This window comes from Pseudomonas sp. R5(2019), assembly GCF_009905435.1.
In the GTDB taxonomy this organism is placed as follows: domain Bacteria; phylum Pseudomonadota; class Gammaproteobacteria; order Pseudomonadales; family Pseudomonadaceae; genus Aquipseudomonas.
The window spans coordinates 1-57671 of the sequence record NZ_JAAAMT010000008.1 but is presented as its reverse complement, the minus strand read 5'-3'; the positions used below and the strand labels follow the sequence as shown (position 1 = coordinate 57671).

Here is a 57671-nt window from a genome sequence, read left to right as displayed (position 1 = left end):
CAACCCCAGTGTCGGCGAGCGGTTCGAAGCCAAGGTCTTGCGGGCGTTCACGGGCAACCAGGTAGAAGAGGATGCCACCGGCGAGCATCAGCAGAACCGGTAAACGGAAGATCCAGCGCCACTCCAGCTGCAACACTTCGAGAACGACTATCGAAGTCACGTAAGAAAGAATCGACGCACAACCGGCTGCGAACACGTAAAAGCCATAAACCTTGCCGCGCTCGCCGGCGCTCCACCAATTGGACAGCAGACGACTGCCCGGCGCCCAGCCCAGTGCCTGGAAGTATCCGTTCAGACCCCAGGGCAAGATCAGGCTGACAAGGCCGCCGGCGAAGCTCGTCACCCAGTTGGCGCCACACGACAGCACGGCACCCAGACTCATGATGCGTCGGCCGCCGAACTTGTCGGCCAGGTTACCGTTGATTGCCTGGCCAATGGCGTACGCCCAGAGCATGACAGCCGATGCCCAGCCGAGCGTTTCCTTGCTCAAGCCAAACTCGGCCTGGATGCCCGGAATGGCAAAACCGAAGGTCTGTCGACCGGTGTAGAAAAACAAGTAACAGAACATGGCGGCCAGGAGCATCCGCCACTGGACCACACGGAACGATGAGGTGGGTACTGCAAGACCAGACAGGGTATCGGCACGATTCATGATGTTTTCCTTCTTGTTCGCTCCCGCCGGTCGGGGCTGGCGGGGTGGCACTCTTTAATTGGTGCATCAGGAAATCGCCGCAGCTCGACGAGCCGCAGGTGGGTCGGGGGGCAGATCCCTAGGCGGCTCGCGAGCCGATGAAGTTCTTGCCTCGTGCGCCCTGCATGGCAAGCTCAATCATCTCCTCGGCTTCCTTCGCCGTCACGCCATAGTCGTTGAACTCCGTCTTCACCTGGAGGCTGTGAAGGAACTCGCGCAGCTGGGCCTGGGCCTTGGCCAGGTCATTGCCGAACACCCGTTGCAGGGTCCGGTCGCGTGCTTCGTCGCGGCCCCAGGCCAGGCCAAGGACCAGCGGCAGGGTGAAGGAGCAGGCGATGCCATGGGGCAGCCCATGGCGCAGGGTCATCTCGTAGGAGATGGAGTGGGCCAGCGCAGTCTTGGTGTTGGAAAAGGCCATGCCGGCCTTGAGCGCGGCCAATGCCATCCGCGAACGCAGCTCCTTGTCAGTCAGGTCACGATGGAGCTTTGGCAAGCATTCGAGGATGTCCTCGATGGCCGAAATCGCGAAATTGTCCGAGATGGGATTGGCATTGACGTTCCAGATCGATTCCAGCGCATGAGACAGTGCATCCAGCCCGGTCGAGACAGTAACGCCGGCAGGTACAGTCAGCATCAATTCCGGGTCGACTATGGCTACCTTGGGCCAGGTGCTGTCCAGATGCAGCGAGTATTTCTTCTGGCTGGCAGAGTCCCAGATGGTAGCCCAAGGGGTCACTTCGCTCCCCGTTCCGGCCGTAGTCGGCGCCGCGATCAGCGCTTTACTGCGAGCCGGGACGAAGGGCTTGCCAGTCGCCAACAAGGACAGCAGTTCGTCGAAGCTGCCGGTTTCGGTGCCAACGATCAGCGCCTTGGCCGTGTCGATAGCGCTGCCACCGCCCACTGCGATGACCACCTGGCAGTCGCCAGCCTCGCGCCAGAAGCGTTCGTAGGTCCTGCGCAACTGGGCGACATCCGGATTGGGCTGGACATCCTCTACCAGGTACACCAGGCGTTCGCCCAGCAGGTTCTGGATACGATCAACCAAGCCCAGTCCGCGGGCCTCGGGGAAGGTCACCAAGGCTACTTTCTGGTGTTCGGTGAGGGCGACAAGCTCTTGGAGGCTGCCGCAGCCAAAGCGCGTGTCGACCGGGTTGTGGAAACGAGCAGTCATGACGACTCCTGGGTTTTTCCGGGTGTTGGAAGGTGTCGCAATAGTCGGCGACCCCGTCCAACAGCTCAAATCGATTGATCGCAGGTATCTATCTGTCCAGCCGATACTGAGCGCGACACTTCGTCAAAATGCTGGGCCACACAGGCAACATTGGTTACCTTTCTTCGTTTGGTGCATCTCTGGGTCGCGCTTGCCGTCTTCGTTCTTGGTCGAGCTGGGCGCATGGATAATCGTGGCATCGACGATGGTGCCCTGACGCAAGGAGAGGCCTTTTCCTGCAAGTAACCATTGATGACCGCGAGGATCGCCGGCGCCAACTTATGCTTTTCCAGCAAGTGCCGGAAATTCATGATCGTGGTGTCTTCAGGGATCGGCGCGCTCAGGGTTAGACGGGCAAACTGGCGCATGGGCGCGATTTCATACAGCGCTTCTTCCATGGCCGGGTCGCTCAGCGAGAACCAGTTCTGCAACAGGTGAATCGACCTGATCCAATGGCAACCGCCAGGACCGCCGCAACCACAGGCTCTATCAGTGAGAGCGTCGTCGCCGTGCTGCCGAGCCATGGGGCGATCAATTACTCGAGTATGCGCCAAGCCTTAACTTCTTCTTTGGCCACGTTTTATAGCTGTACCCGAAGCCAAGCTTTTTGAGCTTCTGTAAAGGAGCATCGGCGGCGCTGTTCGGGCGCTCCTGCTGCATCTGCGACTAATAAATGCCCATCATCCCTTCGATGCTACGCACCATGGAAACAAGCCGCGGACCAATATCGTTTGTCAGTTGCCCGTCATTGAGCATAAACGCCGGTACGCCGCAGTTGAATACCAGAATCTCACCATCGGCCATTGCCCGCATCGGGACAGCGACGGCATGAATTTCACGCCGCAGATCGCCGTATGACACGCAAAAACCACGCTCATGAAAATCCTGGATAGCCTGTTCGATGCGGGTATGAAAGGTATTCCAGTCGTCAGGCGTCCGGACTTTGATTTCGTTGAGCAGTGCCGTACGTTCTTCACGCGAAGACGCGGCAATGATTGCGCGGCCCATCGCCGTCCGGGCGATGGGATAGCTCAGGCCCACGTCGGGTGGATGGCTCATCGGTGCAGCGCTGCGGCTGCTTTCCAGGTACACCACACTGAGTCGGTCACGCATGCCAATCGACACCGAACCGCGGATATGATCCGCCAGTTCCTTCATGAACGGCCTGGCGATCTGCCTGATATTGAGGCTGGCAAGTAGCGGGTAACCCAGCGATAGCACGGCTGAGCCCAACTGATATTTGTTGTTCAGACGGTTGATTCGCAGATAGCCCAAGCGCACCAGCGTATAGGTAAAGCGTGAGATCGTCGCTTTCGGCATCCCGGTTCGCGAGGAAAGTTCCGCGTTGCCAAGTTGGGTCTCGCGCGCAGTGAAGCAATGCAAAATCTCAAGGCCGCGGGCCAAGGTCGCGGCAAATTGCCGATCATCAGCGAACTCATCCGACAGGTAATGCTTGGTCGGAGAATGCCAATCCTCCGGTGCCGCGTGACTGCCGGATTCTCCCTGCCGCAACGCTGCAGGCGTCGTTCCTCTGTGCTTTTCATTCATCGCCATGGCCCGCCTTCACGATTCAACAACCTATATAGATAGTGCCATCCGCGTTCCAACTATTCAAACAGTGTTCAGCAGAGCAGAACAGTGCTTGCTTGGTCGCTGTATTCAGCGCCATATGTTGATCAACAAATATAAAAAAACTGGAGGCAAAAATGGTACGCGATCAGCAGGCATTCGACACTTTCTTGAGTGAAGTTCGCCGTTTCGTGCGCGATCAGGCGATTCCGCTAGAGGCGGACATCGAGCGCTTCGATGAAGTCCCCGCCGATCTGGTGCAGGCAATGCGCGAGAAAGGCTTTTTCGGCTGGAGCATCCCTGAAACCTACGGCGGTGCAGGTTTGACCACCGAAGAGCTGGTGCTGGGCGCATTCGAGCTGTCCCAAAGTTCAGTGGCGGTGCGTGCCCGTGTCGGCACCAATACCGGTATCGGCTCCGAAGGGATTGTCGTTGACGGCACTGAAGAGCAGAAACAGTCTTATCTGCCGCGTTTGGCCAGCGGTGAATGGACCGGCTGCCTGGCGGTTACCGAACCAGAGGCAGGATCCGAAGCGACCAACGTGCAAACCACCGCCCGGCGTGACGGTGATAGCTACATCCTCAATGGCGAGAAGTGCTACATCACCAATGGCCCAATTGCCGATGTGTTCACGGTCACCGCCCGGACCGAGCCGGGGAGCAAGGGCGCCAAAGGCGTGTCGGCATTTATCGTCGAGCGCAGCATGCCTGGGCTTTCCACTGGCGAGCCCTACCGCAAGATGGGGCAGGCAGGTTCGCCCGTCGGCGAGGTTTACTTCAATGAATGCCGGGTCCCGGCGGCCAATCTGATCGGCGGTGTCGAAGGCAACGGTTTCAAGACCGTGATGAAGACCCTGAACAAGCAACGTATCCATCTGGCGGCCCTGTCCACTGGACCTGCCATGCGTATGTTGGAGATGGCCATCGAGCACACGACGAAACGTGCCCAGTTTGGCCAGCCGGTCGCGAACTTCCAGTTGGTCCAGGCCATGATCGCCGACTGCCAGACCGAGATATTCGCCGCACGCTCCATGATTCTCGAGACCGCCCGCAAGCGCGATCGCGGCGAGGATGTGGTGCTGGAAGCTTCGATGTGCAAGTACTTCGCCACCGAGATGTGCGGGCGTGTCGCCGATCGCTGCGTGCAGATGTTCGGCGGAGCTGGATACGTCGCCGACTATGCGTCTATTGAGCGCTGGTATCGGGATGTCCGACTGTTTCGCCTCTACGAGGGGACCAGTCAAATCCACCAGCTCAACATCGCCAAGCATGTACTTGCCGCCCATCGCTAAGGCGAACGCAGGCCATTCTCCTCTGATGCAGGAAGTCGTCATGTCTACTTTCGATTTGTTCTTCAAACCGCGTTCCATCGCCGTGATCGGCGCCTCCCAGGATCTTGCTTCCATCAGCGGGCAACCCATTGCCCACCTCAAGGCCAAGGGCTTTGGCGGCCAGATTCTGCCCGTCAATCCGCGCTACGATGAGGTGGCCGGTTATGCCTGCTACCCCGATGTTGCATCGCTCCCGGTCGCTCCCGACGTCGCCGTGATTGCGGTCGGGGCCAAACGTGTGCCCGATGCGCTGACCGAGCTGGGGAAGAAGGGCTGCCGATTTGCTGTCATTCTGTCCTCCGGTTTTGCCGAGGCCGGTGAGGAGGGTGCTGAGGCACAACGCAACATCACAGCCATTGCGCGGTCGTTCGGCATGCAAGTGATCGGTCCGAACTGCCAGGGTTACATGAACATCAGTGAGGGTATCCATGTCGGCTTCGGTGCGCCCTATGGGTTGACCTACCCTAAAGGCCATTTGAGCCTCACCTCGCAGAGTGGCGCCTTCGGCAACTCGATCGTGATGCTGGCCAGCCAGGAAGGTATCGGCTTCAGGCACTACGTCTCTACTGGCAACGAATCCGTGACCACCTCGCTGGACTTCATGGATGCCATGATCGACGATCCCGAAACCCGGGTGATCGCCGGTTACGTGGAGGGGTTCCAGGATGCACACCGCTTGCTGTCGATCGGTCGTCGCGCGCTGGGCGCCGGCAAGCCGATGCTGGTCTGGAAGGTCGGCACCTCGGAAGCCGGAGCCAGGGCTGCTGCGTCGCACACTGCCAATCTGGGCGGATCCATGGCACTGTATCGCGCCGCGTTCCGGCAAAGCGGAATTATCGAAGTCCACGATGTGGGCGATCTGGCCGACTGCGCCAAGGCCCTGCTGCCCGGACATTTGCCCAAGGGTAATCGTCTGGCCATAGTCACGATCTCCGGCGGCGCCGGTATTGCCATGGCGGATGGGGCTGCTGCCGGCGGCCTGGAGCTGCCCGAGCTAGACCCGGCTACCATGACCGCGCTCAAGGAGGTCCTTCCTTCATTCGCGGCGGTCGCCAATCCGTTGGATGTGACGGCGAGTCTACTCACCGACGCCAGCCTGCTTCGGGTGACCCTGGAAAATCTGGCCGATGATCCGAACGTAGACATGATCGGGCTCGCCTTGGCGGCGGCCAGCGGCAAGTTGGCGACCGAGCTGGCTAACGAAATTGTGCGTATCTCCAACGAGCGCGGCATTCCGGTGCTCGTCGCCTGGAACGCTGATCCTGCCACTGTCCAGGAGGCGTATGACATTCTCGATGCCGCTGGCATCCCGCGCTACCAGTCCCCGGTCCGCTGTGCCCGTGGCGCCAGTGCGTTGTGGGCCTTTGCTGAGGCGCGCGGCCGTGTGGCGCACGTGTTGATCGAGGAGGCGCTGGTGCTGGCTCGTCCCGAGATGCGCCAGTTAATGCGGGGTCGCAGCACTGACCTGACGGAGTTCGAGGCCAAGAAGGTACTGCATGCCTACGGCATCGGCGTCACACAAGAGACGCTTGCGACCGACGCCTTTGATGCGTCCTGCATAGCCTCGGCCATGAACATGCCGGTGGTCCTGAAGATCCAGTCGTCTGACATTCCTCACAAAACTGAAGCCGGAGGCGTTCGCGTCGGTGTGCAGGGTGCCGCCGCCGTAGAGACAGCGTTCGATGAAATCATCCGCAACGCACGGGCCTATGCCCCGGATGCGGTGCTGGATGGCGTACTGGTGCAGGAAATGGTCAGCGGTGGGACCGAATTGATCCTGGGTATCAACAACGATCCATTGTTCGGTCCGGCAGTGATGGTGGGCTTTGGGGGTATTTTCGCCGAGGTGATGAAGGACGTCAGTTTCCGTCTGGCACCGATCACCCGATCCGAAGCGGAGTCGATGGTGCGTGAGTTGCGTTCGTTCCCGATTCTGGATGGCGCTCGCGGGCGTCCCAAGGCCGATTTGAGCGCAGTGATCGATACCTTGATGCGCTTGTCGGCGATGGCAATCGACCTGCGTGAGGTCGTGCAGGAATTCGATATCAATCCGCTGTTCGTGCTGAAAACTGGAAAAGGGGTGAGAGCAGGGGATGCGCTCGCGAAGCCGTTCTCGAATGGCAGCGTGGTGCTTGTCGAGCGTCACCTTGCGAGCGGGGATGCCTGCGTCAATTAATGACGCCACACATGCCTGGAATTCTGGCGGTCAATCACTTTGGCCGCTCCTTTGTATCGACTTCACACTTGCAGTCAACGAGGGTCACATGAATATCACTCAACAGCACCCCGCTTTTGTAGAGCAGTATTCGTCCGACGAGGTTGAGCGGACATATCGAAAGCTGACGCTTCGGCTCATGCCGTTTCTCATTATCTGCTACATCGTTTCCTATCTTGACCGTGCCAATATCAGTTTCGCCAAGCTTCAATTCATGAGCGACCTGGGCTTTTCCGAGGCCGCCTACGGATTGGGCGCGGGACTTTTCTTCATTGGTTACGTGTTGTTTGAAGTCCCAAGCAACCTCTGGATGCAACGTATCGGCGTACGCCGTACGTTGTTGCGCATCATGATCCTCTGGGGCTCGATCTCCAGCGCCATGATGTTCGTGAACACGCCTCTGCAGTTTTACATCATGCGGTTTTTCCTGGGGGCCGCTGAAGCGGGCTTCTTTCCGGGCGTCATCTTGTATTTGACCTATTGGTTTCCGGCCGCGCGCCGGGGCCGTGTGACCGGCTTCTTCATGATGGGGGCCGCCACCGCCGGCATCATTGGCGGACCGCTGTCCACCTGGATCATGGTCAACATGGCCGACATGTATGGCCTGCGCGGTTGGCAATGGCTGTTCCTGCTCGAAGGCCTGCCGGCAGTTATCCTGGGTGTCGTCGCGTTCTATTTCCTGTGTGACCAGCCCCGCGATGCGACCTGGCTCAGCGAGCGCGAAAAGGCGATCGTGCTGGGCGACCTGGCAGCCGAGGAAAAGGGCGGACCCAAGGGCAAAGACCACGGCCTACGCGAAGCGTTGCGCAACCCCAAACTCTACGTCGGGATGGTCGGTTACTTCTGCGTACTGGTGTCGTTCAACGCCATAGGCTTCTGGGCGCCCACCATCATCAGAGATGTCGGCGTGAAGGATTTGGTTGAGGTCGGGTTACTGTCCAGCGTGGTGTTTTTGGCCGGCGCGGCGGGTACCTATATCGTGGGATACAGCTCTGATATCAAGATGGAGCGGCGCTGGCACCTTGTAGCGTGCGGCGCGGTCATCGCTCTGTGCTTTGCACTGTTGCCACTGATCGCTCACAACATAACATTTGCCATTACGCTGCTTTCAATTGCAGCCGCGGCATCGTACGGAGGCTTTGTGGTGTTCTGGACCATTCCAGCCACTTTCCTGACCGGTAATACCAAAGCCAGCGGCATCGCCTTGATTACCAGTCTGGGAGGCATCGGGGCATTTGTGAGCCCGACCCTGGTGGGCGTGATGAAGTCCAGTACGGGCAGCATTTATGCAGGGCTAGGGATCCTGGGGGCAATCACCTTGATCGGCGCTCTGGTCATATTGATTGCCATTCCGGCACGCAAGGTACCGGCAGGGGAGTAAGCCTGGAGCCAAGTTTCCGTGATCGCCGGAGTCTGCATTCTGCGATCACGGTCCCATCCCCGGAACCCTTGAATAAGGAGTATGTGATGCGCGAACCGCTATGGCGTCAGCAAGGTGAGGAGCCGGATTACCGGTTCTCGCTGGCCAATGAGCGTACCTTCCTGGCCTGGATTCGCACGGCCCTTGGCCTATTGGCCGGGGGTGTTGTGCTCGATCAGTTCTCCACCAAACTCGGTCCGCATAGCATTGTCATGAGCCTTGCCATCGTCTTTGGCATGCTTGCGGCGCTGCTCTGCACAATGGCCTATGTGCGCTGGCGCGCCAACGAAATCGCAATGCGCCACTCACGCCGCTTGCCCGCGACGATGGCCATCCCGCTGATCGCGACGGCCACGCTGGGTATCGCGGCTGCGATTGTGCTGTTGTGGGTGGTGAAACTCGCGTGATTCAACAGGACGTTCAATTGCAGCGGCCTAGAGACCCGGGGTTGCAGGCTGAACGCACAGCGCTGTCGTGGAGCCGAACCGGATGGGCAGTCTTGGCCAACGCCTTGCTGGCGCTGCGCTCGGGCTGGGTGAACCAGGAGGTGCCAATCACCCTCTTGGCATTCGCGCTGCTGGTCGCGTCGGGAGCCGCCGTTCTCTATGGCGCGTGGCGTCGCCGGCAATTGTTGAGCGCTCAAGCAGTGATTGCGCCGCCTGCCATTGCAATCGCAGCTGCGACGGTCGTCACGCTGATAGCCTGTGTCACCGGAGTCGCCTCCATTGCGACGCGCTATTGATCCGCAGCCGCAGCCGCAGCCGTCCACCGTACTGCCACAACACCCTTGAACCTAAAAAAAAAAAAGGCGTGCAAGCGCCCACGGGAAACCTTTGCCATGAATAAACCCTCAACCCTGAAATGCCTGGTCCTGGGCGCCTTGACCAGCTCCGTCGGCCAGGCCGCGCGCGCAGATTTCATCGAAGGTAGCCATGCCAATCTGGCCTTGCGCAACCTGTACTTCAACAATGATTATCGCGACCGGCCCGGTCCTGCCGGACAGAGCAAAACCGAGGAATGGGCCCAAGGGTTCATGCTCAATTACACCTCGGGTTTCACCGCCGGGACGCTGGGTTTCGGCGTGGATGCTCTGGCTTTTCAGGGCGTGACGCTAAACAGTGGAGCTGGCAACCATCGCGGCAGCTCCATGATTCCGGATGACGGCACGGGTGCCGCCGACCAGTGGAGCCGCTTGGGCCTGACCGGCAAGGCGCGCCTGGGCAGTACCGAGGCCCGCCTGGGTACACTGCAGCCGAAATTGCCGATCCTGGTGTCAAACGACGGTCGCCTGCTGCCGCAGACGTTCCAGGGTGGGCAAGTCACCAGCAACGATATCGACAACCTGACCTTGACCGCTGGCCGCCTGGATCAAGCCACCGGGCGCGCCTCCACTGATCGCACGGGCTTGGCGGTCAATGGCGCAACCCGCCAGAGCAATGATTTCGTGTTCGCCGGGGCTGACTACAAAGTCACCAAGGATCTGATCGTCCAGTACTACGTGGCCAACCTCGAGGACTACTACACCCAGCAGTTCTTCGGCTTGCAGCATGTACTGGCCTTGGGCAAAGGCCAGTCGTTCAAGACCGACCTGCGCTACTTCGACACCGACTCCAGCGGCGCTAACGGCAGTGCCAGCGGACGTGCAGAGGGCTACCGGGTCGGTGGCTATACCCGCAATAGTTCCGGTGAGATCGACAACCGCACCTGGAGCGCGATGTTCACCTATACCCTCGGTGGCCATGCGCTGACCGGCGGTTACCAAAGCGTTTCCGACGACAGCAATTTCGTGCAACTCAATCAGGGTACCTTGCCGGGCAAGGGGGCTGCGGGCAGCAGTGTCTATCTGTTTACCGACCGTATGCTTGCCAGCTTCACCCGCGCCGGCGAACGTACCCGGTTCGGCCAGTACGCTTATGACTTCGCTGCGTTGGGCGTGCCCGGCCTGCGCGCGTCGATGGTCTATCTCAAGGGCGACGACATCAAAACCGCCGTCGGCGGTGACAAGGGTGAATGGGAGCGTGACCTGGCGCTGGATTATGTGATCCAGGACGGCACCTTCAAGGGCGTCGGTTTCGGCTGGCGCTACGGCGCGCTGCGCTCGCAGATTGACCCCCATCAAGACCAGAATCGCCTGATCGTCAGCTACACCTTGTCACTGTTCTGACTTCCTTGCCTGCCGCTCCGTGCAGGGCGGCAGGACATAGGTTCTGTACGAAGCGCGAGGCTTTGATAGGGCTGTAACCTTGATGAGTAACAGGCTGGGCGGCTTTGTATTTGGATTCAGCTGAAAAGCAATGACGTTGCTTGTTCATCAGACTCGAGTACCTCAAAGCCCAGGCGCCGGCCAAGGTCGAGCATCCATTTCGGGTGATCAAGCGCCAGTTTGGCTATGTGAAAGTGCGCTTTCGCGGACTGATGAAAAATACCGTACCACTGACCACGCTGTTTGCCCTGTTGAACCTGTGGATGGCTCGAAAGCAATTGATGGGTATAGGCGAGTTGCGCCAGTAGAAACGGAAACGGGCTGAAAGTCCGAATTCTTGTATCGACGACCACTTTTGCACTGAGAATGGTTGCCATTTCGGCTGGAGCGCATTCAACGCAAGTTGTTCGGAGTTTCCCTAACCAAATTGCAAACCATAGTTTGATAGTGAGAAATCACCACACTGTGATCGCAGGTCACATTCGGGCTGTACCATACTGATACACCACTAAGCATTGAAATGATCGCTTGCACAACTGAATCCAAGGAAACGACTGCAAAAATCTTCTGATCCTTTCCGTCAGATATGATTTTTGACAGAACACTCTGCTGGCTTCTTCTAAGCGCCAGAATATAATGTTGCTGCTGATCACTTAACAAACCCCACTCACGCTGACACAAGATCAAACCCTGTAAATCCCCAAAAACAAAACCAAGATAGTCAGCGACAAAATTTTTCAAACTTGCGACAGGATCGACAGATGAAAACCCCGTCTTTAACGCCCGGAGCAATCCTGCTTCATGGCGCTCGATCAGCTCATACAGCAAACACTGCTTACTCTCTATGTGGTTATAAAGAGATCCCGTTTGGATACCCACCTCACCCGCCAGCTTACGCAAGCTGACAGCTTGATAGCCCTGATTAACGAAAAGCGATAGCGCCACTTGGCGTATCTGCTTGCATCTTAATATTTCTGCGCTCACATTCCCCACCACGATCAACATAAACCATTCGCTGACAGAACTCACATGGAACTTAACCTCAGACACAGGTTTTATCAGCAAAAAAAGCCCGCGACCGTATAGTCAGCGGGCAAACGAGGAAGCCTGGAGAGGGATAACTTTAATCGCACGAATTTTATTTCTACACATAACCTTCATGCGAGGCCGAAACTATCAGCGCACTGCCGGGAGCGTCAGTCATAAAAGGTTATTTCCACCAATACTCTACCTGAATCCCGACGTTGGATCCGTGCAAGTCCGTACCAAAAGCACCGGTATCCGACAATGCCGCTCCAGGAGACTGCATGCTGGCTGCGCGTTGCGCAGCCTTGTTCCAAGTAGCATACGTGTAATAGAGCCGGATCTCTGGCCTATCCCAGAACCCCGGCCCCTTTGGCGACCACGTAGGTGCGATCGTGTATTTGGTCAGTTTACGAGTGCCGCCGGGGGCATCAACCTGATCGCGTCCCACCTCAGTGACAAACTTGAATTGAGGGGTGATCGCATAAACAGGACGCACTCCTATCGATAACCAATTCTGAGCATCGCCGTCTGGCCGCGTATCTTTCTGGTAGACCACCTCAACCTGGCCGCTAAAGGAATGAGTCAATTGCCAATCAAAAAACTCGACAATTCGCCAGCTTCTGTTGCTTTCATCCAACGTCGAGTCGCCGGTATAACCTAAGGCGGTACCCGGCCCTTGGCCGTATTGAACAGCGAATTTATTGACCCCACCCAGAAACGCGATCTGCGTGTGCTGTGCGATCAACGACCAGCCATGATGAGCATCCTCGCGACTTGGCTTGTCCAGATAGCTGATACCCAACTGAACTTCTCCGCCGGGATTGGAGTTAAATCCGCTGACGGTCACATCGTGGCGAGTCACGTAATCTTTCTGGAAGAGGTTATCTTTGCGCGAGAACACGTAGCTGTATATCAGATCCCCGAGCGCTACCTGATCAAACCCAAACCCTGTGGCGCTTTGGTTCCAGTAGAAAAAGTCAGAAATGTGGATGTCATTTCGATTATAGAACCGACGGCCCGCCCAGAACGACCCACCCTTCAGAGCCGGCATCTTGCTCCACTCTGCGTAGAGCTGGTTCATGCGTGTAAAACCATGTTCACCATCAAACTCCAGGGAATGACCATATTCGTTATAAAACTGTGCCATGCCTTCCAGGCTGACCACCGAGCCATCGTCGAGCGAGAGCAGATCCTGACGTAAATCCAGCTCAATATACTGCTCGCATTCATTGCCCAGGCGATATTTAGACTGCGCGCCTGGAAGCTGAAAACACGACTGCTTCCCTCCTTGGGTCGAATCGCCTGCTCCCGTCCGGAGATAGCCACTGAAATCCATTGAATATGTTTCACCTGGCATAAAACCCACAGCAAACGAAGCACCCACGACAGCACCGAGCGTTTTAATATTCATGCATGAAACCTATGGTTTTTTGTATTTATTGGACAAGGTCTATAAAGCGAACAACAAAGAACACCCCTGCGCCATTACAAAGACGCAAGAGAGCATGTCTTCCCTCAACGAAGAGCAAAGGCTGGAATGGATTCAGAGTGGCTTCTGAATCCACCGGAAGTTACAGCGACTTTTCAAACTCAGGCAGCGCTTCGAACAGATCAGCCACCAGCCCATAATCAGCAACCTGAAAAATCGGTGCCTCTTCATCCTTGTTGATCGCCACGATCACTTTGGAGTCATTCATACCGGCCAGGTGCTGGATCGCGCCGGAGATACCGACGGCGATGTACAGCTGTGGCGCGACGATCTTGCCAGTCTGGCCGACCTGCATGTCGTTCGGTACGAAACCTGCGTCAACCGCGGCACGAGAAGCGCCAACGGCAGCGCCCAGCTTGTCGGCCAGAGCGTACAGGTGTTTGAAGTTGTCCCCGTTCTGCATGCCGCGACCGCCGGAAACGACGATCTTGGCAGCGGTCAGTTCCGGGCGATCGGACTTGGCCAGCGACTCAAAGACGAAGGACGACTTGCCTGCGTCGTGCGCAGCCGCAACGGCTTCAATCGCAGCCGAACCCCCTTCGGCGGCAACGGCGTCGAAGCCGGTGGCACGCACGGTGATGACCTTGATGGCCGCAGTGGATTGCACGGTGGCAATGGCGTTACCGGCGTAGATTGGACGCTTGAAGGTGTCGGCCGATTCTACCGAGATGATCTCGGAGATCTGGTCGACGTCCAACTGGGCGGCCAGGCGCGGCAGGATATTTTTGCCGTTGGAGGTGGCTGGCGCGAGGATGTGGCTGTAACGCGCCGCAAGCCCTGCGATCAGCGGCGCAACGTTTTCCGGCAGCTGGTGGGCGTAGGCAGCGTTATCGGCGACCAGGACCTTGGCGACGCCAGCGATTTTCGCAGCGGCTTCGGCCACGCCACCGACATGGGCGCCGGCCACCAGCACATGAATTTCGCCACCGATCTTGCCTGCAGCAGCCACGGTGTTGAGCGTGGAAGAGGCCAACCCGGCATTTGAATGTTCAGCAACAACCAAAATAGCCATCAAATCACCTTCGCTTCGTTCTTCAGTTTCTCGACCAGTTCTGCAACCGACTTGACCTTGATGCCTGCGCTGCGAGCAGCCGGGGCTTCAACTTTCAGGGTCTTGTTGGTCGAGGCGGTAGAAACGCCCAGCGCATCCGGGGTGACGGTTTCCAGCGGCTTTTTCTTGGCCTTCATGATGTTGGGCAAGGAAGCGTAGCGTGGCTCGTTCAGACGCAGGTCAGTGGTGACGATCGCCGGCAGGTTCAGCGAAACAGTCTGCAGGCCGCCGTCGACTTCGCGAGTGACGTTGACCTTGTCGCCAGCAATTTCCACCCTGGAGGCGAAAGTACCCTGGGCGTAACCGCTCAGCGCCGCCAGCATCTGGCCGGTCTGGTTGTTGTCGCTGTCGATGGCTTGTTTGCCCAGGATCACCAGCTGAGGCTGTTCCTTGTCGACCACGGCCTTGAGCAGCTTGGCCACGGCCAGGGAAGTCAGTTCCTCGGCGGACTCGACCAGCACGGCGCGGTCAGCACCCAGAGCCAGCGCGGTGCGTAGTTGCTCCTGGGCAGTAGCAGGTCCGATGCTGACGACGACAATTTCAGTGGCTGTGCCCAACTCTTTCAAGCGTACCGCCTCTTCCACAGCGATTTCGCAGAACGGGTTCATGGCCATCTTGATGTTGGCGAGATCGACTCCAGAATCGTCCGCTTTGACGCGGACTTTCACATTGTAGTCGACCACCCTTTTTACAGCAACTAACACTTTCATATGAAATGCATAGCCTCTTCTGCTATTTGACAACCGGAATTTTCGAGCGATCGATGGTGAATGCCACGGCAATGATCAGGATGACGCCGAAGACAATCTGCTGAGCAAACACGCTGACGCCAACGAAGGTCATCCCTATGCGAACCACAGAAACGAGCAATGCACCGATCAAGGTTCGCCATATGCCCCCAACACCCCCTGTGAGCGCCGTTCCTCCCACCAGAACGGCCGCGATGGCTGGCAACAGGAATTCGTTGGCCAGGGTGGGCGAACCGCTAGCCACGCGCCCAGCCATCATCACGCCAGCCAATGCCGCCAGCCCACCGGACAAAGCAAAGCTGATGATTTTCACACGCAGCACATTGATACCCGACGCCCAGGCAGCCGACTCTCCGGAACCGATGGCGTTAGCGAAACGGCCAAATGCAGTCTTGCGATGGATCACCACGCATAACACCATCACCGCCAAAGCTACCCAGATTTCGTTGGGGATCCCTAGACTCTGGCCAGTCACCCAGCCGAAAGAAGCGCTGCGATCTGCCTCAGCGATATTGATCGTACGGTTGCCTGACCACAGCATATTCAAGCTGACCACTAACCCACCAATGGCCAAAGTCACGATAAAAGACGGCAAGCGCAACTGTGTATGGAGAACACCACTGATGATGCCGGCGGTGACACCCGCAGCGATCGCGAGCGGCACAGACCAGCTACCGAAGTCTGGAAGCAACAGGGCCACGATTACGCTGGCCATCGAGGCTACGGCCTGTGAGGAAAGGTCGATGCCCCCGATCAGCACCACGAACGTAATTCCCGTGGCCATGATGAACAGCGTCGCCGTATCGGCGGCGAGTCCCAGTATTGCAGCGGGACGAATGAAGCCCGGGTCGTAACCGGAGATCAGCGCCATCAGCACGACCAAAGCCAGCAGCGGTGCCTGACTGCGAAAATCAATCAAGGAAATAGGCATAGGACGGCCTCATACCATGTGTTTGATGAGATCCACCTGTTGCGGTTTGCAACCCGGTGGACAATCGAATGACTGAGCGAATTCACCGTCTCGCATCACCAGGATCCTGTGGCTCAGCCCAATCATCTCTTCGAGTGTGTCGGCCGTCAGAATCACTGATATGCCTTGGGCGGTGATCTCTCTGACCAGTTCGTAAACGTCTTCCTTGGCACCGACATCCAGGCCTCGAGTGGGGTGGTCGAGAATCAGGATCGTTGATTGGGCGTTTCGCCATTTCGCCAACACCACCTTTTGCTGGTTGCCGCCGCTCAGATTCAACAGCAACGCGTCAGGGCCGGGGGTCTTGATCCGCAGTCGAGTGATCCACTTCTCGGCGATTTCGCGTTCCTTACCGGTCTCTAGAAGGCCGAATGAGGTCACCTGGCCAATGCGGGCCAACGTCATGTTCTGGGCGACACTGAGCATGGAAACGATGCCTTCGACCTTGCGCTCGCGAGGAACGTAACCAATACCTGCCTTGATCGAGGCCGATGCGCTTTGTTCGCGCAGACGCTGCCCCCTCACGATGATCTCTCCGCTGGTTTTGCCCATGAGGCCGGCCAGTACCCGGCAGAGCTCCTCTCGACCGGAGCCGACTACACCGGCAATGCCCAGCACCTCGCCGCGGTGCAGATGGAAGTCGAGTTCGGAGAAAACACCTTTGAGCGCCAGCTTCTCGACCTTCATAACCACATCCTGCGCAGGCGTCTGCTGGAGCGATTCGCGGTAATACTCGGTGTGCAGAGAGCGGCCCACCATCAAGGTATGCAGGTGCTCTTTGGTGGCCTCTGCTGCCGGCATTTGCGAGACCACTTCACCGTCCTTGAGCACATAGACGCGGTCGCTTAGTTCCAGCAATTCATCGAGGCGATGGGAAACGAAAATGAACGAAGCGCGGGACTTGAGCTGCCGCACCAGGCGGAACAAGGTGTCGATTTCCTTCTGTTCAAGCGCAGAGGTCGGCTCGTCGAGCAAAATCACCAAGTGCCCATCGGTCATTTCCTCCAACGCCAGCGACTTGGCCAACTCCACCATTTGACGCTGACCGAAGCTCAGCTCACTGCACAACATACCGGGATCAATGTCGAGATTGACCTTGGCGAGCTGGAAGCGAGCAGCCTTGTAGAGCTTTTTCCAATTAATGAATCCGCAGCGTGAAAATTCGGCTTCCCTCCCCAGGAACAGATTCTCGGCCACCGACAGATTGGTCAGGATCGATTGCTCCTGATAGACCATCGCGATGCCGTTCGCCGTAGCACCACGGGGACCGTCCAGTACAACGGGTTTGCCGTCTATCTCCAGATGACCATCATCGGGCTGGTAGACACCGGTGAGGATCTTCATCAAGGTCGACTTGCCCGCTCCGTTTTCGCCGATCAGGCCGACGACCTCGTTCTTTCGAATCTCGATGGAGATTTCTTTCAACACCGTGTTGCCGTTGAATCGCTTACTGACATTCTTAAGTGCGAGCATGATGCGTCCTCACTTCACAACGCGTGCTTTCGCACGGTCAAGCGCAATGGCCACGGCCACGATAATCAATACGCCTTGCACACCCTGCTGGACGTACGGCGGTATCCCCATCAGCACCATGCCGTTGCTCAGGACGACGACGATCAACACGCCGAGCAACGTGCCGAATGGGCTACCGTTACCGCCGGCCAGCGAACAACCACCCACGACGATGGCGGTAATGGCAGTGAATAGCTGGCCTTGAGCGATCAGCGCATGCCCTTGACCGAATTGGGCTACCGCCAGAATGGCGGCCAGGCCATAGAAAGCACCCGCCAGCGCAAAGACGGCGATCCGAACTCGCCCAACCCTTACACCGTTGAGCCGGGCCAGATCCTCTGCGCCACCGACGGCCAAGGCGTGCCGCCCCAGAACCGTATGGCGTGAAACGACGTGCGCGATGATCAGTGCAACGATGACGATCCACACCGACAGGGGCAGGCCCAGCATCCGTTGCAATGCTACGGCGCGCACATCCATATCCGTCACTCGCACGGTGTTGCCTTGCAGCAACGCGGTGGCCAGGCCTATCCCAACAAACCCCACGCCCAGCGTACCGATGAAGGAAGGAATACGTAGCCGCACCTGCAGCAATCCGTTGATCAGTCCCATGATTGCCCCGACCACCACCGCAATCGGCAGCGCCCAGAGCCCTATCGAGTAGTCGTTGATGCTGTTGCTGATCAGCAATGAAAAGCTCACCGCACCGATAGCAACAATGCCCTCGACCGACAGATCGATACTGCCCATCTGAATCACGAACATGCCGCCCAATGCCATGAGCAAGGGAATCGCGGACGCCGTCGCAATGCGCGTCATGTTCAAAGGGTCGAAGAAGTTGTGATTGACCGAGCCCACCAACAAGCCGATGAGCAACAATACGATTAACGATGAAAACCGTCTTAGACGGGCCATGACGATAACTCCGGTAGACAAGAAATGACGGGGCCACGCGCCGTAAATGCGCGATGAGCATGAGCGCTGACGGGAAGCTACAGGTCGTAGCGAATCGGCCCTGCCACGCGCGCCCAGTAGTCAGTGACATCCGGGTTTTGCGGCGTCTTGAAATTGGCGCGGAAATAGACTTCGGCGTTTTCCTTGGTAATCATCTGGGGACGGACATAGAACTCTCGATGTTCACGAGGCTCCTTGGCCGGATCCAGCTTGCCGGTTTTGGCTGCATAACCCAGGGCTAACCCCATGCTCCCGAGCCAGGAGGGATCGATAGTGCTGGTGGCGATGTACTCACCCGAGAGAATCGCCTGGACGGCCTGATCGGTGCCGTCCATGCCGACAATAGGAATGGTACCGGCCAGCCCTTCGCCACGCAGCGCCTCGAGAGCGCCCATGCCCATGTCATCATTGCAGGACCAAATCCCCTTCAGATCGCTGCCAAATCGTGTCAACCAGGATTGAACGATCGGAAATGCCTTGTTGGCACTCCAGTCAGCCGCCTGAAAGTCCAACAGCTGGATGTCGGGGAATCTTTTGAGTGCCGCGTCCAACCCTTTGCGTCGGCTGATGGCCGGCATATTGCTCAGGATGCCGCCAAGCGCGACGACGCCCCCCTTGCCACCCATTGCCTCGAACAGACGGATGGCGACTTCCTCGCCCACCGACTGACTGTCTTCGGAAAGATGGGAGACCCAATATGGGTTGTAGTCCCAAGGGTGCATATCGTCTGGCTTGTTCCAGATGGTGGTCACGTAAACACCCGCTTTCACACACTCTTCAATGATTGCTCGAGCATCGGAAGAGTCGTTGGGTTCAACGTTGAGTATCAGATTGCCTTCGGTCTTGGCGATCAGCGCGCGAATGTCAGCGATGCTTTTCTGCGAGTTACCTTCCGTGATCAATGGCGAATACGGAATCTTCCGGGTGGCGGCGAAGGCTTCGCCGCCCCGGTTGAAGAGCGCATGGTAAGGATTGGTCATTGAGCGAAAGGAGTTCGAGAAGGTCAGCTTCTCCTGCGCCCAGACCATGCCAGGCAGCATGCAGGATAGAGCCCCGACACCCGCCAGGCTGGCCGCCCCGATCAGCAGCTCGCGGCGGCCCATTGCAAATTGATTGGACGGGTTTCTGTCATTCTTGTTCATGTTCCCTCCAGGTGCGTGGCACCGGACGATCAGCGTTTTTATATTTCTAGTAACCAACTGGTTATTTATAAATCCATCGCGGCAAACATGCAATCGCAGGTTGAGTGTTTGATGAAAAAATCGAGCAGGAAGGGGTCGCGATGACGCCAAAGGCGTCATCGGACAAAGGCACAGTTCAGATCACATGACCCAGAATCGCCGGGTTTGCCCCCGAGCGGACCTCGGAGGGCGGCAGTTGACGGCCCAACAACAGATCGGCGCCTTTCTCGGCAATCATGATCGAAGGCGCATTCGTGTTGGCACTGTTCAGCCTGGGCATCACGGAGGAATCGATGACCCGCAGCCCCTCAATGCCGTAAACACGAAGCTGCGGATCGACCACTGAAAGATCGTCGATACCCATTTTGCAGGTACCCACTGGGTGATACCCGGTTCGGCCGCTTTCGCGAGCATAGGCTTCGTAATCGGCCTGCGTCTTGACCCGGCTGCCAGGGAAGTGCTCGGCCTTGATGTACTTGCTCAAGGACGACTGAGAAAGAATCTCACGGCTGAGCTTTATACCCTCCACCGATACATGCAGGTCATAGGGGTCACTGATGTAATTGGGGTCGATCAAGGGCGGCTGAAGCGGGTCACTACTGCGCAGTGTGACCTGCCCCCTGCTGTTGGGTCGTAGAAAATAGGAGTTCAGCGTACACCCCGAACCCGAGGAAACCGGAGGAATGCCCGCTTCCACCCCAGCGCCGGGCAGGAAGTGAAACTGCAGATCCGGGATTTCAGAACGTGAATCGCCATACCAGAATGCGCCAGCCTCGGCGATGTTGGAGGTGACAGGCCCCTTGTTGAACATCATGTATTCAAGACCCGCCATCAGCGTCATATGCGGCTTGGCATATTTGTCCAGGCTCTTGTGCTGTTTGAGCTCACAAACGATATCGATGTCAAAATGGTCCTGGAGATTCTGACCCACACCAGGCAGGTCTTTCTGGACGGTGATACCAAGACGCGACAGATCATTGGCTGGCCCTACCCCCGACAACATCAAGACCTTGGGAGAACCAATGGCCCCGGCTGCAACCACCACTTCACGATTGGCCTTTGCAAAGCGAACTTCGCGCGAATCACGACCCTGGACATACTCAACGCCAGTCGCACGCCCGTTTTCGATCTTCACACGCGTAACAAGGCACTCGGTCTGTAGGGTCAGGTTGGGTCGCTTGCGCACCTCTTTGGTCAGATAGCCCTTTGCGGCGCTACAGCGACGCCCCCCACGCTGGGTCACCTGATAGGCACCACAGCCCTCCTGCTTGACTCCGTTGAAGTCAGCGTTATGGGGGATGCCCGCCTCCTGCGCGGAAAGGATGAAGGCCTTGCTGACCTCGTTAATGCTGATGGGATCGGATACCCCCAACGGGCCACCGGTGCCATGATATTCGTTCGAGAAGCGCTCATTGTCTTCGGCGCGCCGAAAATAAGGCAGCACATCACGATATGACCAGCCGCGACATCCCTCCTCTTGCTCCCAATTATCGTAGTCGCGCGCGTTGCCGCGGGTATAAACCATGGCATTGATCGAACCGCCACCCCCCAGCACCCGGCCCTGCGGATACACAATGGAGCGGTTCTTCATATGGCTCTGATCCACAGTGTCGAAGCCCCAAGTGAGGGGCCCTCCCGTCATTTTGAAAAATCCGACGGGCATATGGATGTACGGATTCGTGTCCGCAGGCCCCGCCTCCAGGAGCAGCACCTTTACGTCCGCAGCTTCACTCAGGCGTGCCGCAAGAACGCACCCGGCCGAACCTCCGCCAATGATGACAAAATCATACATTTTGATGTCTCCACTTTTTATTCTTTGACGTAGATCGTTACCGAGAAGCTCAGGCTTGAATCCAGCGAGGACGATCGCCTAGTTGCAGGTGTACGGACTTCACCTCCGTGTACTCCTCAACGCCGTAACGACCGGTTTCGCGACCGATGCCCGACTGCTTGAAGCCCCCGGAAGGTAACTCCGGCCCTCCCGCTATTGTGGTGTTGACCCACACCCGGCCGGCTTTTATCTGACGCATGGCGCGCAACGAAGTATTCAAATCACGGCTCCAGATACTGGCCGCCAACCCAAACGGTGTGTCGTTGGCAATGCTCATCGCCTGATCGAAATCGTCGAATGCCGTGATGGTCAATACCGGGCCAAAGATTTCTTCGCGCGCGATGGTCATTTGCGCAGTGACCTGTGCGAATACAGCAGGCTGCACATACATCCCTTGTGCACTATCGATCCGGTGGCCGCCGGTGAGCAGCTCGGCACCTTCGCGACGCCCTTGATCGACGTACCCCAGTATCCGCTCCATTTGGCGCTGCTCGGTGATTGATCCAACCTGCGTTGATTCGTCGAGTGGGTCGCCGATCTTGACCTGCTCGAGCAGCTTGAGGATTTTTGCCGTAAGGCTTTGCTCGACCGAGCGATGAACCAGCAACCGACTGCCACTGACACAGCATTGGCCGGCATTGAAACAGATACCAAAGACAATGGCGTCCGCTGCAGCATCAAGGTCGGCATCGGCAAAGACAACCTGCGGATTCTTACCTCCCAGTTCCAGCCCGATCTTTTTCATGTTGCCGCCTGCCGCTGCCAGAGTCAGACGGCCCACCTCGGTAGAACCGGTGAATGAAACCATATCGATGTCGGCATGTTCGCAGATCCTCTGCCCCACGACCGAACCCGGCCCCGTCAGAACGTTCACCACACCTGCCGGCAAACCGGCCTGCTGAAGCAGCCCTGCGAGGATAAGAGTGGTTCCCGAGGTCAGTTCGCTGGGTTTGACAACCACGGTACATCCCGAAGCCAGAATAAACGGCAAGCGTTCCGCAAGAATGAAAAAAGGAAAATTCCAGGGCGTAATCAGCCCGACAACACCTACCGGCTCCCGAGTGACGAGCCCCAGCATGTCTTCACCCAGGTTGTTGAACGCGTCGCCGTGCAGTGCGCGAGCTTGGCCAGCGGCGTACTCCCAGATGCCCGCGGCAGCCAGGACTTCACCTCTGGACTGGGCGATCGGCTTGCCGGTTTCGAACGTTTCACACAGCGCCAGCTCTTCGCTGTGTTTGCGGATCAGCTCAGCTGTCTTGAGCAACACAACGCTACGGGATTCCCCTGTACCACGAGCCCAGGTCCCCTGCTCGAAAGCGCGCCGCGCCGCGGTCACTGCGCTGTCCACATCTTCGGCGCTACCCGATGGATACACGCTGACAGGCAGGTTATGGGACGGGCTGTAACGTGTGACCGACTTCGTTGCCGAGCCCCTGGTCCATTGCCCGTCGATAAACATTTCGAAAATACGGGGTTGCTCTGGGAGCGAGTGAATCGAGGAATTGTTGTTCATGATGGTGTCCTCTGTACAAATTGTTATCAAGACTGCGCGGGAACTGAGGCACGAGTGACTGATGCGCCATTGTAACCAACCAGTTGTTTACTTTTTTACCGACCTTTAGACTTGGTCGCAATAGAAATACTAAAAAGCAGGCACATGCAGTCCGTCGTAGACTGACGCTGGCAGACCTGCGATCTTTAAACCAAGCCTGCTATCGGAGCGAATCGAATGACCGTAGAACCCAAGGACGATACATTGCCGCGCTCGACGCGCGACGCAGAAGCCACGAAGCTTCGAATCCTCAAAGCCGCCACGGTAGAGTTCGCCAAACTTGGGTTTGGCGGGGCGCGGATCAACAGCATTGCCGACCGCGCGAAGTCCAACAAGCGCATGATCTATGAGTACTTCACCAACAAGGAGGGACTCTTTCAGGCGGTGCTGGAAACGGCCTACAACGACATCCGCCATGCCGAGCGCAAGCTCAAGCTTGAAGAGCTCGACCCACAAACGGCGATCACGCAGTTGGTGACCTTCACCTGGAAGTATTACCTGAAAAACCCGCACTTCCTGACCCTCGTCAACAGCGAAAATCTTCACAAGGCCGCTCACCTGAAACGCTCTCAGGAAAAGATGCATGACATGCACAAGTCCATGATCGAGATGGTTGCCGGCATCCTGGATCGAGGCGTAGCCCAAGGCGTGTTTCGCGCCGGAGTCGACCCCGTGCAACTGAATATCTCGATCGCCGCCATCAGCTACTACTACCTCAACAACCGCTTTACCGGGCAGATCATCTACGGCTTCGACCTCATGTCTCCCGAGGCCCTTCAAGATCGCATCGACTTCAATGTCCAGACGATCCTTGGAATGCTTCGACCTTGATGGATATCTGATCATCCCCTTGCTATGGCGATGATCAGAGGAGCACTGGTCATTTCAGAGCCACGAACCTTGGGTCGCGCACCAAAGGTTTAAATGACATCCGGTCGAGGACATCACGCTGCGGATCCACGCCCTGCGCCACCTCGACCAGCTCAATGCCTCCTTCCACCAGACGGAAGACCGCACGTTCAGTGACATACAGGACTTCTTTCCCTGATACCAACGCCTGCGGCCCACTGAAGGTGATGTGGCTAACCTGCTCGACCAACTTGGGGACCTCACCCGGGCGAACAATGGCGAGCTCAGAGCCATGACGCTCCACCTGCAGCCCCTTGGCTTCGAAAGCACCGCAAAACACAACTTTGCGTGCACCTTGGGTGATGTCGACGAAGCCACCAGGCCCCACCAGACGCCCGCCGAGGCTTGATACGTTGACGTTGCCAAACTGATCCATCTCGCCCATACCGAGGAATGCCAGATCTACCCCACCACCACTGTAAAAATCGAACTGGTCCAGCGAAGTCACAATCGCCTGAGGAAATCGGGCCGCACCAAACATCGCGCCATCCATCATCCGGCCATTGTGAATGCCTTGCTCGATACTGCCCCAGTATTGGTCTTGCAGTCCGCGCTCAGCGAGCAGTGAAGGAATGCCTGCGGGAATGCCGAAGCCGAAATTCAGTGACATGCCAGGCGTAAACTCATCCGCCGCACGCTGGGCGATAATGCGACGAATGTCTTCAGGAAGTGGGGAGTCAGGCCTTTCGGGACGTGGTAAGCATTCACCGCTTATCTCAGGATCGTAATCCGATGCCAGACACTGACGTTGCTCAGGTGCCAGCACTACGTCGTCGACGAGTACGCCGGGAATTCGCACCATACGAGCAGGAACGAACGGGGTCTCGCTCAGCTCCCGGACCTGTACAAAGACCTTCCCGCCACTGTTATGCGCTGCGAGTGCGAGCGCGTAGACATCCAGGTCGGCGGCTTCATGGGCCAAGGTGATGTTGCCACTTGGGTCGGCAAGGCTGCCACGCACCAGCGCCACATCCACCTTGAAAGGCTTGTAACGCAAGTACGGCTTACCGTCGATTTCCAGACGCTCGACGATCGACTCAGTCGCTAGCTCATTGCAGCGCCCTCCAGAAACATTCGGATCGGCAAAGGTACCAAGGCCAATATGGGTGATCAGCCCTGGGCGGCCCGCGCCGATTTCGCGCATCAGGCTCATGATCGCTCCAGCAGGAATGCTGTAGGCCGCGATCTCATTGTCCTTGGCCAGCTTCTGCATTTTCGCGGACCAACTCCAGTGTCCGCCGATGACCTTGCGCACCAATCCCTTGTGGGCTAAACGCTCCAGGCCACTGCCCTGCCCATCCCCGATCCCCAGCGCGTGAACAATCGTCAGATCGCGCGGATGACCTGTACGCAGGAACGATTCCTCGATCGCGAACAGCAGGGCATCGGGCTCCAGCAACGTGCCCGAACCACAGACCGCGAGGGTGGCCCCATCCGCGATGAGGGACACGACGTCTGATGCAGAGGAACAGCGTCTTTTCATTTTTTTTATCTCCTCGTGAACGCTTCGCTGCTTGCATCCTCTGGTGTACAGAGCACTTGACGAGCTCCCAAAGGACGCATTAAATAAATAACCAGTTGGTTACGTGTCTTTACTCTAGTCGAGCCAGAGACCGAAAACAACCCACCGTTCACTGCTCCCCGGAAAGGAAAAAAAACAATGCAACTTTCTGACATCCACCTGCAGATTCGTGATGTGGCTCGCCGTTTCGCGGATCAGACTGTGCGTCCGCTCGCTGAAAAACTCGATCACGATGAAAGCTTTCCCGTCGACCTTTATCGGCAGATGGGCGAGCTCGGACTTTTTGGAATCACTGTTCCCGATACACTCGGTGGCGCCGGGCTGGACAGCCTCGCGTACGCACTGGTGATGGAAGAGCTGTCCCGTGGCTACGCCTCAGTCGCTGACCAGTGCGGACTGCTTGAACTGATTGGGACGCTGTTGTCGGTGCATGGCAGCGCCGAACAGCAAGCGCGCTACCTGCCTTCCTTGCTCAGCGCACACAAGCATCCCGCCTACTGCATCACCGAGGCCGATGCGGGGTCTGACGTCTCTGGGATCCGAACCACGGCCGAGCGCACGCAAAACGGCTGGAAACTCAACGGTTCAAAGCTCTGGATCCATAACGCCCCCGTTGCTGACCTGGCATTCGTACTGGCTCGCACCAACCCGGAGGCGGGCAAGCGCGGCATGAGCATTTTCATTGTCGACTGCCACTTACCTGGCGTTTCCAAGGGGCCCAAAGAACACAAAATGGGCCAACGGGCCTCGCAAGTCGGCGGCCTGAACTTCGATAACGTCGAGCTGGCTGAAGATGCGCTGCTGGGCCAGGAAGGCCGAGGCTTTCACATCATGATGAGCGCCTTGGACAAAGGTCGCGTGGGTATTGCGTCCTTGGCCGTGGGCATCGCCCAGGCCGGGCTTGAAGCCGCCCTTGAATATGTTCCGCAGCGCAAACAGTTCGGCAAGCCGATCGCGGACAACCAGGGCCTGCAATGGATGTTGGCCGACATGGCCAAGGACATCAGGGCCGCGCGCCTGCTTGTGCAGGATGCGGCGCAACGCCTGGACGCGAACGACAACGCAACCATTGCCTGCTCAATGGCCAAGTGCTTCGCGTCGGACGTAGCGGTCGCGCAAACCGCCAATGCCGTGCAGATGTTTGGCGGCAGCGGCTTCATTCGTGGCTTTGAGGTCGAGCGGCTGTACCGCGATGCAAAAATCACTCAGATCTACGAAGGTACCAACCAGATCCAACGCACCATCATTGCTCGAGAACTTCTGAACAACGGTGGTCGCTCATGAGTGCCCGACCTACTGCTCTGGTCACGGGCGCCCGAGGCGGAATTGGGCGAGCGTCCGCCGTTGCCTTGGCGCGAGCGGGCTTTGACCTGGCTCTAGTCGACTTAACGGTCGATGAGGCGTTGCAGTCGACCCTGCAAGCGGTGATCGAATCGGGAGCCAAGGCCGTTGCCCTGGAGGGTGATATCGCTGCTATCGAGCAGCACGAGCAGCTGCTCGATGCCGCACAGGCGGCTATCGGTCCATTGTCGTGCCTGGTCAACAACGCCGGCGTATCGGTCATGTCCAGGGGAGATCTGTTGGACGTGAGTGCCGAGAGCTACGACCGCTGCCAACGTGTGAATACACGTGGCACCTTCTTTCTGACTCAAGCCTTCGCTCGTCGGCTAGTGAAACACAAGCCGGCAGGCGCCCACCGCTGCATCGTCACTGTTACGTCCTCCAACGTTCACGCGGTATCGGTGCTGCGTGGCGAATATGGAATCTCCAAGGCCGGCTTGTCGATGGCGTCAAGGCTGTTCGCGGTCCGCCTGGCCGATGAAGGCATCGGTGTTTATGAGGTCCAACCAGGATTGATAGCAACGGAAATGACCGCTCCCTCCAAGGCACGCTATGACGCGCAGATCGAACGCGGACTGACCGCCATCAAGCGCTGGGGCACCCCCGAGGATGTCGCCCAGGTCATTACCACAATGGCCAGTGGTGGCCTGCCCTACACCGTAGGCCAGGCGGTACCCGTCGATGGCGGCCTGTTGATTCCCAAATTCTGATTTGCCGGAGTACATTTCATGTCCCTGACCCTCAACTTGCCCACTCTGGAATCCGCTGCTTCGTCTCGCAGCGTTGTCGAACCTTACCGGCTGTGTGGGGCACCTCTGCCTATTTTGGCGCGACCATTCTCGGAAAATCGGATAGCACTGAGCGCCGCTCATGTGGTGGTCGATCCCCTGGCTGCCGGGCAGCCGGGAGGTGCAAGCGCCATTGACTGGGAGCGCACCCTTCACTATCGGCGCTTCCTCCTGGAGCAAGGGCTTGGCATCGCTGAAGCGATGGACACCGCACAGCGCGGCATGGGGCTGGATTGGCCCACCGCACTGAAGTTGATCCAGCACACGCTTGAGCACACTCGCGACATCAAAGGAGCCATGGTTTTTTCTGGCTGCGGCACCGATCAGCTAGCGCCCGAAGATACGCGTAATCTGGATGACGTATTGCGCGCCTACGACGAACAACATCAGGCCATCGGCAAGCTGGGCGGGCGCATTATCCTGATGGCCAGCCGTGCATTGGCCCGCGTTGCCAAAGGCCCGGAGGACTATCGGCGGGTGTACGGCAACGTCCTGGCTGATGCGCAGGAGCCGGTCATTCTGCATTGGCTGGGAGACATGTTCGATCCTGCCCTTCACGGATACTGGGGTACCACCCAGTTTGAAGCTGCGTTGGAGACTTGCCTTGAGATCATTCACGAGCACGAAGACAAGATTGATGGCATCAAGCTTTCGTTGCTCGACAAGGACAAAGAAATCACCCTGCGTCGCCGGCTGCCGGCCTCGGTCAAAATGTACACCGGGGATGACTTCAACTATCCGGAACTGATTCAAGGCGATGAGCAAGGATATTCCCATGCCCTGCTCGGGATATTCGATGCCATCGCGCCTGCGGCCTCGCAAGCGTTAACGGCACTGGAGCGAGGCAACGTCTCGCGTTACAACGAGCTGCTTGCCCCCACATTGCCACTGGCGCGCCTGATCTTCAGCGCACCGACCCAGTACTACAAGACCGGCGTAGTCTTCCTGGCCTGGCTCAACGGTCATCAGGACCACTTCGTCATGCTCAACGGCCACCAGGCCATGCGACCACTGGCCTATTTCTGCGAAATCTTCCGCCTGGCCGATCAGGCAGGGTTGCTGAGCGATCCTGATCGCGCAGTGATCAGGATGCGTCAGTTGCTGCAGATTCATGGCGTGGCTGCGTAACAATCAATGCCAGGCCTGTTTAGGGCCTGACAGACTGCTGACAAACCCAAATTTACCTGCTGGATTCGACTGGTAGGAGCTGGGCTTGTCGGAGCGCCGAACCGCCGCGATGCAGGCGCCGCGTTGTATCAGGAGCACAGCGGCGCCTGCATCGCAGGCAAGCCTTGCTCCTACAGGGGGTTTGTCAGCAACCTGCCAGGCCTGTTCAGGGCCTGAGCGATTCATTTGCAGGGAGAAGATGATGTCCTTACGTTCATTGGTCAACCAGTTGGACCTGTGCTCGATCAACACGGCGACCCTTGGCCACCGGCTGCCCGTCGAGCAAACCCTGGAGCTCATCGCCCGAGCAGGTTTTGGCGCCATAGCCCCTTGGCGCAGGGACATGGAAGGTCGAGACTTGCGCAAGGTCGGCCGACAACTGCGCGACAGCGGCCTGAAGGTCAATGCTTATTGCCGCTCCACCTACCTGACCGCCCAGGACAGTGACGGATTCAAGAAATCATTGCTGGATAATGGCAACGCCATCAAGGAGGCCGCAGAACTACAGGCTGACTGTTTCGTCATGGTTGTGGGTGGCCTGCCCGAGGGCTCCAAAGATATTGCCGGCGCCAGGGCTCAAGTCACAGAGGGCATCTCACTGCTGCGCGAGCAAGCCAGAAGTCATGGCATAGCGCTGGCGTTGGAACCTCTTCATCCGATGTACGCTGCCGACCGATCATGCCTCTCGACACTAGAGCAGGCCCTTGATCTGTGTGAGCAAATCGAGCCGCAAGGATTTGATTCGCTCGGGGTAGCCGTGGATGTGTATCACTGCTGGTGGGACCCAAAGCTGCATGGGCAGATCGAGCGAGCTGGCATGCAGCAAAGGATCCTAGGCCTGCATGTCTCCGATTGGCTGGTTCCTACCCGTGACATGCTCCTGGACCGCGGCATGATGGGTGATGGCGTCATTGATCTACAGGGAATCCGGCATAGCGTTGAAGCGGCCGGTTATCGCGGCCCGATTGAAGTCGAGATTTTTTCCCGGGATCGATGGTGGACGCTTGAAGAAGAGCACGTCCTGAAAACCTGCGCACAACGCCTGCAGGAAGTGTGTTGAGAAGCGCACCCAAGACACATCGTTACTTCTCATTCCAGTTTCCACAAAGCGTCAAACCAGTAAGTCACCCAGGTAAGAACAACACCCACCCGCTGCTTCTGGAGATACACGCATGCTGCCGTCCACAAAAAGAAAATTCGGCCGAATCAACCTGGATGTTTCAAGCCTCGCGCTTGGCACCTCGGCTGTCGGAAACCTGTTTGCGCCCACCGATGAAGCCACTTCGGATGCAATGTTCCAACGGGCATGGGAAGGCGGCGTACGGCTGTTTGATACCGCACCTATGTATGGGCACGGATTGGCAGAACTGCGTACCGGGCATTCGCTACGCTGGAAAAATCGCGACGACTTCGTCCTCTCTTCAAAGGTCGGCCGAATCCTCAAACCCAAACCTCGCTCGCAGATTGATTTCAGCCCTTGGAATAATGCGGCACCCAACGAAATGATCTTCGACTACAGCTACGATGGCACCATGCGTTCGTTCGAAGATTCCCTACAGCGCCTGGCTCTGGAACGAATAGACATCTGCTTCATCCACGATATCGATGTCTTTACTCGGGGCGCCGATCAACCTGAGGTGTTCAAGCAGGCCATGGAGGGTGCCTGGCGTGCCCTGGAATCACTTCGAGACCAAGGTGTGGTCAAAGCCATCGGTGTCGGCGTGAACGAATGGCAGGTCTGTCACGAGGCCCTGAAGCAACGGGACTTTGACTGCTTCCTGCTGGCAGGGCGTTACACACTTCTGGAGCAGGAGTCATTGGATGAGTTCTTGCCCCTGTGCGAAGAACGGGGTGCTGCAGTGTTGATCGGCGGCGGCTTCAACTCGGGAATTCTAGCCACCGGTGCTATCGAGGGAGCGCGCTATAACTATGCCCCCGCGCCGCCGGCGGTGTTGGAGAAGGTCCGAGCAATCGAATCGGTATGCCGAGAGTTTGAAGTCCCGCTGCCGGCAGCGGCGATGCAGTTTGTGGTCGCCCACCCTGCCATTCCATCGTTCGTTGCCGGGACTCGCACACCTGCCCAAGTCGACAAGAATGTGGAGTGGTTCAGCCAGCCGATTCCGTCAGAATTCTGGAAAAGCCTGAAGCAGGCTGGTTTGCTCAGAGAAGATGCTCCAACGCCGGATTGAACGGTGACGATGGCAGGGACGCCAGGCTGAACACAGCCTGGCTACTCCCACTATTGAAAGCCCCGCACCCGGACTACCTCGGCCGGCTTGCGGGGTTTTTCATTTCTGATGGGCTGCGCAGCGGCCCTGGCGATTCTGAAACCGCCTGCAATCGCAAGTTGATTCGCAGATGTCGCTGGCCCAAGGGGCCGCTTCGCGGCCCATCGCGGCCAGGTCCGCTCCTACATGGATCTCGCCTTAACTGACTGGCATTAGTCGCTTGCCCCCGCTTTTCGAGATGGCACAAAAAATGGCGCGGCTGTTTCAGATAGTTTCAGACGTGTGCATTGGACGCTGGAGTGGCGTTTTGCTAGCTTGATGGGTGGGGCAGGCAGAAGAAAAAACACTCAGGCTTTTGCGGTAACTCGTTATTACGAATCAATCCTTACTCCCGGCGTCCCCACAACAGCTTCAGTTGTTTTGAAGGTGACTGGCCTAGGGCGATATGCACACTCTTCGCGTCGGAATAATCAGGATGATGTTGACCAAGCGCCGCCGTGCTCTCGTGGGATTCATTCTCCTTGCTGTGGGACTGACAGGCTTTTGCGCCTGGTTGCTCTTGAAGTCGGAAATCCATCGTCGAGAAACGCGCTTTGCAGATCACGTGGAGAAAATTTCCAGCATCGTGCGCAATCAGCTCGACACCAATGAGGCGGTATTGGCAGGCTTTTCGGCATTTCTCCAGGCCGTTGATCAGTATGACTCGGAGGCTGCGACCCGCTATGCCTCCGTTGTGTTGACGGCTTACCCTCACATCTACATGCTCGAAGCGGCTCGGGCAGTGCCTATTGCTGAGGAGGCGGCCTTTGAAGCGCTACTGCGCAGCACGTGGCGATCTGACTTTAAACTCAAGGATTTCCCAAGCCTGACTCGGCAACCGCCGCTGCCTCAGGTTTCTCTGGGCGAAACCTGGCCCGTGTTGTTCATGTATCCGTTGCTTCCCCAGGCCACGGCAATCTATGGCGTCAGACTGGAAACTGTCGCCTATCTCTCCTACGCCCTGGCGCGCACCCACAACAATCCCAAGCCCGTTGTTTCGCCGGTGTTCTCGATGTATGAGGGGGGCAGCGCCTACATTCTGATGCGGTCTGTCAGTCGGCCTGACCAGGCGAGAGATCATTCCAAACCGAATTTTTTCGGCAGCGCTATGGTCGCATTGCTGTTGATCAAAACCGGATCGCTACTGGAGGCGGTGGAGCATGCGAACGTCGATTCACACGTGCGCATCCGTGCCGTCCTGAAAAACGTCGCTGGAGCTGAAAGTGAAGTGTTTTCAACGGTGCACGGACGTGTCGGCTTTCTGGATCGTCTGTTGATGCCACTGCTAAGCGATCGTGTCGAAATAGCGAGCGCCTCGCAACCCATGACCTTGTTGTTTGAGCGTCAGTTGCGTCTGCGGGATGTTCTGACCGTTGAAATCATGATGATTCTTGCTCTATTGGGAGGGGGATTGGTGCTCATGCCTATGGTGCTGATTCGACATTTCAGGGCGATAGAAAAGGCCGCGATCGAACACGAACGCTCAGCGTATCGGGCCTCCCATGATGTGCTCACCCAACTGCCCAATCGCTATCTTTTTTCCGATCGATTCAATCAAGCGTTTTCTGACTGGCAACTGAACGGCGTTCCATTTGCCGTGCTGCTGATCGATCTGGATCATTTCAAGACAATCAATGACCAGTATGGCCATGAGATCGGCGATCAAGTGTTGCGTACCGTCGCAGCGCGCATGCTGCAAGCCATCCGTACGGGTGACACCATTGCACGCTACGGCGGCGATGAATTCGTCGTGCTGATGACAGACCTTATGACCTCCGAGAGTGCTGAAATCAAAGCCGAGAAATTGCTGGACGCAATCTGCAAGCCAATTTCAACCTCGGCAGGAGAGCTTTCAGTGACGTGCAGTATCGGAGTTTCACTGTGTCCGCTTCATGGTCGCAACCTTGACACCTTACTTAACGCGGCGGATCGGGCCATGTACGGCGTCAAACAATTGGGGCGCAAAGGAATTGCAATGACTGAATCGGGGCCATAATCTCGCCAGCGGTCGGGCCATTTGATTGTTCATAACCCTTGCGCCTCCATTTCCAGCGTATCCAGATAGCGATTACCGATGTGTGAATGTACGCGTCCACCATCAGCCGCTCCGAGCACCACAACAATCTCATCGGCACGTGGCGTATCTCCTAGAGGCTCGATCGCTGGATAAAAATAGCAGCGCCGCCGACATTGATCGACGACGCTGCGCACAGGCTTAGTGACCGGCGCTCTGACCGCCATCGACGTGCAGTATTTCGCCGGTGACAAAACCGGCGGAGTCCAGATAAACGATGGCCTGGACGACGTCGCTCACCTCACCCATGTGCCCGACCGGGTGCAGCCGCCCAAGCGCTTCATGGGTTTCTACGCCGTGCATCGGGGTTTTGATGATGCCGGGGGAAACCGCGTTCACACGGATGCCGCGTTTGGCGTACTCGATGGCCAGGGATTTGGTCGCGGCATTGAGGCCACCTTTGGTCAACGACGCCAGTACCGACGGCACACCTTCGATGGCGTGATCCACCAGGCTGGTGGTGATGTTGACGACATGGCCGCTGCCCTGTTTTTCCATCTCGGCGATTGCGAGTTGGGAAATGTAGAAGAAGCCACCGAGGTTTACCGCCAGCACAGCGGCGTAGTCATCGTGGGTATAGCTGGTGAACGGCTTGGCGGCGAAGATCCCGGCGTTGTTGACCAGGGTGTCGATACGGCCAAAGCGCGCCATGCCTTCACGAATCACTCGCTCGGCAGTCGCCGGGTCGGCGATGTCGCCTGCCACGGTGAGAATGTCGGGATCGGTGGACGGTTGGATCGAGCGCGAGGTGGCGACTACCCGGTAATCCAGATCACGGAAGGCCTTGACCACAGCGGCGCCGATACCTTGGGATGCACCAGTGACGACAACGACCTTTTTCGAATTGCTCATGATGAACCTCGTGAAAGATTGAAGAAAGTGATCACTCAGGCTGCGGTTGGGGACTGGGCCATTTGCCTCAACATTTGTTCATAGTACTCGACCGAGGCCAGGTTCTCGATGGCCTACTCCAGTGCCGTCACGCCCAAGGCGCACCACGGGCACACCACATCGGAGACGAAATCGATGGTGACGGACTGGGTCATGACTGATTTTCCGCGAGTTGTTTTCGGTACGCGGTGGTGGTCATCCCAGCATACCCCCAGTTATCGGAGTCGACTTCTTCGATCACGATGTGGGTCAGGTCCGGGCGTTTGTGGAGGACGCGTTCCAGGGTTTCAGTGATTTCAGCGATCACCTGAGCTTTCTGCTCAGATGAGCATGCGCGGACTGGCTAAGGCCCAAGGCGAATGGAGTCTGGTGACCATGGCCTGGAACATCAAGCGCCTGTATGTGCTGCGCGCAGCGTAAAAGCTAGAAAAGTGCGCCCCGACGACACCTCAAGCAGACGCTCAAGCGCGCTAACACGCCGTTCCAGTGCCGTGCCAACCAATTCAGATGCCTGAAAGGAATGGCGCCGCGTCAAAAAACACCTTGATCCCACCCGGCAGCCTCTTGCGGGGTCAAGTCCGACAGGCTCCTAGACACGTGTGTCTTTAACGCCGCACGCAGAACATGCCGCCCCACGCCATGATCAAGCAACATCAGTGCGTTCGCCCCACCGATCCAAAACCGCGAATGTGCACACCCAATGCAATCGCCGCAAAAAAGGCTTCAATGAACGTGGTGCAGCGCTTGCTGATTTCGATGGATAGGATGTGAATAGACAGGGAATCAAGGCCTCGTACCGTCGTGCGCCATCAGGCGACGCAGCCGATCGACAAAGCTGGTGAAGGTGGGTGCGGACAGTTCGGGAACGCTTGATAGCCAGGAAATGGCCTGTTTGATCTGGTCAAGATCCCCCCTTACCCTCGACGGCGTCGTGTGCAGTGCATCCGGCGAAATACCCTCACAGAGGCAGGCCACCAGCGGCGCCAACTCGACCCCGGCCAGAAAGCGAACGCCTAGTGGATGCCGATCGGTAACCAGCACGCTGCGGGGGCGAATGAACCCATCGACGACCACCGGGGCAGTCGTGATCAACCCCTTGGGACCACGCTCCAGGGAAGGCCTCCACGCGGACCATTCGCGGCGTAGCCGCCAGAAATCATGCTCGGCCCATTGCCCTTCGCTTCGGTAGAAATCCACCCCTGCCCTGGCGCGCTGGGCAAAGGTCAAAGTGGCTCGCCGCTGGTAATAGTCCATCGCCAACGGCCCATGGACCGGGTCATTGAGCAGCGTGTTGATCACCGGCGCAGCAGCAAATGCGCCGGCGATCGCCTCATACAGGCCGTGCCCGGAAAGTGGATCGCTGCTGTACGCTGCATCGCCCACGCGTAAACACCGCTCATTGACCAACGCCCCTCGCAACACGGCTTGCGCCCCCCGAGCAAAGGTGGAGCCACACGCCACAGGCTGTCCCAAAGCGTGGGGTATCACGCGCAATTGGCGAAAAAAACGCGCGTGCAACGCGTCAAGGCCAATGCCCCGCTCAAGGCTCGCCGGATCAACCACACACTGAACACTGCACGTGCCATCCCGATCCGCCGTGGCCCACGCCCAACCGGCCTCGAACGACTCGCTCCAGGTCTGCCGATGCCTCGGCAACGCGCCGCGGTAGTGGCGGGTCAACGCCACGCTCAAGGGGCCCGCCAACGGGTTGGGTGCCATTTTGGGGCTCGACTTGCCGCGCGCATCGACAATGAAGTCGGCGAAAAAAGTCCGCGCCTGACGGCTGGGCAGGCAAGCGTCGATGTGCACCTGCTCGCCCTTGCATTCGGTTCCCGTCACCGTGACATCGTGAAAGTCGATGCCGGCAGCCTCAAGGTCGTCAATCAGAGCGCTGTCGAACAGGCTGCGCTCGATCACGTGTTCGCCATTGGCCGCACGGCGTTCGCCGCCCCAGGCTGAAACCCGTTGCCACGGGTGCCCCACCACATCCAGCGCATGGTGACAACCAGCCCTTTCCAGCCCCTGCACCACACGCGGGGATGCGCCCTCCAACAGCGGCGTGTGGCGACGGCGACCCAGCACTTGCACGGCAAAACTCATTCGCTGCAACAGCAACGCCACCACCACGGCGGCAGGCCCCACACCCAGCACACTGATACGCTTCACTTCGAGCCCCTTAACAACCAGCTCATGAATGTCGTCGCTCCGGGCCGATAAAACTCGCTTGGCCGCGAAGCACATGGGCAAGCTTGCAAGGAGCAATCCACTGCGCGGCCAGCAGTCGAGCCGCAAAGCCGGTCAGCCGCGCACAAGCCAGGCTGGCACCGCCGCCCCGCTGTGGCTGGCCGGGGACTTGCAACGAGCAGGCGCCAAATTCGGCGTGGGGCTGGTTGAGCCAGGACACCCCGCTGTCGATAATGCCGATTCGAGGATTCACGCCCTGCGCTCCTGTTCAGGCGCGCTCAGATCAATCACCAGGTCGAACGGCTCGTCCAGCGCGGTGCGGTGGCTGATGTAAATCCGTGTTCTTGCGGCGAACAGCGTGTCGATCTCCCGGTGAATCTGCGCCTCCAGCTGGCGGTCGACACCGCTGGTGCTTTCATCCAGCACCAGAATGCTCGGGCTCATCAGCAGCGCGCGCGCCAACATCACCCGTTGTCGCTGCCCCCCCGACAGCGCCGCGCCTCGCTGCCCTACCGAGGTGTGTGCGCCCTGGGGCAGTTGCCGGATCACTTCGTCGAGCCCTGCCAGGCTGGCGGCGCTGAGCACCTCTTCGTCGCTGGCATGGGGTCGACCATAGCGGATGTTTTCCATCAGCGACTGGCTGAACAACTGGGGATCCTGGGAAACCACGACAATTGAGCGGCGTAGCCCGTTCATCTCGTGAAGCCGCAGGTCGACGCCATCGATGACGATGCTCCCGGCCTCTGGGTCGAAGTGGCGCTGCAGTAGATCCACGAGCGTGGATTTGCCCACACCGGAACGGCCGCGTATTGCCACCCGGCTGGCAGGTGGAATATGGAAGCTCAATTGATCGATCACGCACCTTGGGTTGTCGGGGTAGCGGAAGCTCACCTTGTCGAAGCGCACTTCCCCGTGACCACGCACCACGCGACTCTCAAGCGTTGTCGGCGCAGAGACGGCAGGTCTTTGCCGGGTCAGTTCCTGGATACGCCCAAGACAGACACGGGCACGCTGGTATCCGACATACAGCCCCAACAACGACTGCAGCGGGCCATTGGCCTTTTGCATGTAGGTGACAAAGGCTATGAGCACGCCCAGGGTCATGGTCTGCTCGTGGATCACACGGCCGCTGCCGACCCAGAACACGGCCGCCACCGACAATGAAAACATCACACTGGGAAAGGACCCGGCCAGGTAGCTGAAGAGTTGCAGGTGCAACGTTTGCGTGCGCAAATCACGATGCAAGCCTTCAAGGCGAGCGCGCTCGCGGTCTTGCCCATTGAACATCTGCACGCATTTTGGCGCCGACAGAATGTCGACGAAAAAGCAGGCAATCGCTGCGCCGCTGTCGCGCGCACGCCGGTTCAGTCGCTCCAGGGCGGGACGAATCAGCTTGAGAAAAACGCCATTGATCAACAGAACCACCAGCATCAACAGCGTGAGTTCGTGGCTCATGCTGGCCAGCATCAGGAGCGCGCCGATCAGCATGACGCTGTTGTTCACCGCACTCAGCACCGCATCCACGACAAAGCGCTGCACCTCGGCGATATCGCCGTCCAGACGTTGCAGGATGTCGCCTTGCCGGGTCGATGCAAAAAAGGCCGGTGACAGGGTCAGCAGGTGCACAAAAAGCGTTTCCCTGACCGTATGCAGCACCTTGGCCGACGTGCTGACATACACATGGCGCGTGATGCCGCCCAGCAACGCGGAGAGCAGCGCCATCACGGCAATGACGGCCACCACCGTGTGAACGACGGTCAGTTGCCCCTTGAGAATGCCGTCATCGATCAGCCGTTGCGTCAGGTAAGGCTGCGCCAGACCTGCAGCGGCAGCGGCCAACGACAGCACCAGCACAAGGCTCAGGGCCCCCACATGCGGCCCGATGAAGCCGATCAGCCAACGCCACATGGAAAGGCTCGAGCCCGTGTCTGACACAAGCATGCCTGACGGCATGCTTGCGGACACCGGTTGTTCAGACATCGATACCGTGCTCACGGTTCAACGCTGCACGACGCGTAGCGAGGTCAGAACCTGGTCGCCGCCGCCAGGGATCTTGATCTTGCCCTTGAGCGCCAGCGTCTGGGAGTCGTACACCGCGATATCGTCGACAGTGCCGCCGATATACAACTCCTTGCCATCGGTGGAGACGTTGACGTTGTAGTAGGTGTGGTCCAGATCAACCCGCTTGATCAACTTGCCGGTGTTCACATCGGTCTTGGTCAGCTGGGTGTACACCGTATAGGCCTCGTTGCGCCGCACCGGGTTGATCACTGTAGAGAACAGAACGATCTTGGCGTCTTCGAATTCTGAGAACCGTACCGTGTCCTTGACCATGTCCAGCGACCAGATGCCCGCGCGCTGCGTGACGGATTTGTCGGTGTTCTGGTGGTTGATGTAGTACGGCGTGGCGAACTCGTTGGCCTGCTCGAACTGCGGCCAGATCGCCAGTGTATCGGGCTCGCCGAAGCCCTCTCGGGCCCAGGTGCGCCAGGGGTGCTGGCCGATCTGCTGGCCGGTTTTCGGGTCCAGCACCAACATGTCCCAGCTGAAGGCGTACAGGCGCTTGTAGTCCGGTGAGTAGGCCAGGGTCGACACCCTGCGAGGCGATTTCAACTTGCGCACGGGCGTGGCGGAAAGCCCGCTGGCGGTGTCATAGATGGCGATGAACGGGTCATCGACCTTGTACTCCCCAGGCAGCAGTTCGGTTTGGGTGACATAGACCGCCAGCTCCTTGCCATCCGGGCTGATGTCGATGGCGTACGGGGCCTTGCCACGCACACCAGCGCCGGACAGGTCGGTGCGGAACACCTCCTTGCCGCTGTCAAGATCAATGCCCGAGACGCTTTCCCAGCGGTTGTGGATCACGTAGACAGTCTTGCCGTCCTTGGACACCGCCAGTGCACCCGGGCTGTTGCCCATGGAGGTGTTGGGAATCTGGAACGTATGGATGACTTTTCGCTGCTCGGCATCGGCAACCACAATCAGGTTCGGGCGTGCTGCGGTGACCAGAATATCCTTGGCCAGCGACAGCTGGCTGTAGCCGCCGAGGCCAGCCAGCAGTGCGGCGCCAAGCAGGATCGAACGAGCTGGACGCAGTGTTTTCTTGTTCATATGACTTCCTTTCCATCCCTCATCAAGGACGGTGAAAAGTGGAATTCGGTTATTTCGGGAAAACCGCCTGAAGGTTCGTCCAGTCCTGGGGGGCGGAGTCATTGCTCACGCTCCACTCGGTGTAGGTGTTCAGGCTGTCCGGAACCTGCGCCGGCCACCAGCACGGGTCGGAGCAGCCATACAAGTCCGCCTCCATCGGCTGGCAAAGCCCCGCCACCCCCAGGAACGGGTCGACCTCCCAGCCCGGGTCGAAGGTCGTGGCGCAACCGGTCACCGCGGACATCGCCAGGACCTCTTCGGTCTCGCCCTTGGCAACCGCCACCTCGACCTGATGGGCCTTCTGATTCATGGGTTTCAAATGGTTCATAGCTGGACACTCCGGGTGCTCAGATGCTGCCTGAAGAAGCTCGGGTTCTTTTGCAGGATTTCGGTGTACACGCCGATACCGAAATCGACCCACTCGCGCATCAGGTCGCAGTAGTGATAGGTGGGGGACAGCGGGTCGCCAAAGTGCGCGTAAGACTCGTGATAACAGCCTCCCGCACACAGGTTTCTGATTCGGCACGTCGAGCAGCCCTTGCTTGAGCGGTCTGTGGCGGCCTCCAGGAACTGCCCCAGTTGCTCCTTTGCAATGCCGTCGTCGACGTTGCCGAACTTGGGCATGTCGGACCCGGTGAAGCGGTGACACAGGTTCAGGTCGCCGTTGTTGTCGACCGCAAGCAAGCCGACGCCGGCGCCGCAGGGCAAGGCCTTCTTGCGACCTTCATACAGGTCGCTCATCAGTTGATGCATGTTTGAAAAGCCGTTGTTGCGGCCGTTCAAGGCGTCATCGCGATAGGCACGCCCCAGGGTCATCATGCTATCGAACACCTCACGCAACTCCTGACTGCTCAGGTTGAACACCGTGACAGGCCCGGAGGTGGCGGGCGCAACACCGACTTCGGCGAAGCCCAGGTCATTTTTCAGATGCTCGTGGATACCGACCACGTCCGTGTGGCCGGCAGTCAAAGTGACGCGCACGCCCACCGGCTTGGACCGGTAACGTTCCAACAACATCCGCGCCTTGTTCGCCACCACCTGGTAGGTGCCCTGCCCGCCCACGGTGATGCGACGCCGATCGTGAACGGCCTGCGGCCCATCCATGCTGATCGAGATCCCGAAGCGGTGACGGTCGAGGTAATCGATCACCTCTTCATTGAGCAGGGTGGCATTGGTGGTCATTGAAAAATCGACCTTCTTGCCCACCTCCAGGCAACGCCTTTCGGTGTACTCCACCACTTCCTTGATCAACTTCAAGTTGGTCAGCGGTTCGCCGCCAAAGAAAATGACATTGAGCTGCTCCCGCGCATCACCCTGCTCCAACAGCAGTTCGATACTTTTTCGGGCTGTCTCGAAGCCCATCTTCTGGCCCTTGGAAGGGATGGCCAGGTCTTCCTTGTAGCAATAGGTGCAACTGAGGTTACAACCGGTGTTGACGTTGAGGATGATGGTGCTCAACGGAAACTCGCGGATCTGCACTTTCATCCCGGCGTCCGGCTGGGCCGGCTCGTCTCCCAGAATGGAAAGCTCCTTGAAGCTGCCAATGGTTTCGGCCAATTGCTCTGGCGACAGGGCGTGCTCGAAGCGACTTCGAATGCCCTCGTGGGACACCTGCTCGTGTTCTTTCAGGTAATCGATGAGCGCCGTGCCGACCTCATCGAGTTGGAACAGCCCACTGGAGGGGATATGGAACAGCATTCGTGTCCCCTCCACCGCCACGTCATGAAAGCTGTAGCGATTCACGTAATAACTCGTCGCAATAGACATCGCGGTGCCTCCAGACAATTAACGGATGGGTGGGTCGTTCCAGCGCTGCACGGTGACGATCAACGGCTTGGTCGCTTTGACTTCGCGCCCGCCGTCATCCACTTGCGCGGTCACTTCAAGTTCACCTGCGTTGTTGGTGGAGTACTTGCGCTTGGGGTTGGGGCCCGCGTCACCGGGTATGAACAGACCACCCGGTTCAAGATTGCCGGCGAACTTGAGGTCTTCCATTTCTGCGGCGTTGGCGTTGAGGTTAGCGATGCTCCAGGTGGCCGACATGTAGCCCAGGCGCAGATCATCGTCGGTACCGGGCTTGCCGTCCGGGCCGTTGGCATAGGCGACCGCTTCAAATTGAACCGGCACCTTGGGCAGCGGCCCGCCATTGCCTCCGACCCTGGCCATGGCGGCATCCGGCTCGATGCTCAGAAAGTCGATCTTGCGGTAGACGGCCAACCCGGCCCCGCCATGAGCTGCGCCGATCTCCACGCTGCGCATGCCGTCGGAGGCACTGGCGTGCGCCGCGATTTCAACCACCACCTTGTCAGCCGACGCCGACACCACACGCTTGACCGACAACCCATTGCCCAGTTGCACCCCACCGTTCAGGTGAGTGCCATACAAGGTGACTTCTCGGGTGGTTCCGGCCTTGATCGCCGACGGCTCGACCGCCAGCACTTGAGCTGTCGAATCCCCATCAAGACGCACCGCCGTGAATTGCCCACCGATGGAATCCACACCCACTTCATGCCAGCGCCCACTCAGGCGCTTGCCATCGCCGGACAACTCGAACACCTGAGCCACCTGCAGCTCGCCTTGCTTGACGTTGCCGCGCCACTCGTAGCCGGTGTAGACAATCGCGTTGCCCTCAGCCGTTTCGACTTTGCCGTTGGCGTAGTTGATGTGCATGCTCAGCGTATAACGGTCGTTTTCACCTGTGATGGTCGCCATACCCTCATAGCTACCCCAGCCGGGACGATGGCCGACGACACGCCATTGGCCTGCGGCACTGGCCTTTTGTGCGGCCTGCCATCGGTTCCAGATTTCGGATTGGTAGGGGTAGCGGCTGCCGAGCGTCTTCGGCATCTCCCCAGAAGCGATGTCCCACCAATTGCGATCACGCCCCCCTTGCTGAATCTCGATGGTGGGGTACTGGCCGACGTGAAAGTTGGTCAGCTTCTGCCAGTCTTCGGGCGTTCTGCGCTGCAAGGCGATGCGTGCATAAGAGTGGCAACGCGCACAGGTCTCGGCGACCCGTTTGTCATCCGGCACTTCGACACGGGTAAAGTCCCGCTCGAGAATGTAGCGACGGCCTTGGGTTTCTTCCGGCGCCAGGCCGTGGTTGTCCGCCAGGTACTTGACCAGCGTCTGTCGCTCGCCTGGTGTCAGACGAACGCCATGCGCCGCCACCATGCGGCCGATGGTCATGTCCCAACCTTCAGGCGTACGACGGGATTGATCAATTCGGTTCATGCCATTGGCCACAGGAAGGTGGCACGCCGCACACTTGCTGGTTAACAACGCCTTGGCCTCTTGCGAAGGCTCGGCTGCAAAGGCGGCCAAGGGGGATATCGCCAGTGAAAGTGCAAGTGCCATGGGCCGCAAAGTGAATGTTAATGCACACAAATCGCGCATTGTTGGCTCCCGGGTTATTGTGTATTGGGGTAGCGCGCGCTGACCGTTGGACGCTATTCGCTCACGGTAAGTCAGCTCGGTTAAAACGATACAAATCAAACCCATCAGGGCGGTATCCAAATTCGGCAAGCGCTGGGCCGTGACGATCAACAAATGAACAAACGTTCAAACAACCAACACCAGGGCAATACCGGTGGATAAATAAACGGCGCCTATCACACCACCGACAACGCAGAGCCGGTACATAAACGCGTTCATTATTATTTTACTGTTCACGGTACGGACTCCCGTTCTGGATAGCCTGGACAAAATTTTAATCTGCCTCCTCACTCGGCCTTTATCGGGAAACGGCAAGCCGCGAGGCCCGACTATCAGAAATCGGCAACATCGAATCAAAGTCGTGTTCCAACCCTTGCGCCTTACAAATTGTTGCAAAATACTGACAACCAAGACGCGTGCCTGCCTGCCCCCCCGTGATGTGAGCAGACCAGGCGTAATACCGGGGAAAGGAGTCGCCCGAGCCCGCGGACGCAATGGACTGACCACAATAAGACGTAGGCCACCCGGTGAGGCGCAGATGAATAGCTACAACCCCGACACCCGCCCAGGCAGCCACCGACTGGCTGATTCAGTGGGCAGTGCAGAGTTTTTTCATTCCGATACCCATGACGTGTTCGAACAGGCCGAAGCCTTGCCTAAATGGCAGCAGGATTACCTGCAGATCAGCGCTGGTGCGTTCACGGGTTCGTTGACGGCACTGTCGCTAGGGCCTGTGCAGATCTTCAGGGAGTCCATGAACAAGGTGGTAGATCAACACGGCCAGCCCTGGGAAAACAGCTTTGCCGTGGGCGTGCCGCTGTCAATCGAAGGGGAAGGATTCTGGTGCGGTGACCGGCTCGAGAAGAACTCCATATTCTTTTTGAAACCCAACTCGGAATTGAAATTCAAGACGCCGGAACACTCCGATATTTGCGTGGCCGTGATTGATTCGCGAATACTCAAGGAGTACGCAGAAACCATCGAAGAACTATCCATTGATCACATCATTGACTTGAATGGCGCCACGCCGCTCTCCGAGGCGTTGTGCAATCGCTTTCGTCATACGTTCCTGCATGTCATCACGGCGTTGAAAGCCAATCCCGACGTCTTGTCTTCTCACCGCATACGCCTGAGCCTGCTCGATGATGTCATGAGCAGTTTCTTTAATGGGTTTACTCAGCTGGAAAAACTGCCCAGAAAACATCCCGGACAGTTCGTACATCGACACATTGTCGAAAAAGCCCGGGAATATATTATTTCCCGGAAAAGCGAGCCACTCTCTGTGATTGAGATATGTGAGGCGTTGCGCGTCAGCCGCAGAACGCTGCACTACGGTTTCATCAAAGTATTGGGCATCAATCCGGTTACCTTTCTGCGCTACCTTCGCTTGAACGGCGCTCGTCGCGAGCTGATGAAAGCCGATCCGTCCTCCAAGGTCGTGAATGAAATCGCATCGCGTTGGGGATTTTGGCATCCCGGCATGTTTTCCACCTACTACAAGGAATTGTTCGGCGAACTGCCCTCACACACTCTTCGGCTGAAAAAGTAGTCGCCAACGGGGTCGGTTACCCAGCAAATGCCAACAATCCATCGGGTTTATTCGCAAACCGACCAAGGCCCCACCTCCCTACGTATGCGGCCTGCCCTGTAAACCTTGGACAGGCGTTTGCCACTTCCAGTAGGCGTAGCCGCTGGGCTTGCTCCAGAGCACCTCGCCACTCGGACAGAAACAGGCCCCGACAGATCAGGGCCTGTTCAACACACGTATAAAAGGCCTCTGATGCTGACGTGGCCCCTGGTTCGGCCTTACTTGTCGGAAGTCAGTTTGGTGTAGCTGGTGATCAGGTTGCGATAGTCCGGAATGTGGTTGGAGAACAGCGTTCCCAGCCCTTCGATGTCGTTGCGCCAGTCGCGGTGCAGCTCGCAGGCCAGGCCGAACCAGGTCATCAATTGTGCGCCGGCAGACGACATGCGGTTCCATGCCGAATCACGAGTCAAGGCATTGAAGGTGCCGGATGCGTCGGTCACCACAAACACCTCAAAACCAGCCTCAATTGCCGACAGCGCCGGGAACGCCACGCAGACTTCGGTCACCACTCCGGCGATGATCAGTTGCTTTTTGCCAGTGGCTTTGATGGCCTTGACGAAATCCTCATTGTCCCAGGCGTTGATTTGCCCTGGGCGCGCAATATAAGGAGCGTCCGGGAACAAGGCTTTCAACTCCGGCACCAGCGGGCCGTTAGGGCCGGTTTCAAAGCTGGTGGTGAGAATGGTCGGCAGTTTGAAGTACTTGGCCAGATCGGCCAGCGCCAGCACGTTGTTCTTGAATTTGTCTGGGTCGATGTCGCGTACCAGCGACAACAGACCGGTCTGATGATCGACCAACAACACGGCCGCTTGATCTTTGTCGAGACGTTTATAGGCAGTGGACATTTTCATTCTCCAAGTGAACAACGGAAGCCCCGATGGCCTCCACTGATGAGGGAGCACGCCCCTCGTGTTGCACTCAGTTACTTGCGCTGGGAGTCCAGCACTTCATTGTTCTTCGCTACTTCTTGGGCCTTCATGTAACTTTCGATCAGCAACTGGTAGGCCGGGAAGATGTTGGTGTAAACCTCAGCCCATTGCTGTGCATCGTCGCGGTTCCAGGTTTTTTGCAGCTCAGAAGCGACAGCGCCGGTATCCATCGGTACCACCCCCGCTTGCACCACACGAGCGAGCGTAATTTCCTGGGCCATCTTGGTGTAAGTGCCGCAGGCATCTACCACAGCAAAGACCTGATAACCGTCATAGACGGCGCTGATGGCAGGGAAGGCCATGCACACGCTGGTGATGGTGCCCGCAATGATCAGCTGCTTCTTGCCTGTGGCCTTCACGGCGCCGACGAAATCCGGGTTGTCCCAGGCATTGATCTCCCCCTTACGCGCCACGTATTGGGCGTGCGGGGCGTTTTCATGAATCTCGGGGATCAGCGGACCGTTTGGGCCTTGTGGGACGGACGCAGTGGTGATGACCGGAATCCTGGCCAGCGACGCCATCTTGGCCAGCGCCGCAGCGCGCAGGCGAAGCTCGGGCATCGGCATATCGCCCACTGTCTGGAACAGACCGCTTTGATGATCGATCAGCAGCATGACGGCGTTGGATGGGTCGATGACAGGTCTCTGGTTGTTAAAGTTCGCAGGGGTACTCATGACGTGCTCCTTTAAGAAAGACGGCTTTGCCGCCGACAGGTTTCGCAATGTCAGCACATGACACTTCGAAAATGATCACGGAGTCATCTGTCCAAAGTGGCCGCTGTTGAAGTCTGTGATGGCCTGTACTATTTCTGCCTGGGTATTCATGACAAACGGTCCTTGGCCAACGATGGGTTCATCGATGGGCTCTCCACAGAGCAGTACCAGTTTTGAATCGCTGCTGGCCTCCAGAAACAGCTTGATACCATCACGCTCAAGCAACGCCAGTTGTGCATCGCGCAGAAATGCACTGCCATTCACCTCAACGCCCCCACTGAGCAGGACGACGGCACAGGTAAAGCCTGCCTTTAATTGCAAGGACACGTTCTTGCCTGCATTCAGACGTATGTCCCATACATCCATGGGTGTAAATGTCAGCGCGGGGCCTTTGTGCCCGGCGTACTCACCGGCAATCACGCGCACCTGACCGGCATCGTCAGGTAGGTTGACTTGCACGATGTCGCGATTCAAAAGCGTCTGATATCGCGGCGCAGACATCTTGTCTTTCGCGGGTAGATTCACCCACAGCTGAACCATCTCCAAGGTTCCACCGGTACGACTGAACTCGGATGAGTGGTACTCCTCATGAAGTATCCCGGCAGCCGCGGTCATCCACTGCACATCGCCGGGGCCGATCTTTCCGCCGGCGCCAGTGGAGTCCCGATGTTCGAGTTCGCCTTTATAGACAATGGTGACCGTCTCAAAACCTCGGTGCGGATGCTGACCGACCCCACGCCGGTGCGGGGAAGGCGGAAAATCCGCAGGGCCTGCGTAGTCAAGTAATAAGAACGGACTGATATGACCACCCAACGTGTCATAACTGAAAAGCGAGCGGACAGGGAACCCATCCCCCACCCAATGCCGGTCAGGACTGCTGTATATGCCCAGAACCTTTTTCATGTTTTATCCGCCAATCTGCTGAGGCTATATATCGTAGTAGCGGATCTTGAGGTTCGGTAGTCATTGGAATGGACTTCACTGTCTCGAAATGGGTACGACAACAGATAATCCCGCGGGATTTGAATGAAACCCCGTCCCCGCTGTGCGGCGCTGTCGGTCGGTCACGCGAATTTGCTGGTTCCACCCTGTATATCGTCGCGTGCCATTCGCAGGTCATCCGCATCCTGATTGAGGCGGTGAACCACGTTGAGCAACCGCTGACGCAACACCTCGTCCTCAAGTTGCTCAGTTGCACGCATCACATTCAGCGCCGCGTCCTCATTGTTGGCGGCGATGCAGTCGAGCAGTTTGCGCATGTTTCTTAAAGGCCGATTCATCTTAGCAACCTCGGATGGAATAGACGCGAATCATGCGGCTCGAATATTTCGCCAGTATTTCAGTCGCAGGTTTTGGATTACCGCCAGTGCCGCCGGCTGAATCCAGGCAATTGAAAGCGGTCAGTCGCGCAGCGAGGCAAGCATCGAGCAAGTGACCCAGGCGGGGATCATGCTGGAGCGTATTACCCAGGCCGTAGAAACCATCCGCGACAGGACAATTGAATGAAACCGTGACGTGTGCGTAATCAGACCCTGAATGCCAGTTGTGGCGGCAACTCCCGTGACACACAGCGTACGCGTCGGTCACGCTCGCTCAGGGTTGCCTCGATCTTCGGCGTTGCCGCCCGGCGTACGTCGAAAATCTCCGCCAGATTGGCGTTCTCGGTAAACATCGGGCGCAACACTCTGGCCGGGCCGGTCAGCAACGGCGTCACCCCTGGCCCGTGGCCACTCACGGTGCTGTCGCCATGCACGACGACACCGATGGTGATACGCCCACTGCGCAAACTCGGTCCGCGCCTGACGTCGGCGTCGACGATGGCGACCAGATCGCCAAATCGCAAGCTGCCCAGACGATAGCGACGGCGTGCCTCACTGTCAGCCAACTGGATGTCATAATCGCCCCGCCACGCTGTGTTTTTGCCCAGCCCCGAACCCATGATCGTGGCTGGCACCAAATGGGTGACCGGCACGTGTAGACGATCATCACGGCGAACAATGCCCCAGCGCTGCAAGAGCCGCACAGAGGCGTTCATGACCTCGACCGCCGGGCACTGCAGCAACCTCAGCCCCAGGCCATGGGAGGTGATACGGATGTCATCACCAATACGCAGCCGGGCCAACACCTCGGCGGGAAAATCCACCAGCACGTGATTGATGCCGCCATGCTTGCCGGTCACCATGCCGACTTGTCCGGTGCAGGGCCCGCTGACCACTCTGGCCAGATTACCGACGCAGGCATAGGTGATCAGCGCATTGTTCGGCCCGTCTCGCGGGCCGACCACCTCACGCCGGTTGTTGTGCAACGCAACGCCGGGCTCGATGTGATCGCCTGCCAGCCCAACGCAACGGTCGCCGATTCGCTTGTTCAACACGATACCGCCAGTGCCTGGCAAAACACGCGGCACACCGTCGTAACCGATGCGATAGGGTGAGGCGTGGCCGACCGGATGCGCGATCTGCCCCTGCACGGACACCGCGACCAATTCATCCAGATTCAGGTGCAGGCTCATGCTGCTTCCTCGCTTGGTTGCCGCTGTTCAAAGGTAATACCACCAGGCCCGAAAGTCGTCGTCCAGACTTGGCAACACCCTGCGTCTGAGTTGGCCGGTGGCTGCCTCCCAGGTCTGGGAAAACGCCCGACCGTTACTGGGCAGCAGGTGAAATACCATCAGCGGTGGTAATTGCTGCACCAGCGCAGCCATCCCGGCACTGGCCAATGCCCCGCGTATCAACTCGCGTTCGGCGGCAAACAACGACTCCGGGGCTATCGGTGAGACCAATTCACCGCCCAGGCGCACCGATTCCAACGCCCTCACCGGCCAGGGTTGGCCGCAGGCCGGACACAGCGTCAGCACGACTGCGCCTTCCAGGGCTGCCGACAATGCGAGCATGTCCAGTGCCCCCTCCTCGGGATCACACCGGACGTGCCCAGGCCCGGGCCCGGTATCGGCGTCGAGATGCCGCTGCAGCAACCACTCAAGAATCGATTCGTAGCGTTCAACCACCCCGGCATCGCTGCCCTGCTGGATCTGTGATTCTGCCAGGCTGTCGCCTACCCAGCGCAGCGGCCACGAGCCGGCATCGATTCCTTCACGCAGCGCCATCCAGCCGAGCAAAGCCGCGATCGACGGCCGCGCCGGGTCATATTCGCCGTCAGTACTGTCGCCTTCCAGGGTGGGCATGATCAGCTCGCTGGCATCGATCAATTGCCAGAATGAACGGGGTAGCCACGGCTCCAATACCTGAGCCAGCCGTAATGCCAGCGTCGGCCCATGTACCGAACCCAGCACCAACGCCGGATCAAGGATGCACGGCAATCGGTGCTGACTGACTGAAACCAGCATATTGCTCGCACGCATGGCTGCTCTCGCTCCTCAAAAGACACCCGGATCAGGCGTTAACCGCTTGTGGAACACCAAGCACGCTGCGCAGTGCTGGCGTGACGCCTGGGAAACCTCGCCCCTCAGGTGTCATGCGATACGCCGCGAGCCAGGCTTCGGCGTGCGCCCCCATCGGTCGCACGACACTCTGGAACAATATCGGATCGATGGCCGTCTTGAAGTCGTTATCGGCCACGAACTTGAGTATCCGCCTGCCGCTCTCGGCCATTTTTGCCCGCTGCGAGGGTTCGGCCACGCCCCCCAGATGGCGGTTGGAAACGATCTCCACCACATCCCACTTGGTGTTGGCGTCGAACGCTTTCTTGATGTCCGGCGCGTCGAGTAATTGCAAGACCGTCTTGAGGTAGTGGCCGGTCTCCATTGCCAGGGAAAAAATATTGCCGTAGGTCGAGCGGTCCAGCGCGTAGCGCAGGTCCAGGCCGATGCGCTGCACGGTGGCGACGCTGCCAAACGGGCGCTGATCGATCAGTTGCCCGCCGCGTATCACTTCACCGATCAGTAGATCGCGGAAATACTGGCCGGTAGAGACCATGAACCCCACCAGCTGCCGGTGAAAGTTACGATTGACCACCGCGCCTGCCGGGGTCTGCACAGTGCCGTAATTGAACGCGCGGCGATAGGCGATCATCCGGTCGTTGAGCGTGTAGCGCAGAGGTTGCCATTTTTGCAGAAGGTACAACCCATGGGCACCGGGGCCACGCTGGATACGCATGCGTCCGAGCCTGAACAGGCGCAGCAGCACATCGGCAACCTGGAACACTTTCATCCGTTCGTGCTGGTAGATGTAGTAAAGGTCGGCCGCGGCATGCAACTGGCTAGGTATGACCGAGTCGTCGAAGTCTGGCTGGATATAGGGGTAGGCAATGTCGCCGAACTCTTGCGGGCCCTTGTCTCCGAAACCGATCAGATCGAGAAAACCGTCACGGCCATCACCGTTGGCAGCGCCCTTGAGCAACTCGCCAAAGCGTTGCTCAAACTGTTCTTCGAAGTTCTGACGCTGGTCGGCGGGCAATCCCGCCAACTGATCGCGCAGAAAGTTTTCCCAGAGACGTTGGATGGTTTCGGTGGTTTGAAAACTCATGATTGTGGCTCCCGGGTGCGATCAGGGCATCACCAATGGTTGGGTTACAGACCGGCTTTTCGGGGTGGCGGCAGGGTCGAAATATCAACGGCCAGCTGCTGCATCTCCCACCAGCGCACCATGCGATAGTCGGGGACGGAACCTTCGAATACCCGAAACACCATTTTCAATCGCTCGTGCAATTGTGGTTGTTGTTCGAGTCTGCACATTGCCTCGCGGGTGGCCTCCGATAGCGATAGCTCGTGCAGGGCAGCATCGTTTTTGGAGTTGACCGGCCGCTCGCCTGTACCGCTTTTGCGGCTTTGCTTCTCTTCAGGGGATGCATCCAGAGCGATCGCTTGCGCCTGGATCAGGATTCGCAGGATGGGCATCCAGTAGCCGCCAGGTTCCGGCTTCGGGACCAGATATTTTTCGAGCAGTACGTGGTCCCGGGCTACCAGTTCGTTCGTAGCCGTCAGCAAGCGCTCATGCTCACTCGCAGAAACGAATATCTGGCGCTTCACGCTGTCCAGGCGACTGGTCAACAGCTGGTCGCCACGGCGGAAGAATTCGGGACGATAGGTGTACATGGCATCACTCCTTCAACGATCGGAGTTCATCTTGGATTCTGGGCACGCCCAGCCAGATTGGGGCGCCCGGCGCCGGTGCGATCGACAAAATCAATGAAGGCATCGGCAGACGTTTCCAGGGTCGGTGGCAGGCTGATCGAGTCGCGATCACGACGTTCCTCACCGGTGATGCTCTTCATCGCCTTCATCATCACAGTACGTAGACTGCCCAGAGACTGATCAATGGTGGAGCAGTTGGTGACCATCGAGTGCACCAGGCTGCTCCATCTGTCATCAAGTTCGCCCTGAAGTACCAGTTCCTGAACGACGACCGCGATATAGGCATCGACGTCCGCATCGCCACGAACCGAGATACCCAGCGCCACTAACCGTCGGTCAACCCGCAGCACAACGGTATAAAGTTTGGCGAAGTCTTCAATTGTCCCGGCGCCTTGATTCTCAAATTTCTCTATCGCCGCCGCCAGTTCGGCGCGTAGCTGTTCATCACCAGCCGTTCGATCAATAGCGTTCAGCGCGTCGAGCTCGCGGTTCGCCAGTTGTATGAGTCCATGTACAGCAGCACCCATGCTTTCGTCCTCACCCCAGTCGATGCTTGGCTGCAGCGCTTTAATCAGGCTATCCATCAAAGATGGCGCAGCAATGGGCATCGCGGCGACCACCGCCTTGACCAGGAAGCCATACGCGGACGCCCGCCGTTCCGCTGCACCGAAATTGACAAAGCCCAGGGCATACAAGTCAATGGCCCGGTCAACGCCGTACAGCACCCGGTCAAGCAACACCACGTCACTGCAATTTCCCAGACAGTTCTGGGCCAGACAGTCCAGCTCATCGGCCAGCATGCCGCGAATCAACGTCAGGCTGACCAATCGCTGATCTGCATCGTTCATTCCCGTGTTGCCGTAAAGCCCATAAAACAGGATCGGAGGACGGGCGATCTTCATCAGCCGGAAACCACCGGAAGAATCGAACGCCGAAGCAAACAGCTGCAACGCTTCAAGAAACCCATACAACGCTGGGGATTCCGGGCTGATCCCGCGCTGGGCGACGGTGATCAAGCGCCGAAACCGTTCAAGGCTCAGCACGGCGGTAGAGCCCACGGCGCGCAAACCGCCCGAAGTGTTGTCACCGCTACGTTGCACCAATTCGTCCATGATCCGTGCCAGTTCGGTCTCCACCAGCAGCGAGCGCAGGTCGCTCTGCCCTTGTGCCTCTAACAAGTCATTGAGTTGCCGGTAAGCATCCAGGCCTCGCGGCCAGTCTTGCGGGCCGTAAGCCATCTGCGTGCTGCCCACCAGGTTACGTAACGCATAGATCGCGGCATCGCGCCGGGTTTGCAGGTCGGAGTAGGCCACCTGGGGCAGATAGCGACCGCCGCCGAAACCGACATTGGCCAATGCTTCGCCCATCATCACCAGCAACAGGTTGGCGGCCTCGTCCAGGCTTTGCGCCAGCTTGCGGTAGTCGGTGACCATCGAAGGCGTGTGCACGCCAACCAACCGGGCCAGACGCGCGTAATCGTTGAGCTGGCGGCGCATGGCAAAGCCCTTGTCGCGGTTACGCGGATCGAGGGCCAGGCGCGAGGCGCTCTGGCCTTCCTGCAAGGTACTGCGAATGGCTTGGGCCCAGCCCTGAAGCTCAGGGGTGACGTCCTTGAGTAGGGTGTCGGTGGTCAGGTGCCTCAGGTCCTGCTCGATGTCGTTACAGGCCTGTTCCCATTCGGCATTCGACGCCGTCGCGCTGAACGAAACCGTCGACAGCGGCGCCACGGTTTGCAGAAACGGCATACCCCGGGCCTCTTGGGCAATCGCCTCAGCGCGCGGGTCGCCTTTGTAGCGATTGAGCAGGGCCTGCGCCACCTGGTTTGGGTCATTGGGATCGCCAACCTTCAGCTCGCGCCGGATAAGGTTGTCCAGAGCCAGACGCTGAGTCGAAGCAGCATCCAGACTCCCCGGATTCGGAAGAGGTACGGTGGTCGCCATGACAAGGCCTCGTCATATTGGGTTGAAGTTGAACGCCTCAGGCCACTGCGCTGAGCGACGGGCGGGCGTAACGTGGAGTCGTCAACGACTCGGTCAGTTGCGCGATGACTCGCTGCGCCAATTGCTGCGGCGCGATGTTGCCGCGCCCGAGGGCGTAGTAGGCCGCGCTGACCAGATGCCGCGGTGCAAGTTCTATGCGCTGTCCGGCTTCAAGGGCGCGAGCGCCCTGTTGAATTCGAGCCTCGTCATCGGCACTGAAGGCAATGATGTCCACCAGTGCCCGTTGAGCCAGATTGCGCCGTGTCTGAAACGCGATTTCGTCTACGACGTCCGGAATCAGACGTGGCGCGCTGCTCATCAGGGCGGGTGGAATACGTACACCGTCGCTGATTCGATACAGGCTCTGCCACACCCGCAGCAGTCTGGCCGCATCACGGGTGAAGCCCATACGCCGCAGCATTTCCGCCAACAGATAGATCCGCAGGTAGGCCGTGGGGTGCGCGCCGCCCGGTCGGTAAGTTGTCGTGCGCGGTTGCGGTTGGGCCAGGAACTCCGCCATTCCCCAGGCTGCGGCCGGTCCGCCCAGCAGGACAGCGGACAGGTCGGCGAAAATTTCCTTGTGCCAGCGCCCGTATACCGTTCCGAGAAACGGATCACGCGATACGCCCAAGACCCGCCGTAGTACTGCTGAACGGTTTTCCTGCCAGATCCCCAGATCAGCCTGAAGATTGTGCGCCACCTCATGGAGGAAGACGGACTGCCAGGGTTGATCGCGATCCCACGGGATGCGAATCAGGGGAAACGGGTTGGCTTCGCCCAACAACCGGCCCAGTTGCACACCGCGACGCATGGTGGCCGGAGAATAGCCGTGTTCCATGTAGCACACCGGCTTGAGCAACGGTCCGTCAAAAATCTGCGGTGCAGATTCGCGCACGGCGCGATAGCAATCCTCGGCGATGGCATCGTGGGCCGCCAGCGCAGGACCGAAGGCAGTACCCCGTTGGGCGAAAACCTCATAGAACATGCCGAACAAACGGCGGGCGCGGTCGAGTTCGCGCTCCACGAGGGCGGCGTCGACCAGCACCCGTTGCGGCGGATTGTTCTGCCAATCGTGCTGCAACTTCGAGAAACGCCTGCGGATTCGTTGTTCTACAGCGCCTAATCTCGCATTGGCTACCTCAAAGTGCCGAGGCGACGGGGCATAGCGCATATCCTGCGCGCGTATGCCGACGAACGCATTGTCAACCCGTGCCAGGCGACTGAGACGCGCCGACAGGCCGTGAATCTTGTGCTGCACAAAGCGTCGCCAGTTCATGAGGATAGCTCCCGATTACCCATCCAACAGCACTCAGCGCCCGCGTATGGTCAGCGTCACCGGGCCACGAAACGTCAGGCGGCGGGCCTGACCACAATGGGGGCAGACACCCGCGGTGCGATGCGCACCACCGGCAGGCAGCGATGCGCCGATACGACGGGCCAGTGGCGCGATATTGCGTGCCACGTTGCGAGCGGTCTGCCCTCTGGGCGTTGCTCGCCGGGCAGCCGGCACCAAGGGTCGCGACAGCCGACGAATCGCCTGGGGCTGGCGGGCAACCTGGCTGGCCGCCTGGGTAACCGCCCGTGCCGCTGCCTGCGGTCTGAGGCGTCTGTCCTGAATGGGTCGCCGGGTACTCTGGACTGCCCGCGCCACCGCACGTGCGGCAGGAGCGCCTTGACTACGTACGGCCTGACGGATGGCTCGAGTCACGCCTTGCACGGCAGCACGCCGGGCAGGCAGCGGTCCTCGTCCGACCATTGGAACCGCGCGCCGGACCAATATTCCCGCCAGGACCGGTGCGGCGGCGTCAATACCGTCTTCATCCAGGCCGTCTACCAGATCGTCGAAGACTTCCATCTCGTCAGCCCCGTCGGCCAGCAAACGTCCTGCCACGTTGGCAATGCGCCCGATCAGTTGTGCCTGGGGAATGGGCAACATACTGGCAATAGGACCTACCACTCTGGCCACATTGCCCGCCACCCTTCCCGCGCTACGCACGCCCTGAGCGACCCCGCTGGCGATACGCCGCAGACGCCTGAGGAACTCATCGCCGTCGACGGCATCCAGCGTGTCGACGACGGCTTCTTCCATGGCATCGATGCCATCGTCTCCACCGCCCTGTTCGAATTCGTCGCCTTCATCCCAATGGTCATGGCCGACGGCCTCGTCATATTCATCCAGTTCATCCAGAGCATTGGCCGCAGCCGCCGGACTACCGCCAAACTCATCACCTTCGTCCCACTCATCCAGTCCATCCTCGAACTCGTCGTAACCGTCGAGCGAGGAACCGCTCGCCGGAGATTCGGCGGCGTCATGCATCAGATCTTCCATCAGATCCGTTTCGAATCGGTCCATGGTCGTGCTCCTCTGAACAGGGTTATCGCGGGGTAATCGACAGGGTCACAGGCCCGCTGATATGAAACGTCCGGCTGCCGCTCAGGCGTGTGCCGGACAGTCCGCGCCCGATGTCGGCCGGACGCGCAAGCGGCCCCGCCCCGGGCCCTCTGGGCCGGGTCAAAGCGCGCAGGGCTCGGGGGGACTGAGCCAGACGCGCCGCGGCACGCGGCAAGGCCCGGCGCAGGTTCTGGACCGTCCGTTGCGCAGTACCCGGATTGCGTTGGGTGACACGAACGGCCGAGTTCACCAGCCTGGGCAGAGCGCGGAGTCCCCGAGGGCCAGCGCCACGCACCAACTCCCGCGTAGCGGCTGCGACGCCGCGAACCAATGCGCGGCGACCGGCCTGGTTGAGCTGTGTGATATTGCGTAGCCCCAAGCCTCGCGCCGCGCCGCGTGCCGCCAGAGCAACGGCGGCTGGCAGCGCTTCGTCAATGCCATCATCGACGTACAACTCAGCCATCGCATCGAACGCCTGTCCGGCGCCAGCGGCGCCCATCAGCTGGCCCAGCTGGGCAAAGATGCCCTGACTGCTGGAGGCCAGTCCCTGAGCGTGCTGTGCGGCCTGGCCGACATTGCGGGCAATGCCGCCTGCCTGCTGCAGGGCACCCGCCACACCTGGCGCTCCGAGGGTGCGCGCCAGACGTGCGACCGCCTGGGCAGCCGGAGAAGCGGCGGCGGCCACCTGCCCTACTCGCCCGGCTACCCGGCCCGCCTGGCCGCTGGCCCGACCGGCCAGCGCCGCAACACGCCCCAGCCCACCCAACAGGCGTCCGAGAAACTCGTCCTCGTCTAGCGTATCCAGGCCATCGGCTACCTGCTCTTCGAAGGCATCCCACAGCGAAGCGTCGTCCAGTGCCTCCACGCCATCCAGTGCTGCCTCGTCGAACCGGTCATCGCTGTCCAGCTGCTCGCTGTCCTGACCGTCGTCGTAGTTGTCACTGGACGAGGTCTCTTCGGCAAAATGATCGTCGGTGAACGGGTCACCGGACTCCATCTCATCGAACAGTTCCAGATCGCCAGTATCCAACGCCGACGGGTACGCATCGTTCGCAAAATCCGTTGTCTGGCTATCGAATGATCCACTCATCGCAAATGCCTCCCCTCTGGAAGAGCAATTGCCGCTTTGTCGACCGGAGTCGGTCAGCAATCGGGCAATCGAATCATGGACAGAATCTAGCGCGCGAACATCGGCGGCGAAATCGTCCATTGCGGCGTGCCGCTAAGTAGACGCTCCTGCGTATGCCTTCAAAGTGATACGTACCTATTCACTACCCCACGGCGCAGGTGCGAAAACGGGCAGACACGGATGTACCCGTCCAAAGGGGCTAGCGGACAAGAGCGATACGGTGGTCCTTGTATAATCAGCGATTTGGTTTTTAATGAATTCAGCTGTTTCTTCCACCTTCGCTGTCATGGCGATAATAGGCGGGGAACCCAACAATGAAGGACCTGGAAGGCGCTACGTTCGGTGCGTACCCCCCTCTCTCAAGCACCAATGGCAATAGCGAAGTCTCTAGCGTTGAAGTTTCCAGACTGGACCTGGACGGACAAACCTTGTCCGTGCTGCAGGTCGACGGCGTAGTGCCCAGACATGTCACCAGCCATGGCACCAAGGGTGTGCAATTTCGCTACGCGGAAAACGAAGTCGTCCATTTCAGTTACGCAGGCCACCTATACGCGCTGGTCGAAACCGCACAAGGGCGCCCGACCGAGCATGATCAAAAACTCTCCAACGAGATCCACAACACCCTGACCCCCCGAGAACTTCAGGTGGTGCAATTGATCTGCATGGGCTGTCTGACCAAACAGGTTGCCGATCGCCTGCACATCAGCGAATTCACCGTCCGCTCCTACCTCAAGGCCATCTACTCCAAACTCGGCGTACGCTCCCGTGGCGCCATGGTATGCGCATACATGCGGACATTCAGCCTGAAACCGGAGTGACGCCTTTCGGTACGTATTCGGCAAGACATTGGCACAGACGCAGAATACGGATTAGCAAACCGGCCCTTTCCCGAATTCGGTCCTACAAGAAGGTGTGATCACCGGTCCTGGATGAGCGCTGCACGTTGACGTTAGCTTTCCTGCGCGACCCGTGTAGACAATGCCTGTGCGCGAGCGTCGGTTCCGGCGCCGATTTCCACCGTCTTGTCGTGCTCGGGCGAGGTGCGATAAGGGTTCACGGCGGCCCAGCCATCGCCGTCGACGGTCACGCCGGTTTCCTTGATCGGGGTCAGGCCCTGGGTTGCCACGGCCTGCGGAACCACGTTGCCGTGGGCCCATGGCGAACCGC

At 58.6% G+C, this 57671-nt stretch carries 50 protein-coding genes and 7 pseudogenes (1 of these 57 running past the window's edge); 17 read left to right on the top strand and 40 right to left on the bottom strand.

Going from position 1 to position 57671, the window contains the following annotated elements:
• The 4 genes and pseudogenes from GUY40_RS07605 to GUY40_RS07590 form a co-directional block, all read right to left on the bottom strand.
• Window positions 1-652 carry the 5' portion of an MFS transporter gene (locus GUY40_RS07605; RefSeq protein WP_166568337.1) on the bottom strand. 644 nt of this gene lie to the left of the window's left edge, so 652 of the gene's 1296 nt are visible here — the first part of the coding sequence; the start codon lies at window positions 650-652; its stop codon lies beyond the left edge, outside the window.
• A 118-nt stretch (window positions 653-770) separates the two neighbouring features.
• Complete coding sequence (psrA, locus tag GUY40_RS07600; RefSeq protein ID WP_166568336.1) at window positions 771-1862, bottom strand: iron-containing alcohol dehydrogenase PsrA; 1092 nt, start codon at window positions 1860-1862, stop codon at window positions 771-773.
• A gap of 150 nt (window positions 1863-2012) precedes the next feature.
• Window positions 2013-2341: pseudogene (locus tag GUY40_RS07595) on the bottom strand (transposase); the annotation flags it as partial.
• A gap of 226 nt (window positions 2342-2567) precedes the next feature.
• Window positions 2568-3455, bottom strand: coding sequence for an IclR family transcriptional regulator (locus GUY40_RS07590; RefSeq protein ID WP_256675666.1), 888 nt, complete (start codon window positions 3453-3455; stop codon window positions 2568-2570).
• 152 nt (window positions 3456-3607) lie between these two features.
• On the opposite strand from GUY40_RS07590, the gene GUY40_RS07585 reads away from it, so the two are divergent.
• The 7 genes and pseudogenes from GUY40_RS07585 to GUY40_RS07555 form a co-directional block, all read left to right on the top strand.
• Window positions 3608-4762 (top strand): acyl-CoA dehydrogenase family protein, encoded by a 1155-nt coding sequence (locus GUY40_RS07585; protein WP_166568335.1) that lies wholly within the window; start codon window positions 3608-3610, stop codon window positions 4760-4762.
• Between the two features lie 40 nt (window positions 4763-4802).
• Complete coding sequence (locus GUY40_RS07580; protein ID WP_166568334.1) at window positions 4803-6977, top strand: acetate--CoA ligase family protein; 2175 nt, start codon at window positions 4803-4805, stop codon at window positions 6975-6977.
• Between the two features lie 88 nt (window positions 6978-7065).
• Entirely contained in the window at window positions 7066-8397 is a 1332-nt protein-coding gene (locus tag GUY40_RS07575) for an MFS transporter (protein ID WP_166568333.1), read from the top strand.
• Window positions 8398-8483: 86 nt separating this feature from the next.
• Window positions 8484-8843, top strand: coding sequence for a YidH family protein (locus GUY40_RS07570; RefSeq protein ID WP_166568332.1), 360 nt, complete (start codon window positions 8484-8486; stop codon window positions 8841-8843).
• Complete coding sequence (locus tag GUY40_RS07565) at window positions 8822-9178, top strand: DUF202 domain-containing protein (protein WP_371924741.1); 357 nt, start codon at window positions 8822-8824, stop codon at window positions 9176-9178. Before GUY40_RS07570 ends, GUY40_RS07565 begins: the two co-directional genes overlap by 22 nt.
• Before the next feature lie 96 nt (window positions 9179-9274).
• Window positions 9275-10600, top strand: coding sequence for an OprD family porin (locus GUY40_RS07560; RefSeq protein ID WP_166568330.1), 1326 nt, complete (start codon window positions 9275-9277; stop codon window positions 10598-10600).
• A 149-nt stretch (window positions 10601-10749) separates the two neighbouring features.
• Window positions 10750-10947, top strand: a pseudogene (locus GUY40_RS07555) (IS5/IS1182 family transposase); the annotation flags it as partial.
• A gap of 85 nt (window positions 10948-11032) precedes the next feature.
• Here GUY40_RS07555 and GUY40_RS07550 read toward each other — a convergent pair.
• The 10 genes from GUY40_RS07550 to GUY40_RS07505 form a co-directional block, all read right to left on the bottom strand.
• Window positions 11033-11668 carry a TetR/AcrR family transcriptional regulator gene (locus GUY40_RS07550; RefSeq protein ID WP_166568329.1) on the bottom strand — a complete coding sequence of 212 codons (636 nt, stop codon included), beginning with the start codon at window positions 11666-11668 and terminating at the stop codon, window positions 11033-11035.
• Between the two features lie 181 nt (window positions 11669-11849).
• Window positions 11850-13076 carry a carbohydrate porin gene (locus GUY40_RS07545; RefSeq protein WP_166568328.1) on the bottom strand — a complete coding sequence of 409 codons (1227 nt, stop codon included), beginning with the start codon at window positions 13074-13076 and terminating at the stop codon, window positions 11850-11852.
• Between the two features lie 160 nt (window positions 13077-13236).
• Window positions 13237-14166: an electron transfer flavoprotein subunit alpha/FixB family protein gene (locus GUY40_RS07540; RefSeq protein WP_166568327.1), complete on the bottom strand. Its 930-nt coding sequence runs from the start codon at window positions 14164-14166 to the stop codon at window positions 13237-13239.
• On the bottom strand, window positions 14166-14915 hold the full coding sequence (locus tag GUY40_RS07535) for an electron transfer flavoprotein subunit beta/FixA family protein (protein ID WP_166568326.1): 750 nt from the start codon (window positions 14913-14915) through the stop codon (window positions 14166-14168). Before GUY40_RS07535 ends, GUY40_RS07540 begins: the two co-directional genes overlap by 1 nt.
• Window positions 14916-14937: 22 nt before the next feature.
• Entirely contained in the window at window positions 14938-15885 is a 948-nt protein-coding gene (locus GUY40_RS07530; RefSeq protein WP_166568325.1) for an ABC transporter permease, read from the bottom strand.
• 9 nt (window positions 15886-15894) lie between these two features.
• Window positions 15895-17397 (bottom strand): sugar ABC transporter ATP-binding protein, encoded by a 1503-nt coding sequence (locus tag GUY40_RS07525; RefSeq protein ID WP_166568324.1) that lies wholly within the window; start codon window positions 17395-17397, stop codon window positions 15895-15897.
• A 9-nt stretch (window positions 17398-17406) separates the two neighbouring features.
• Window positions 17407-18351 carry an ABC transporter permease gene (locus GUY40_RS07520; RefSeq protein ID WP_166568323.1) on the bottom strand — a complete coding sequence of 315 codons (945 nt, stop codon included), beginning with the start codon at window positions 18349-18351 and terminating at the stop codon, window positions 17407-17409.
• 77 nt (window positions 18352-18428) lie between these two features.
• Window positions 18429-19532, bottom strand: coding sequence for a sugar ABC transporter substrate-binding protein (locus GUY40_RS07515; protein ID WP_166568322.1), 1104 nt, complete (start codon window positions 19530-19532; stop codon window positions 18429-18431).
• Between the two features lie 175 nt (window positions 19533-19707).
• On the bottom strand, window positions 19708-21363 hold the full coding sequence (locus GUY40_RS07510) for a GMC family oxidoreductase (RefSeq protein WP_166568321.1): 1656 nt from the start codon (window positions 21361-21363) through the stop codon (window positions 19708-19710).
• Between the two features lie 49 nt (window positions 21364-21412).
• Window positions 21413-22915 carry an aldehyde dehydrogenase family protein gene (locus GUY40_RS07505; protein WP_166568320.1) on the bottom strand — a complete coding sequence of 501 codons (1503 nt, stop codon included), beginning with the start codon at window positions 22913-22915 and terminating at the stop codon, window positions 21413-21415.
• A 216-nt stretch (window positions 22916-23131) separates the two neighbouring features.
• Here GUY40_RS07505 and GUY40_RS07500 point away from each other — a divergent pair, with 216 nt between their 5' ends.
• The gene (locus GUY40_RS07500) at window positions 23132-23785 is read left to right on the top strand and encodes a TetR/AcrR family transcriptional regulator (RefSeq protein WP_166568319.1); all 654 of its coding nucleotides are present in this window, start codon (window positions 23132-23134) and stop codon (window positions 23783-23785) included.
• Window positions 23786-23834: 49 nt separating this feature from the next.
• Here the strand turns inward: GUY40_RS07500 and GUY40_RS07495 are convergent, their stop codons facing one another.
• A complete protein-coding gene (locus GUY40_RS07495; RefSeq protein ID WP_166568318.1) occupies window positions 23835-25346 on the bottom strand; it encodes an acyl CoA:acetate/3-ketoacid CoA transferase in 1512 nt (503 codons plus the stop codon).
• Between the two features lie 177 nt (window positions 25347-25523).
• Between GUY40_RS07495 and GUY40_RS07490 the strand changes: the two genes are divergently transcribed.
• From GUY40_RS07490 to GUY40_RS07480, 3 genes are read left to right on the top strand one after another with little or no spacing between them, the layout of a single operon-like run.
• Entirely contained in the window at window positions 25524-26669 is a 1146-nt protein-coding gene (locus GUY40_RS07490) for an acyl-CoA dehydrogenase family protein (RefSeq protein ID WP_166568317.1), read from the top strand.
• Complete coding sequence (locus GUY40_RS07485; protein ID WP_166568316.1) at window positions 26666-27436, top strand: 3-ketoacyl-ACP reductase; 771 nt, start codon at window positions 26666-26668, stop codon at window positions 27434-27436. The genes GUY40_RS07490 and GUY40_RS07485 overlap by 4 nt, the downstream gene beginning before the upstream one ends.
• 18 nt (window positions 27437-27454) lie before the next feature.
• Window positions 27455-28642 carry a dihydrodipicolinate synthase family protein gene (locus GUY40_RS07480; RefSeq protein WP_166568315.1) on the top strand — a complete coding sequence of 396 codons (1188 nt, stop codon included), beginning with the start codon at window positions 27455-27457 and terminating at the stop codon, window positions 28640-28642.
• 3 nt (window positions 28643-28645) lie between these two features.
• On the opposite strand, the gene GUY40_RS07475 is transcribed toward GUY40_RS07480, so the two are convergent.
• Window positions 28646-28906 carry a hypothetical protein gene (locus GUY40_RS07475; protein WP_166568288.1) on the bottom strand — a complete coding sequence of 87 codons (261 nt, stop codon included), beginning with the start codon at window positions 28904-28906 and terminating at the stop codon, window positions 28646-28648.
• On the opposite strand from GUY40_RS07475, the gene GUY40_RS07470 reads away from it, so the two are divergent.
• The 3 genes from GUY40_RS07470 to GUY40_RS07460 all read left to right on the top strand — a co-directional run bounded on the left by GUY40_RS07470 (window position 28899) and on the right by GUY40_RS07460 (window position 32944).
• On the top strand, window positions 28899-29741 hold the full coding sequence (locus GUY40_RS07470) for a sugar phosphate isomerase/epimerase (RefSeq protein WP_256675665.1): 843 nt from the start codon (window positions 28899-28901) through the stop codon (window positions 29739-29741). The genes GUY40_RS07475 and GUY40_RS07470 overlap by 8 nt on opposite strands.
• 112 nt (window positions 29742-29853) lie before the next feature.
• Window positions 29854-30870 (top strand): aldo/keto reductase, encoded by a 1017-nt coding sequence (locus GUY40_RS07465; protein WP_166568314.1) that lies wholly within the window; start codon window positions 29854-29856, stop codon window positions 30868-30870.
• Between the two features lie 517 nt (window positions 30871-31387).
• The gene (locus GUY40_RS07460; RefSeq protein WP_166568419.1) at window positions 31388-32944 is read left to right on the top strand and encodes a sensor domain-containing diguanylate cyclase; all 1557 of its coding nucleotides are present in this window, start codon (window positions 31388-31390) and stop codon (window positions 32942-32944) included.
• Between the two features lie 29 nt (window positions 32945-32973).
• Here the strand turns inward: GUY40_RS07460 and GUY40_RS28735 are convergent.
• From GUY40_RS28735 to peaA, 11 genes and pseudogenes are all read right to left on the bottom strand, one after another.
• Window positions 32974-33093 (bottom strand): annotated as a pseudogene (locus GUY40_RS28735) (amino acid synthesis family protein); the annotation flags it as partial.
• Between the two features lie 70 nt (window positions 33094-33163).
• Complete coding sequence (locus GUY40_RS07450) at window positions 33164-33874, bottom strand: SDR family NAD(P)-dependent oxidoreductase (protein ID WP_166568312.1); 711 nt, start codon at window positions 33872-33874, stop codon at window positions 33164-33166.
• Window positions 33875-33990: 116 nt separating this feature from the next.
• Window positions 33991-34068 (bottom strand): annotated as a pseudogene (locus GUY40_RS07445) (DsbA family oxidoreductase); the annotation flags it as partial.
• Window positions 34065-34241: pseudogene (locus GUY40_RS07440) on the bottom strand (4-oxalocrotonate tautomerase family protein); the annotation flags it as partial. The pseudogenes GUY40_RS07445 and GUY40_RS07440, both read right to left, overlap by 4 nt.
• 455 nt (window positions 34242-34696) lie before the next feature.
• The gene (locus GUY40_RS07435; RefSeq protein WP_166568310.1) at window positions 34697-36079 is read right to left on the bottom strand and encodes a tryptophan 7-halogenase; all 1383 of its coding nucleotides are present in this window, start codon (window positions 36077-36079) and stop codon (window positions 34697-34699) included.
• 22 nt (window positions 36080-36101) lie between these two features.
• A complete protein-coding gene (locus GUY40_RS07430) occupies window positions 36102-36350 on the bottom strand; it encodes a hypothetical protein (protein ID WP_166568309.1) in 249 nt (82 codons plus the stop codon).
• The gene (locus tag GUY40_RS07425; protein ID WP_166568308.1) at window positions 36347-38005 is read right to left on the bottom strand and encodes an ABC transporter ATP-binding protein; all 1659 of its coding nucleotides are present in this window, start codon (window positions 38003-38005) and stop codon (window positions 36347-36349) included. The genes GUY40_RS07430 and GUY40_RS07425 overlap by 4 nt, the downstream gene beginning before the upstream one ends.
• A 90-nt stretch (window positions 38006-38095) precedes the next feature.
• Complete coding sequence (gene peaD, locus GUY40_RS07420) at window positions 38096-39208, bottom strand: quinohemoprotein amine dehydrogenase subunit beta (RefSeq protein WP_166568307.1); 1113 nt, start codon at window positions 39206-39208, stop codon at window positions 38096-38098.
• Window positions 39209-39257: 49 nt separating this feature from the next.
• Window positions 39258-39575 (bottom strand): quinohemoprotein amine dehydrogenase subunit gamma, encoded by a 318-nt coding sequence (gene qhpC, locus GUY40_RS07415; RefSeq protein WP_166568306.1) that lies wholly within the window; start codon window positions 39573-39575, stop codon window positions 39258-39260.
• Window positions 39572-41014, bottom strand: a complete 1443-nt coding sequence (gene peaB, locus GUY40_RS07410) for a quinohemoprotein amine dehydrogenase maturation protein (RefSeq protein ID WP_166568305.1) — start codon at window positions 41012-41014, stop codon at window positions 39572-39574. Before peaB ends, qhpC begins: the two co-directional genes overlap by 4 nt.
• An 18-nt stretch (window positions 41015-41032) precedes the next feature.
• Complete coding sequence (peaA, locus tag GUY40_RS07405) at window positions 41033-42604, bottom strand: quinohemoprotein amine dehydrogenase subunit alpha (protein WP_256675664.1); 1572 nt, start codon at window positions 42602-42604, stop codon at window positions 41033-41035.
• A 616-nt stretch (window positions 42605-43220) separates the two neighbouring features.
• Here peaA and GUY40_RS07400 point away from each other — a divergent pair.
• On the top strand, window positions 43221-44231 hold the full coding sequence (locus GUY40_RS07400; protein WP_166568303.1) for a helix-turn-helix domain-containing protein: 1011 nt from the start codon (window positions 43221-43223) through the stop codon (window positions 44229-44231).
• Window positions 44232-44488: 257 nt separating this feature from the next.
• Here the strand turns inward: GUY40_RS07400 and ycaC are convergent, their stop codons facing one another.
• The 4 genes from ycaC to GUY40_RS07380 all read right to left on the bottom strand — a co-directional run bounded on the left by ycaC (window position 44489) and on the right by GUY40_RS07380 (window position 47192).
• Window positions 44489-45115: an isochorismate family cysteine hydrolase YcaC gene (gene ycaC, locus GUY40_RS07395; RefSeq protein ID WP_046038557.1), complete on the bottom strand. Its 627-nt coding sequence runs from the start codon at window positions 45113-45115 to the stop codon at window positions 44489-44491.
• A 77-nt stretch (window positions 45116-45192) separates the two neighbouring features.
• Window positions 45193-45873 (bottom strand): hydrolase, encoded by a 681-nt coding sequence (locus GUY40_RS07390; RefSeq protein WP_166568302.1) that lies wholly within the window; start codon window positions 45871-45873, stop codon window positions 45193-45195.
• 75 nt (window positions 45874-45948) lie between these two features.
• The gene (locus GUY40_RS07385; protein WP_166568301.1) at window positions 45949-46815 is read right to left on the bottom strand and encodes a pirin family protein; all 867 of its coding nucleotides are present in this window, start codon (window positions 46813-46815) and stop codon (window positions 45949-45951) included.
• A gap of 161 nt (window positions 46816-46976) precedes the next feature.
• Window positions 46977-47192: a hypothetical protein gene (locus GUY40_RS07380; RefSeq protein WP_166568300.1), complete on the bottom strand. Its 216-nt coding sequence runs from the start codon at window positions 47190-47192 to the stop codon at window positions 46977-46979.
• Window positions 47193-47295: 103 nt separating this feature from the next.
• Here GUY40_RS07380 and GUY40_RS28730 point away from each other — a divergent pair.
• Window positions 47296-47403 (top strand): annotated as a pseudogene (locus tag GUY40_RS28730) (hypothetical protein); the annotation flags it as partial.
• Between the two features lie 34 nt (window positions 47404-47437).
• Here GUY40_RS28730 and GUY40_RS07375 read toward each other — a convergent pair.
• Genes GUY40_RS07375 through GUY40_RS07340 form a run of 8 tightly spaced genes read right to left on the bottom strand, consistent with a single transcriptional unit; the run spans window position 47438 to window position 56465 of the window.
• Entirely contained in the window at window positions 47438-48424 is a 987-nt protein-coding gene (locus GUY40_RS07375) for a DUF4438 domain-containing protein (RefSeq protein ID WP_166568299.1), read from the bottom strand.
• A 27-nt stretch (window positions 48425-48451) separates the two neighbouring features.
• Entirely contained in the window at window positions 48452-49273 is an 822-nt protein-coding gene (locus tag GUY40_RS07370) for a hypothetical protein (protein ID WP_166568298.1), read from the bottom strand.
• A gap of 31 nt (window positions 49274-49304) precedes the next feature.
• Complete coding sequence (locus GUY40_RS07365; protein WP_166568297.1) at window positions 49305-50396, bottom strand: hypothetical protein; 1092 nt, start codon at window positions 50394-50396, stop codon at window positions 49305-49307.
• A 44-nt stretch (window positions 50397-50440) separates the two neighbouring features.
• Window positions 50441-50965, bottom strand: coding sequence for a hypothetical protein (locus GUY40_RS07360; RefSeq protein ID WP_166568296.1), 525 nt, complete (start codon window positions 50963-50965; stop codon window positions 50441-50443).
• 26 nt (window positions 50966-50991) lie between these two features.
• Window positions 50992-52944: a hypothetical protein gene (locus tag GUY40_RS07355; protein WP_166568295.1), complete on the bottom strand. Its 1953-nt coding sequence runs from the start codon at window positions 52942-52944 to the stop codon at window positions 50992-50994.
• Between the two features lie 37 nt (window positions 52945-52981).
• Window positions 52982-54259 (bottom strand): hypothetical protein, encoded by a 1278-nt coding sequence (locus tag GUY40_RS07350; protein ID WP_166568294.1) that lies wholly within the window; start codon window positions 54257-54259, stop codon window positions 52982-52984.
• Between the two features lie 33 nt (window positions 54260-54292).
• Window positions 54293-55336 carry a hypothetical protein gene (locus tag GUY40_RS07345; protein WP_166568293.1) on the bottom strand — a complete coding sequence of 348 codons (1044 nt, stop codon included), beginning with the start codon at window positions 55334-55336 and terminating at the stop codon, window positions 54293-54295.
• Window positions 55337-55358: 22 nt separating this feature from the next.
• On the bottom strand, window positions 55359-56465 hold the full coding sequence (locus GUY40_RS07340; RefSeq protein ID WP_166568292.1) for a hypothetical protein: 1107 nt from the start codon (window positions 56463-56465) through the stop codon (window positions 55359-55361).
• Window positions 56466-56818: 353 nt separating this feature from the next.
• On the opposite strand from GUY40_RS07340, the gene GUY40_RS07335 reads away from it, so the two are divergent.
• Window positions 56819-57322, top strand: a complete 504-nt coding sequence (locus GUY40_RS07335; protein WP_166568291.1) for a LuxR C-terminal-related transcriptional regulator — start codon at window positions 56819-56821, stop codon at window positions 57320-57322.
• Between the two features lie 185 nt (window positions 57323-57507).
• On the opposite strand, the pseudogene GUY40_RS07330 reads toward GUY40_RS07335, so the two are convergent.
• A pseudogene (locus GUY40_RS07330) lies at window positions 57508-57671 on the bottom strand (cytochrome c-550 PedF); the annotation flags it as partial.

What these genes read in the sequence shown, in the direction of transcription:
- psrA (WP_166568336.1), bottom strand. Translation starts at nt 1,862, where the DNA reads ATGACTGCTCGTTTCCACAACCCGGTCGACACGCGCTTTGGCTGCGGC.
- GUY40_RS07590 (WP_256675666.1), bottom strand. Translation starts at nt 3,455, where the DNA reads ATGGCGATGAATGAAAAGCACAGAGGAACGACGCCTGCAGCGTTGCGG.
- GUY40_RS07585 (WP_166568335.1), top strand. Translation starts at nt 3,608, where the DNA reads ATGGTACGCGATCAGCAGGCATTCGACACTTTCTTGAGTGAAGTTCGC.
- GUY40_RS07580 (WP_166568334.1), top strand. Translation starts at nt 4,803, where the DNA reads ATGTCTACTTTCGATTTGTTCTTCAAACCGCGTTCCATCGCCGTGATC.
- GUY40_RS07575 (WP_166568333.1), top strand. Translation starts at nt 7,066, where the DNA reads ATGAATATCACTCAACAGCACCCCGCTTTTGTAGAGCAGTATTCGTCC.
- GUY40_RS07570 (WP_166568332.1), top strand. Translation starts at nt 8,484, where the DNA reads ATGCGCGAACCGCTATGGCGTCAGCAAGGTGAGGAGCCGGATTACCGG.
- GUY40_RS07560 (WP_166568330.1), top strand. Translation starts at nt 9,275, where the DNA reads ATGAATAAACCCTCAACCCTGAAATGCCTGGTCCTGGGCGCCTTGACC.
- GUY40_RS07545 (WP_166568328.1), bottom strand. Translation starts at nt 13,076, where the DNA reads ATGAATATTAAAACGCTCGGTGCTGTCGTGGGTGCTTCGTTTGCTGTG.
- GUY40_RS07540 (WP_166568327.1), bottom strand. Translation starts at nt 14,166, where the DNA reads ATGGCTATTTTGGTTGTTGCTGAACATTCAAATGCCGGGTTGGCCTCT.
- GUY40_RS07535 (WP_166568326.1), bottom strand. Translation starts at nt 14,915, where the DNA reads ATGAAAGTGTTAGTTGCTGTAAAAAGGGTGGTCGACTACAATGTGAAA.
- GUY40_RS07530 (WP_166568325.1), bottom strand. Translation starts at nt 15,885, where the DNA reads ATGCCTATTTCCTTGATTGATTTTCGCAGTCAGGCACCGCTGCTGGCT.
- GUY40_RS07525 (WP_166568324.1), bottom strand. Translation starts at nt 17,397, where the DNA reads ATGCTCGCACTTAAGAATGTCAGTAAGCGATTCAACGGCAACACGGTG.
- GUY40_RS07520 (WP_166568323.1), bottom strand. Translation starts at nt 18,351, where the DNA reads ATGGCCCGTCTAAGACGGTTTTCATCGTTAATCGTATTGTTGCTCATC.
- GUY40_RS07515 (WP_166568322.1), bottom strand. Translation starts at nt 19,532, where the DNA reads ATGAACAAGAATGACAGAAACCCGTCCAATCAATTTGCAATGGGCCGC.
- GUY40_RS07510 (WP_166568321.1), bottom strand. Translation starts at nt 21,363, where the DNA reads ATGTATGATTTTGTCATCATTGGCGGAGGTTCGGCCGGGTGCGTTCTT.
- GUY40_RS07505 (WP_166568320.1), bottom strand. Translation starts at nt 22,915, where the DNA reads ATGAACAACAATTCCTCGATTCACTCGCTCCCAGAGCAACCCCGTATT.
- GUY40_RS07500 (WP_166568319.1), top strand. Translation starts at nt 23,132, where the DNA reads ATGACCGTAGAACCCAAGGACGATACATTGCCGCGCTCGACGCGCGAC.
- GUY40_RS07495 (WP_166568318.1), bottom strand. Translation starts at nt 25,346, where the DNA reads ATGAAAAGACGCTGTTCCTCTGCATCAGACGTCGTGTCCCTCATCGCG.
- GUY40_RS07490 (WP_166568317.1), top strand. Translation starts at nt 25,524, where the DNA reads ATGCAACTTTCTGACATCCACCTGCAGATTCGTGATGTGGCTCGCCGT.
- GUY40_RS07485 (WP_166568316.1), top strand. Translation starts at nt 26,666, where the DNA reads ATGAGTGCCCGACCTACTGCTCTGGTCACGGGCGCCCGAGGCGGAATT.
- GUY40_RS07480 (WP_166568315.1), top strand. Translation starts at nt 27,455, where the DNA reads ATGTCCCTGACCCTCAACTTGCCCACTCTGGAATCCGCTGCTTCGTCT.
- GUY40_RS07465 (WP_166568314.1), top strand. Translation starts at nt 29,854, where the DNA reads ATGCTGCCGTCCACAAAAAGAAAATTCGGCCGAATCAACCTGGATGTT.
- GUY40_RS07460 (WP_166568419.1), top strand. Translation starts at nt 31,388, where the DNA reads ATGTTGACCAAGCGCCGCCGTGCTCTCGTGGGATTCATTCTCCTTGCT.
- GUY40_RS07450 (WP_166568312.1), bottom strand. Translation starts at nt 33,874, where the DNA reads ATGAGCAATTCGAAAAAGGTCGTTGTCGTCACTGGTGCATCCCAAGGT.
- GUY40_RS07425 (WP_166568308.1), bottom strand. Translation starts at nt 38,005, where the DNA reads ATGTGGCGTTGGCTGATCGGCTTCATCGGGCCGCATGTGGGGGCCCTG.
- peaD (WP_166568307.1), bottom strand. Translation starts at nt 39,208, where the DNA reads ATGAACAAGAAAACACTGCGTCCAGCTCGTTCGATCCTGCTTGGCGCC.
- qhpC (WP_166568306.1), bottom strand. Translation starts at nt 39,575, where the DNA reads ATGAACCATTTGAAACCCATGAATCAGAAGGCCCATCAGGTCGAGGTG.
- peaB (WP_166568305.1), bottom strand. Translation starts at nt 41,014, where the DNA reads ATGTCTATTGCGACGAGTTATTACGTGAATCGCTACAGCTTTCATGAC.
- peaA (WP_256675664.1), bottom strand. Translation starts at nt 42,604, where the DNA reads ATGGCACTTGCACTTTCACTGGCGATATCCCCCTTGGCCGCCTTTGCA.
- GUY40_RS07400 (WP_166568303.1), top strand. Translation starts at nt 43,221, where the DNA reads ATGAATAGCTACAACCCCGACACCCGCCCAGGCAGCCACCGACTGGCT.
- ycaC (WP_046038557.1), bottom strand. Translation starts at nt 45,115, where the DNA reads ATGTCCACTGCCTATAAACGTCTCGACAAAGATCAAGCGGCCGTGTTG.
- GUY40_RS07390 (WP_166568302.1), bottom strand. Translation starts at nt 45,873, where the DNA reads ATGAGTACCCCTGCGAACTTTAACAACCAGAGACCTGTCATCGACCCA.
- GUY40_RS07385 (WP_166568301.1), bottom strand. Translation starts at nt 46,815, where the DNA reads ATGAAAAAGGTTCTGGGCATATACAGCAGTCCTGACCGGCATTGGGTG.
- GUY40_RS07380 (WP_166568300.1), bottom strand. Translation starts at nt 47,192, where the DNA reads ATGAATCGGCCTTTAAGAAACATGCGCAAACTGCTCGACTGCATCGCC.
- GUY40_RS07375 (WP_166568299.1), bottom strand. Translation starts at nt 48,424, where the DNA reads ATGAGCCTGCACCTGAATCTGGATGAATTGGTCGCGGTGTCCGTGCAG.
- GUY40_RS07370 (WP_166568298.1), bottom strand. Translation starts at nt 49,273, where the DNA reads ATGCGTGCGAGCAATATGCTGGTTTCAGTCAGTCAGCACCGATTGCCG.
- GUY40_RS07365 (WP_166568297.1), bottom strand. Translation starts at nt 50,396, where the DNA reads ATGAGTTTTCAAACCACCGAAACCATCCAACGTCTCTGGGAAAACTTT.
- GUY40_RS07360 (WP_166568296.1), bottom strand. Translation starts at nt 50,965, where the DNA reads ATGTACACCTATCGTCCCGAATTCTTCCGCCGTGGCGACCAGCTGTTG.
- GUY40_RS07355 (WP_166568295.1), bottom strand. Translation starts at nt 52,944, where the DNA reads ATGGCGACCACCGTACCTCTTCCGAATCCGGGGAGTCTGGATGCTGCT.
- GUY40_RS07350 (WP_166568294.1), bottom strand. Translation starts at nt 54,259, where the DNA reads ATGAACTGGCGACGCTTTGTGCAGCACAAGATTCACGGCCTGTCGGCG.
- GUY40_RS07345 (WP_166568293.1), bottom strand. Translation starts at nt 55,336, where the DNA reads ATGGACCGATTCGAAACGGATCTGATGGAAGATCTGATGCATGACGCC.
- GUY40_RS07340 (WP_166568292.1), bottom strand. Translation starts at nt 56,465, where the DNA reads ATGAGTGGATCATTCGATAGCCAGACAACGGATTTTGCGAACGATGCG.
- GUY40_RS07335 (WP_166568291.1), top strand. Translation starts at nt 56,819, where the DNA reads ATGAAGGACCTGGAAGGCGCTACGTTCGGTGCGTACCCCCCTCTCTCA.